Raw genomic sequence first — 56,145 nt, forward strand, 5'->3', positions numbered from 1 at the left:
GGCCGCCAGCGTGACGCTGTTAGGAGACACTGCAGCGATACCGGCCTGACCGCTCAGGGCAATGGCTGGTTTGCCGCCGTTGGTCTTGTCCGACTCATCGTTTGCTCCGTGCCCCAAGTCACGAATCGCTTCACTGAGCGTCTTCTGAGGCTCGGTGTCATGACCAACACCTTCATGGTCTGCAGCGTAGTCGCCCAATTCCTTGGCCAGTTGCAGAGCCGCCTCCAATACCTGAACGGCAGTGACACGGTTCAGGTGACCACCGCTGGCATTCAGCTGTTCTTCGGTGCTGAGCAGCAGGCCCTTGGCCGCTCGCATTGCACCATGCTCGTCGGTACGCAGCTCGAAACCTTCACCACGCGGAGCGCCACCGTCGGGACGCGGGTGAGTCAGATACCCCAGGTGTAAGGCGGTACTGCCGTGATCGCTCATCAGGGCTGCGCTGATTTCCTTGGTGGTGTCATCGATGCGCAATTCGTTGGCGCGGCTGCCTTTGTATTCCTTGCTCTTGATGGTGCTGAGGATCTTGTGATTCGGTAGCTGGTACGGCGGCATGTTGCTCGCACGGTAAGTGCGGCCGGTAATGATCGGCTGGTCACAATCGCCGTCTAGGTAGTCAACGATGACTTCCTGACCAATGCGGGGGATTGCCATATGCCCCCAGTCGGCGCCGGCCCAATTCTGCGAGACCCGGACCCAGCAGGAACTGAAGTCATTGTTCTTGCCTTCCCGGTCCCATGAGAATTGAACCTTTACCCGGCCAAACTCATCCGTGTGTATCTCCTCTCCTTGGGGGCCCACCACACTCGCGACCTGCGGCCCGTCAATACGGGGCTTAGGCAGGGGCAGTGGGCGCCACTCCATTTGTTCAGGAATGATCTCGGCGGTGAAATCGTAGCTCACCCCCATTTCGGCGTCGGCGGACTCTTCCTGCTGACTGGCGTGCTGCACACCTCTGTGGGTGATCCGCACCGACCGCCACCAACGGTTGAAATCTTCCCGGGGGTGGCCCGTCAACTGGAAGGAAAGGCCCGGAATCAAGCGCGGATCGTCACCTTCGACCATGGCGATTTGCGCGTCCCGACGGTGGCCCCGCAAGCGGTTTTCAGTGAAGGGTTTGCCAGCAGCGCTGGCCTTGTACCGCCCCGGATAATCGTAGCGCTCATAGTGCGAAGCCTGATGTTCCAGGTCTTCGCCGGCGAGACGCTGTTGCTGGTTGAAAGCGGGACGTTTGAAGGTGTAGTCACGCTGCGTCTGCTCGGCCGTGCGGACATTTTCCGTGTAACTGAACGCATAGAGCACTGGCCGTTCAGCATCTCCCGCCGGCTGTGCGCTGTACAGCACCGGATCACCCTGGATGCGCTCCTGAACGTAGAGTTTGTCGCTCTGGATCAGCGTGTGAGAAGTCGCGTCGGATTTGAAGTAGTAGAACAAGCCTTCTTCCGTAGAAAGCCGATCGAACCAATAAAGGTCAGTGTCACCGGCTTGGGCACAGTATTCGCGAGGCAGGTGCTCGGTATGGATGTTTGGCTGATAGTCCAGAATGCCCTGCTCGGCCAATACCGATTTGAGTATTTCGGGCACGCTTTTTTGCTGGAAGATCCGCCAGTCGGAACTCAGACCAAGCCGGGCAAGCTGCGGTTCGACCACGAGGCGGTAACGTGTACGGCGAAACCCGGTTTTACCCTGGGTGAAGCTGGAGACCAGGCCATGGACATGGCGGACAGCCGTGGTGCCTTTCCAGATCGTCAGCAACGCCGGCTGATCGAGAACCTGAGCAAAATCGATAGTGGGGTTGTTACTGGCCAGTTCGAGCGTCAGTCGGTAAGGCTCGGAAATCGCTTCTTCCAGGGTGAACTCTACGACCTCGAACTCCATCCGGCCGGACAGCACGGAGAAGGTGAATCTCAAATCCCTTTGACGCATATAACTGCTCCCTAGTCAAAATAATGGACGCTACGCGGGGAAACGAACCTCAACCGCTTAACGGGGCCGATACTTAACGCAAGCACCTAACGAGGTACAGCAACCGACTTGTGAGCGTCACAGGCACCATCGTTGAACATTCGGAGCAATGCTTCGGGTATGGCCTGGCCGCTTGCTGGCCGGGTCAACGTCGAATACGCAGGTTTACCGATGGGCTCATTGCCGATGACGACAAGGACTTGAAGGGCATGCTTGACACCGTTAAGGGTCAAACTGAATAGCGTTTGCGGAAAAGCGTTGAACATCCATTGTTCCTTTTCACCGTGGCGACGCACGGGGGGTTATCACAACCATGGTGGTGCCGAAGGCACACTGAACAAGCCGCACCGAGCCATCACAAGCTCGTTTTTTAAGTACGCTAACAAGGCTGCGAAAAAATTGCTGTAGGAAACGTCCTAAAACTCATCCGTTTTTGCAATGGTTCAGAATTGGGCTAGCGAGCGAGAGGAGAGACAACGGGGATGCTGTTGAGTTCATTTCCCGCACCCATCACAGCATTCAAGCTAATAACCCGAGATCAGCAGAGGTCCCTTCATGATCTGCCCCCACACAATTGCCCGATATTCCCTCTAGCAAAATTGGCGACGTGGTTTATCGTAACGATCGTCTCATCACAAAAAATCCTGGGATAGCCCAGAGCCCCTAGACAAACGCAGGGTAGCATGACCATACGGCACAATTTCTTTGCCAAAAAGCCTTGCGCTTGCTCCGACGCGGAGATTCGGGAGTTCATGAGCCTTGTCGAGAGAGGCGGCGAGGTCGTATCTGCCGGACTGGCAAGGCGTATAAGAGGGGCTGCACAATTAGCGTTCCTTGAGGTTGACGGTCATCTTGCCGGGGTTGCTGGACTCAAACATCCCGATCCGGGGGGTGTACGGGATTTTGTGTAAACGGGATCTCGGTTAAACCGGCAACAGCCGATCTTCGAACTGGATACTGAAGCGATTCAAGGCCGCTTTCCAGTCCCGGATCGGCATCGTCCACTTCTTGCTGATGTTGTTCAGCGCCAGATAAAACAACTTCATGACCGCATCGTCAGTCGGAAATGAAGCGCGGGTCTTGATCACTTTGCGCAGGCTCATGTTGATCGATTCGATGGCGTTGGTGGTGTAGATCACCTTGCGGATCTCGGCCGGATAATCGAAAAACGGTATGACTCGCGCCCAGTTCCGCCGCCAGGACAGGCTGATCGACTGGTATTCAGCATCCCATTTAGCTTCAAAATCGCAGAGCCTTTGTTCGGCCAGTTCGACAGTCGTCGAGGTGTAAATTAGCTTGAGATCGGCGGCCACCTCCTTTTGCCGTTTCCACGACACGAAGTTCAGGCTGTTGCGCACCATGTGCACGATGCAGAGCTGGACGGCAGCCTTCGGGTAGACCGTTTCAATCGCTTCCGGGAAGCCCTTGAGGCCGTCCACGCAGGCGATGAAGATGTCCTGCACGCCACGGTTCTTAAGTTCGGTGACCACCTGTAGCCAGAACTTGGCGCCCTCGGTCTGGGCAATCCATAAGCCCAGCACTTCCTTGTGACCGGCCAGGTTGACGCCGATGGCCAGGTAAACCGCCTTGTTGCGCACCGCGCCGGCATCGCGCACTTTGACGTGAATACAGTCCAGGTAGAGGATCGGGTAGAGCGCATCCAGCGGCCGCGCCTGCCAGAGCTTGACCTCCTCACTCACCGCGTCGGTGATGGCCGAGATCAGGCTGGGAGAGACCTCGGCGCCGTACATTTCCTCCAGGTGCGCCTGGATCTCTCGCACGCTCAGGCCGCGGGCGTACAGGGAGATGACCTTGTCGTCGAATCCGGTCCAGCGGGTTTGGTGCTTGGCGACGAGTTGCGGTTCGAACGAAGCCTGTCGGTCGCGAGGGATCTCGAGCGTCAATTCGCCGAAATCACCTTTGAGGGTCTTGCCGCTGTGGCCGTTGCGGGCGTTTGCGGCGGTGTTGGTGACCGCCCCGCTTTTGGCGTGCCCCAAGTGTTCGGTCATCTCGGACTCAAGCGCTCGCTCGACCAGCATCTTGGTGAGCTGCTTGAGCAGGCCGTTTTCGCCGATGAGGTCTTCAGATTTCTTGTAGTTGACCAGCAAGCTGTCGGCTAATTTGAGCAGCTCTGGATCGGGCTTGGTCCGTTTGGTGCGTTTCGGTACGGTCATTGGAATTCCTTGGGGTAGGCAGTCTCCTGCCAAATGACCGTTTACACAAAACTAAAAACACCCTCCCGATCCGGGTTATCGAACCCGAATTGCGTCAACCTCGAAGACAGCGCTGCACCCATCATCATTCCCGTATGAACTGGGCTGGGTTTTTATCGCACCAGAAGCCAGAGGCAACGGTTTCGCACAAAACCTCTCACAAGCCGCTATGGCTTTTGCTGAAGGACAAGGAATATTTGCCACCTCTCACACAGACAATACCCTCATGCATCGTACGCTAACCAGACTTGGCTTCATCCAGTCCGGCGCGCCATACCCCTCGACAAACGCCACGCGCCATTTGCAACTGTTCACCCGACCACCTACAAAGCAATAGCTGTTTTCTGAACTGCACCTCCTACGCAAGACCTATGTGGGGGGACAAATGGGGGGACATAACTCAACCCCCTTTAAAAACCCAAGCAAACAAGGCCAAAACTCAACAAAAACGCCGGGCATTGCCCGGCTTTTCAGCATTTCAACCTCACCACATCAGATCATCAGGCACCTGATATGCCGCATACGGATCGTCCGCATCCGGCGCTTCGGTCGGGGTGTTGAGCAGTATCACGCGACGCGGATCGCGCTCTTGAATCTTCAAGGCGGCCTCACGCGGGATCACTTCATAACCACCGCCATGCTGAACGATGGCCAAAGAACCACGGCTCAGCTTGTCACGCATCAGGTTGTTGACGGAGAGGCGCTTGACCTTCTTATCGTCGACAAAATTGTAGTAATCCTCGGTGGTCAACTTAGGTAGACGGCTCTGCTCGATCAGTTGTTTGATCTGCGCAGCCTCGGCCTTCTTCTGTGCCTTTTCCTGCTGCTGACGGTTCAGTTCCTGATCGCGCGCAGCCTTCTCGGCCATGGCTTGCAAGGCAGCACGCTTCTGCGAATCGTCGACCTCGATTTGGCCCTTGTGCTCCAAGCGTTTCTGCTTCTGTTTTTCTTTGCCGACCTGTTTGGCCTGCTTTTGGTTGACCAGACCGGCTTTCAGCAATTGGTCGCGGAGAGAAAGACTCATAACCTGCGCCTTACAATGAATTTGAAATGTAGGGTGGGTGAAACCCATCGGCGGCGCAGCTAAACGCCACAACCTGATTATCCAACCCGATGACCAATTGGGGGGTACCCACCCTACGCACTATGAACCGCAACCTAGGCTGTCCTGTTCCTGACGTTTGGCCTCGCCCCAGAGGGCATCCAGTTCTTCGAGGCTGCAATTTTCAATGGGTCGGCGGGTTTCGCGCAATGCCTGTTCGATAAATCGAAAGCGTCGCTCGAACTTGCCATTGGCGCTGCGCAGCGCAGTTTCCGGGTCGACCTTCAGGTGCCGGGCCAGGTTAACGACCACGAACAACAGATCACCAATTTCCTCGGCCATCGCCTGGGGGTCGTTCTCGCTCATGGCCTCCAGCACTTCGTCCAGCTCTTCGCGAACCTTATCCACCACCGGCAACGCCTGCGGCCAATCGAAACCGACCTGGGCCGCGCGCTTCTGCAACTTGACCGCACGGGACAAGGCCGGCAACGCCGTCGGCACGTCATCCAGTAATGACAGTTGCTCAGGAACTGCGGCTTTCTCCGCGCGTTCTTCGGCTTTCAACTCTTCCCAGCGCTGCTTGACCGCCGCCTCTTCCAGCTTGGCCACATCTGGCGCGCCGTACAGGTCGCCATCCGGGAACACATGGGGATGGCGGCGAATCAGCTTGCGGGTGATGCCATCCACTACCGCGGCGAACTCGAAACGCCCTTCTTCTTGGGCCAACTGGCTGTAATACACCACCTGAAACAGCAAGTCGCCGAGTTCGCCGGGCAGATGCTCGAAGTCACCGCGCTCGATGGCGTCGGCGACCTCATAAGCCTCCTCGATAGTGTGGGGGACTATGGTGGCGTAGCTCTGTTTGAGATCCCAAGGGCAGCCGTACTGCGGATCGCGCAGGCGGGCCATCAGGTGCAGCAGATCTTCAAGTTTATACACTGACTACTCCATACACTTGAGCGTCGCGAGCGAAGAGCTGGCTAGGCGAAGACCTTCCGAAAAAGCGGAGTTGGCTCTAGCCAATGAGCATTTTTCGGAAGGCCTTCAACAACGCCAGGTCGAGCGCAGCAGCTCAAGAAGCTCGGTTGCGACGGGCCTCGATGATATTCGGCAACTGGGAAATCCGCCCCAACAGACGACCGAGCGCATCCAATCCCGGAATTTCGACGGTCAACGACATGGCGGCGGTGTTGTCCTCCTTGTTCGAGCGAGTGTTGACCGCCAGCACGTTGATCTTCTCGTTGAGCAGCACTTGGGTAACGTCGCGCAACAAGCCTGAGCGGTCGTAGGCGCGGATGATGATGTCCACCGGATAGGTCTGCACCGGCACCGGGCCCCAACTGACCTGGATAATCCGCTCCGGCTCACGCCCGCTCAGTTGCAGCACCGAGGCGCAGTCCTGGCGATGGATGCTGACGCCACGTCCGAGCGTGATGTAACCGACGATCGCATCGCCCGGCAGCGGCTGGCAGCAACCGGCCATCTGCGTCAGCAGGTTGCCGACGCCCTGGATCTGGATATCACCGCGCTTGCCCGGCTTGTGACCGGTGGGCCGGCGCGGGATCAGCTCCAGTTGCTCGTGGCCACGCTCCGGCTCGACCAGTTGCTGTGCGGCGTTGACCAGAGGCGCCAGACGCAGATCACCGGCACCGAGGGCGGCAAACAGATCCTCGGCGGTTTTCAGGTTGGCCTTCTCCGCCAGGCGCCCGTAGTCCACGTGCGGCAGTGCCATGCGACTCAGTTCCCGCTCGAGCAAAGCCTTGCCGGCAGCGACATTCTGGTCGCGATCCTGCAACTTGAACCAATGCACGATCTTCGCCCGCGCCCGCGAGGTGGTGACATAGCCGAGGTTAGTGTTAAGCCAGTCGCGACTCGGCGTGCCGTGCTTACTGGTGATGATTTCCACCTGCTCGCCGGTCTGCAGGCTGTAGTTGAGCGGCACGATGCGCCCGTTGATCTTGGCACCGCGGCAGTTGTGGCCGATTTCGGTGTGCACACGGTAGGCGAAGTCCAGCGGCGTCGCACCTTTGGGCAGGTCGATGGCGTGACCGTGCGGGGTGAATACGTAGACCCGATCCGGCTCGATATCCACCCGCAACTGCTCGGCCAGGCCGCCGATATCGCCGAGTTCCTCGTGCCATTCGAGGACCTGGCGTAGCCAGGAGATTTTCTCTTCGTAATGGTTGGAGCCGGATTTGACGTCGGTGCCTTTGTAGCGCCAGTGCGCGCAAACGCCCAACTCGGCCTCTTCGTGCATGGCGTGGGTGCGAATCTGCACTTCCAGCACCTTGCCCTCCGGGCCGATCACCGCGGTATGCAGCGAGCGGTAGCCATTCTCTTTCGGGTTGGCGATGTAGTCGTCGAACTCTTTCGGGATGTGCCGCCAGAGGGTATGCACGATGCCCAGCGCGGTGTAGCAGTCGCGCATCTCTGGCACCAGCACGCGCAACGCACGCACGTCATAGATCTGGCTGAACTCCAGACCTTTGCGCTGCATTTTGCGCCAGATCGAATAGATGTGTTTGGCCCGCCCGCTGATATCGGCCTGCACGCCGGTGGCGGCCAGCTCGGTTTTGAGCTGCGTCATCACCTCGGTAATAAACCGCTCACGATCCAGCCGCCGTTCGTGCAGTAGCTTGGCGATCTGTTTGTATTGCTCAGGCTCCAGGTAGCGGAAGGACAGATCTTCCAGCTCCCACTTGATATGGCCGATGCCCAGTCGGTGCGCCAGCGGGGCATAAATATCGAAGACTTCGCGAGCCACCCGATGACGCTTTTCGTCATCGGCGTGCTTGATAGCGCGGATCGCGCAGGTGCGTTCGGCCAGCTTGATCAGCGCGACGCGGACATCGTCGACCATCGCCACCAGCATCTTGCGCAGGTTGTCCACCTGAACCTGGGTGCCGAGCACCAGGGACTCGCGCGGGCTGAGGCTGGCGCTGATCGCCGCCATGCGCAGCACGCCTTCGATCAGCTTGGCGACCACCGCGCCGAAGCGCTGATGGACCGAAGCCAGGGCAATCTTGCCTTCGCGCACTCCGCGATAAATGACTGCCGCGACCAGGGAATCCTGATCGAGCTTGAGGTCGGCGAGGATTACGGCGATCTCCAGGCCAGTGCGGAAACTGGAGGTGCCTTCGGCCCACAGATTCTGTGCGGCATTGGCTTGCTGCTCGGCCTCACGGGCGAACTCACAAGCCGCCTTCAAGGCCTCACGATCCAACGCCGGATCGACGCTGAGCACATGATCGAGCCAGGCCTCTAGGTTGATGCTGCCGTCCGTATGGATCGGGTGGTGCGCCCTAACCTGTACCATCGTTTACCTTCCCTACGGCGTGCGGCAAACACGCCGCCTGAATTCATAGAAAATCGCCAGCCTTCTCTGGGCTAGTCGGATTACGCGAACTTCCTAGTTCGCCTCGAATAACGCCATCGCCTCGACATGTGCCGTCTGTGGAAACATATCGAGTATTCCGGCACGTTTCAGCCGGTAGCCCTGCCGCACCAACTCAGCCGCATCGCGTGCCAGAGTTGCCGGATTGCAGGACACATACAGCACTCGCTTGGCGCGCAAAGCGCCGATTTGCTGGACGACTTCCAGCGCGCCATCGCGTGGCGGGTCTAGCAGTACAGCAGAGAAACCTTGTGCCGCCCAAGAGGCATCGGCCAGCGGGCTCGACAAGTCCGCCTGAAAAAAGTGCGCGTTGTGCAGACCATTGGCCGCAGCGTTACCCGCCGCCCGTTCAACCATGGCCGCGACACCTTCCACCGCCACCACTTCGCGCACCTGGCGCGCCAGCGGCAGGGCGAAATTGCCCAGGCCACAGAACAGATCCAACACCCGCTCATCGCGTTGCGGCGCTAACCAGTCTAGCGCCTGCGCGATCATTGCCTCATTCACCGGCGCATTCACCTGAACGAAATCGCCGGGGCGATATTCCAACTGCAGGTCCCATGCCGCCAACCGATAACCCAGCGCTTGCGAGGGATCGACCGGCTGCGGCTCACCGACGCCATGCAGCCACAGTTGCGCGCTGTGCTCGGCACAAAAGGCCTGCAACAACGCCAGGTCAGCGTCCAGCAACGGCGCGGTATGCCGCACCAAAACTGCACTGGCCGTGCCACTGAACAGCTCGACATGCCCCAGCGCTTGCGGTTTTGCCAAGCCGCGCAGCAGCTGCGGTAGCGCGCGAATAATCGGCTGCAAGGGCGGTACCAGTACCAGACAATCGGTGATGGCCACGATGTCCTGACTGGCCGCCGCGCGAAAGCCCACATCCAACTGCTTGGCCTTGGCATCCCAGCGCACCGCAATGCGCGCGCGGCGGCGATAAGCGAACTCTGGACCGACCAGCGCCGGCGCCCACTCGTCCGGCTGCAGCCCGGCGATTCGACTCAGTTGCTCGGCCAACAGGCGCTGTTTCAAGACCAACTGCTCGCTATGCGGTAGGTGCTGCAAGGTGCAGCCGCCACAGCGTCCCGCATGGGCACAGGGCGCGACACGCCGCTGCGGAGCAGTGGTGAAAATCCGTTCGGCACGTGCATCAACAACCTGGCTGCGGGCACCGAGCACGCGGGCCTCCACCTGCTCATCCGGCAGTGCGCCGGCGACGAACCAGGTACGTCCCTCAAAAAAGGCGATGCCGCGGCCGTCATTGGCCAGGCGCTCGATGGTCAAGCGCTGTTTCTTGCCGACCGGGATTTGCGGCGCGCGAGTACCGCCGCTCGGCTGGAAGCGCAAATCGCCGCTACGTTTAGCCATGATTAACGTGGGTCATCATAGACGCCGGTGGATAGATAACGGTCGCCGCGGTCGCAGATGATCGCCACGATGACGGCATTCTCCACTTCACGCGACAAGCGCAAAGCGGCTGCCACCGCGCCACCGGAAGAAACACCACAGAAGATGCCTTCCTCACGGGCCAGCCGGCGCATCACGTCTTCCGCTTCGCTCTGCAACATATCGACGATGCGATCGACGCGCTCGGCCTGATAAATCTTCGGCAGATACTCCTCTGGCCAGCGGCGGATACCCGGAATCGCCGAGCCTTCCATCGGCTGCAAACCGACGATCTGGATCGCCGGGTTCTGCTCCTTGAGGTAACGCGACACACCCATGATGGTGCCGGTGGTACCCATGGAACTGATGAAGTGAGTAATGCTGCCCTGGGTCTGGCGCCAGATCTCCGCACCAGTACCGTTGTAATGCGCGATCGGGTTATCGCCATTGGCAAACTGATCGAGCACCTTGCCCTTGCCTTCGGCCTGCATGCGCTCAGCCAGGTCGCGAGCACCTTCCATGCCCTCTTCCTTGCTGACGATGATCAACTCGGCGCCATAGGCGGTCATCGCCGCCTTGCGCTCGGCGCTCATGTTGTCCGGCATGATCAGGATCATCCGGTAACCCTTGATCGCGGCGACCATGGCCAGCGCAATACCGGTGTTGCCGGAGGTCGCTTCGATCAAGGTATCGCCAGGCTTGACCGTACCACTGAGTTCGGCGCGAGTGATCATCGACAGCGCCGGGCGGTCTTTCACCGAGCCCGCCGGGTTATTGCCTTCCAATTTCACCAACAAGGTGTTGCTGGTTGCACCTGGCAGGCGTTGCAGGCGCACCAGCGGAGTGTTGCCGACGCAATCGGCGATAGTGGGGTACTGCAGGGTCATGGCGGGGTTCGCAATCCGGACGCAGGGGGCACCCATGATAACGGCAAACTGCCGGGCGCCATAACACACGAACACGGAGGCTTATTACAGGTTGTTATAAGGAAGGCGCTCGCCTCTTGTTCGCACAAGGGCAAGCGCTACACTGCCGGCCTGAGTTCATAGAACCAACGCAACGCGGGAGGATGATTGTGTTCAAGGATCTTGGCATCAAGGGCCGCGTGTTACTGCTCACCCTGCTGCCCACCAGCTTATTGGCGCTGGTGCTGGGTGGTTACTTCACCTGGGTGCAGCTGTCCGACCTGCACGCGCAGTTACTCCAGCGCGGGCAGATGATCGTCGAGCAACTGGCCCCACTGGCCGCCCCCGCGTTGGCACGCCAAGATACCCAGCTGCTCAACCGGATCGCCAGCGAGTCCCTGGATCAGCCGGATGTGCGCGCCGTGCGCTTTCTCTCCGCCGAGCACGCGCACCTGGCGCACGCCGGCCCGAGCATGCTCAACCCGACGCCTGAGGGTGAAGGCAACCGGTTGCTACAGCGCAGTGGGAATGATGCCACGCGCTTTCTGCTGCCAGTGTTCGGCCGCCATCGCAGCCTGGCCGGCGACCCGATAGCGGATGACCCCGAACGCCTGCTGGGCTGGGTCGAACTGGAGTTGTCACACCACGGCACCTTGCTGCGCGGCTACCGCAGCCTGGTCACCAGCCTGTTGTTGATTGTCACTGGCCTAGGCGTCACTGCGCTGCTGGCCCTGCACATGAGCCGCACGATCAACGAGCCGCTGCGACGGATCAAGCAGAGCGTCAGCCAACTCAAAGAAGGCCGTTTGGAAACCCGCCTGCCGCCACTCGGCAGCCACGAAATGGACGAGCTGGCCTCGGGCATCAACCGCATGGCCGAGTCGCTGCAAAACGCCCAGGAAGAACTGCAACACAGCATCGACCAAGCCACCGAAGACGTCCGGCAGAACCTGGAAACCATCGAAATCCAGAACATCGAACTGGACTTCGCGCGCAAGGAAGCCCTGGAAGCGAGCCGGATCAAATCCGAGTTCCTCGCCAACATGAGCCATGAGATCCGCACCCCACTCAACGGCATTCTCGGCTTCACCAATTTGCTGCAAAAAAGCGAGTTGACCCCGCGCCAACAGGACTACCTGGGCACCATCGAAAAATCCGCCGACAGCCTGCAGGGGATCATCAACGAAATCCTCGACTTCTCGAAAATCGAAGCCGGCAAACTGGTGCTGGAAAATATCCCGTTCAACCTGCGCGATGTGCTGCAGGACGCCCTGACCATCCTCGCCCCGGCCGCCCACGCCAAGCACTTGGAACTGGTCAGCCTGGTCTACCGCGACACCCCGCTGTCACTGATCGGCGACCCGCTGCGCCTCAAACAGGTGCTGACCAACCTGGTCAGCAACGCGATCAAGTTCACCCGCGAAGGCACCATCGTCATGCGCGCCATGGTCGAGGATGAAAGCACCGACCGCGCCCAACTGCGCATCAGTGTGCAGGACACCGGCATCGGTCTGTCCAATGAGGATCTGCGTGCGCTGTTCCAAGCCTTCAGTCAGGCCGATAACTCGATGTCGCGGCAAGCCGGCGGCACCGGCCTCGGCCTGGTGATTTCCAAGCGCTTGATCGAACAGATGGGCGGCGAGATAGGTGTCGCCAGCACCCCCGGCGAAGGCTCGGAATTCTGGGTCAGCCTGAGCCTGCCGAAAGCCCGCGATGACGCCGAAGACCTGCCGCGCGCGCCACTGCTCGGTCGTCGCGTGGCCATTCTGGAAAGCCATGAACTGGCGCGCCAGGCCCTGCAACACCAGCTGGAGGATTGTGGCCTACAGGTGTCGCAGTACCAGCACCTGGACAGCCTGCTGGAAGCCGTTGCCGCACAGCAACACGGCGACAGCCCGATTGGCCTGGCCGTACTCGGCGTGACCGCCCAAGAACTGCCGCCGGAACGCCTGAGCCAGCGAATCTGGGATCTCGAGCGCCTCGGTTGCAAAAGCCTGGTGCTCTGCCCGACCACCGAACAGACGCTCTATCATGAGTCCCTGCCTGACGCCCACAGCCAACTGCAAGCCAAACCGGCCTGCACCCGCAAGTTGCAGCGCGCCCTGGCGGAACTGGTCAGCCCGCGCCATCTACGCGCAGAAGCCGCCAGCATGCCGTCCAGTCGGCCGCCACGCCTGCTCTGCGTCGACGACAACGCGGCCAACCTGTTGCTGGTGCAAACCCTGCTCGGTGACATGAGGGCCGACGTTAGCGCCGTCGACAGTGGTTACGCCGCCCTCGCCATCATCCAAAAAAAGTCCTTCGACCTGATTTTCATGGACGTGCAAATGCCGGGCATGGACGGCCGGCAAACCACCGAGGCAATCCGTCAGTGGGAAGCCGAACGCGAAAGCGGGCCAATACCGATCATCGCGCTCACCGCTCACGCCCTCGCCAACGAAAAACGCACGCTGCTGCAAGGCGGCATGGATGACTACCTGACCAAGCCGATCAGCGAGCGGCAGCTGGCTCAAGTAGTACTCAAGTGGACCGGCCTGGCGCTGCGCAACCACGGCCCGGACCGTTCTGCGGAAAGCTCGCCAGCCAGCCTCAACCATCGTGTACTGGACGCCGAAGAGGGCCTGCGCCTGGCCGCCGGCAAGGCCGACTTGGCGGCCGATATGCTGAGCATGCTGCTCGCCTCGCTGGATGCGGACCGCCAAGCCATTCGCCAAGCACGCGATGCCGACGACCGCATCGCCCTGATCGAACGAGTGCACCGCCTGCACGGTGCCACCCGTTATTGTGGCGTCCCGCAACTGCGAGCCGCCTGCCAGCGCAGCGAAACCCTGCTCAAGCAAAACGATCCAGCTGCCAAAGTGGCGCTGGACGAACTGGATGCAGCCATCACCCGACTGGCTAGCGAGGCCAAACTCAACGCCTAGCCCTGAGGCGCACGTACGCCGAAGGGGTGGGGCTGCCTGGTCGATGCCGCTGACACCCCCACGCCAGCTTGCTCGCCGCCTGGGCCGCTGGGCGGCCACGGAGCCTGGTCGGGCCTTGGCCCGTGTTAAGATGCCGGCCTTATATTTCCTCTTAGATAGCGACTGAAACCAGCTCCCATGGCCGAACACGACTTCCGCTACAACCTGCTCAACCCTGAGCACACCCTGATTGAATGCCGCGCCCTGGCGCCGGGTCGTTATCAAGTCACCGGTAACGGCGGCTCGATCCAGAGCGGCGATAGCCTGCTGGTGACCCTCAAAGGCAGCCGCGACCTGAGCATGCGCCTAAGCGTTGATAAGGTTCGCCACCTGATCAACCCTGCCGGGCAGTGGGTAGCCGTGGCGCAAGGTCCGGCGTTCGGCGAGTTGGCTATTCTGAATTGGCAGGTGAACTGCGACGGTTGCGGCGTACAGCTGGATTTCGAGTTCGCTGTCGACTCCGCGCTCGGCAAAAAGGCCCATGCGCCGGCCGCCGAAGCCCGCATTCGCGAACTGCACTGGCAAAACAGCAACGGCCGTCACCTGTGCCCCAAGTGCCAACAAGACCAAAAGTGCTAAAAGGACGCCCAATGAACCGTACCCTCGCCCTCAGCCTGCTCGCCACCAGCCTGCTCGGCTGCGCCAGCGACGCCCTGGTGCTGGAGCAAGACAGCACCTACCAAGTGGAATGGATCGGCGAACGCCCACTGATCGACAACAGCCACCTGACCCTGACCCTGGGCGAAGACGGCCGCGCCTATGGCAGTGCGGGCTGCAACCACTGGTTCGCCTCCTATGAAATGAAAGGCGAGCAGCTCAGCTTCGGCCAAGCCGGCAGCACCCGCAAAATGTGCGCACCGGCGCTGATGGAGCAGGAAGCCCGTTTCCTCGAAGCGCTGGGCAAGGTACAACGCTGGGACGTTTCACCGATCGACCAGCTGCGCCTGTGGCCGGCGGAAGGCAAACCGATCCGCGTGTGGCCGGAAAAGGGCTGATAATAAGGTTCTTCACGGATTACCGGGGGACATGAAAGGTTAGCGCAGGATAGGCAAGAGGGTGTTGGCTGATGGTCCTGAGTCATTACCCGTTTGCCGTGCAGGCTGATAGAACGGTTTCGCCCTGCTGGGCGAGTTTCTTTTGGCATTGCCCCAAAAGAAACCAAAAGGTCTAGCCCCGGCATCCGGCCCGCCTGCGGCGGGTTCCCTCTCTCCATCGTCGCTCCGGGGGTACGCCGCGAAGGGCCGTCCCTGGCCCATCGCGGCTCTCGCGGCATCCCTGCCGCTCAACCCCCTCCGCAACGATTCCGCTCGGCCTCCTGAAGGGGCTCTGTCCCCGCCCCACTTTTTGTCTCAAATCCACCAGGCAGCTGTTGGCACCAGGTAGTTTAAAAAACTTGCAGGCGACACCCTGGGGCCCCGTCAGGAGGCCGAGTGGAGGTACTGCGCAGGGGGACGCGAGGCAGGACGCCGAGCGAGGCACGAAGGGACAGGGACGTCCCTTCGTGGCGCGCCCCCGGAGCAGTGCCGGAACGAGGGAAGTCGGAGCGCAGCGAAGACCCGAATGTCGGGGTGCGCTTTCTTTTGCTTACTTTTCTTTTCGCATAAAAGAAAAGTGAGGCGCCCGAGGGGGCGCAACCAGAAGCATCAGCCAGCGCGATAAATGGCCCGGGCACTACTTCAAGGCCAACAAACAGCGAAGCTCTTGCAACCCTCTTGCCTATCCAGTGTTAACCGTCCCCCTGAACTCCAAGAAGAACCTGATATGAACCATAGAGCCTGCTCATGAGCTGCTGCGCGCTGGCCATGCCAATGCGCACCTGCAACCTTCATCGCACCCTATCAATTACAGCACTCAGCGAGCAAACAGCTCCAACTGCTCGCTCACCCTCCGCAAATCGACCAGCCGCACACCGACACCGATCAGCCGCACCGGCTTGCCGCCACGCTCGAACGCGCTACTCAACAACTTCCGATAACTGTCCAGATCGTGCGCGGCTCCAGCTTGCTCCAGGGTAGTCTGGGTGAAGTCATGGAATTTCAATTTAACGAAAGGTTTGTCCGCCCGGTAACTGCCATCCAGGCGCGCCATGCGCTCGTTCAACAGCTCCAGCAAGCCCGGTAAACGCTCCAGGCAAGCCGGCAGATCGGGCAAATCCTTGTCGTAGGTATTTTCCACGCTCACGGTCTGTCGGCGGCTGTCGACCTGCACCGGACGCTCATCGATGCCACGCGCCAGGTTCCATAAGCGTTCGCCAAAGCTGCCGAACTCGCGCACCAGCGCCAACTTGCTCCACTCGCGCAGATCCAGACAGGTGATTATCCCCAGGCGCCCAAGCTTGTCCGCGGTGACCTTGCCCACCCCATGCAGCTTGCTGACTGGCAGCGCCGAGACGAAGCCCTCCACCTCATCCGGGGTAATCACGAATAGACCGTTGGGCTTGCGCCAGTCACTGGCGATCTTGGCGAGGAATTTATTCGGCGCCACCCCGGCGGACACGGTGATATGCAGCTGCAGCGAGACCCGCCGCCGAATGTCCTGGGCAATACGGGTGGCGCTACCGGAAAAGTGCGGGCAATCCGAGACATCCAGAAAGGCCTCATCGAGCGACAAAGGCTCGATAATCTCGGTGTATTCGCGAAAGATCGCCTGGATTTCCCGCGAGACCTCTTTATAAACGTCCATCCGCGGCTTGACGATCAGCAGATCCGGGCACAGTTTCAGTGCATGCCGCGAGGACATGGCCGAACGCACGCCATAAGCCCGTGCTTCATAGTTACAGGTGGCGATTACCCCACGCCGATCCGCCGATCCACCGACCGCCACGGGTTTATTGGCCAGGCGGGGGTCGTCGCGCATCTCGATGGCGGCGTAAAAGCAGTCGCAGTCGACGTGGATAATCTTGCGCACAGAAAGTCCGGTAAGCCCCGCCCAGCATGGCCTTGAGCCTCGCAGTGTAGCACTAGGGCAGCGCTAAGCATCTGAACAAACAACAGTTTTTCAAAACTAAAGGTTGACAGCCGAGCGCCCAACTGTAGAATAGCCGGCGCGGGATGGAGCAGTCTGGTAGCTCGTCGGGCTCATAACCCGAAGGTCGTCGGTTCAAATCCGGCTCCCGCAACCAAACAAATAAAGGGTCACTTGAAAAAGTGGCCCTTTTTTGTGCCTGTCGTTCCGACAAACACTTAAGTCTTTGATCCAAAAGCAAAATAGCGGTTGACAGGGCAGCGCTCGACTGTAGAATAGCCGGCGCGGGATGGAGCAGTCTGGTAGCTCGTCGGGCTCATAACCCGAAGGTCGTCGGTTCAAATCCGGCTCCCGCAACCAAACATTTAAAGGCCACTTGAAAAAGTGGCCTTTTGTGTTTCTGGCGTTCCTGAATCAGCTTTACAGCTGCTCAGGGTAGCGCGCTAACAATGCCCCCAGATTGCGCTCCAACTCGTCATCGGTTTGTCCGCCCTGGACCAGCATCCACTCGACTCGTTTCACGGTTTCAGCTGAAGCCATCTCGGCGACAAAGCGCTGCGACTCATCGGCCAAAGCGGCCGAGTCCAATTGCGTGCACTGCCCTACCACAGCTTTGGCATGGGCAATACCGGCAGCGGGAAAGCTGGCGATACGCCGCGCCAAGGCTTCGGTAAAGGGTCGTAGCTCTGCATCCGCCAGCGCGCGGTTGATCCAGCCGTAACGCTCAGCGGTCTCGGCGTCGTAGTCAGCCCCGCTCAAACAGACTTCCAGCGCCCGCCCCCGGCCGAGCATCTGCGCCAGCCGCACGCAGCCCCCGGCACCCGGATGTAGACCCACCGCCACTTCCGGCTGACCGAGCAGCGCCCTCTCGCGGGAGGCAAAGCGCATATCCAGCGCCAAGAGAAATTCACTGCCGGCGCCACGGGCGCGCCCCTGCAACTCACCGATGGTGACTTGCGGCAAACGCGCAAAACGACTGAACAACGCACTCAACAGGCTTGGCTCACCGGCAGGCGGCAAGACTGGCGCCTGCTCACCGACCTGCCCGGCCAAATCATAGTGAGCGATGAAGAAGTCCGGATTGGCACTGCGAAACAGCACAACCCGAGTGGCAATATCCTGTTCCAGCTCCTTGACCAGCCGCAACAGATCGACCACCACTTGACGATCGAGCAAGTTGATCGGCGGATGGTCGAAACTGATGATGGCTACGCCTGCTTCATCGTGACGTTGCAGACTGTTATAGGGGGTCATAAGTGCTTCTCCAATTGGTGTGCCGCGAGCATGCGGCGTAGCGAGCAGCGCCCGGAACTACTATCCAGCCGCAGAATAATGCGGCCCTCGGAAAATATTTATCGCGCAGCCATTGGTAACCAGCCCAGGCACCCCCACTCTGTCGCGCACAGCCTTAGAGGTGCTCCATGCGCGCCAATCCACCCGATGTGCAACCGCTTCCTCCTGCTTCCGAGCCAATCACCTCGACGCGCCTGCGCTGGCTGGAGCGCCTCAGCACTTACCGACAGCCCTTAGGCCTGGCGCTGACGTTGCTGCTGTTCGGGGTGGGGTTGATTGCCTGCCGCCACCTGCTCAGCGAGCTGGACCCGAATGCCCTGCGCGACTCGTTGCTCAGCGTACCGACGCCCTCGTTGCTCGGTGCCCTGGCAGCCACCGCGCTCGGTTTTATGATCCTACTCGGCTATGAATGGTCGGCCAGCCACTATGCCGATGTGCAGTTGCCGGTGCCGACCATCGCCTTTGGCGGCTTTAGCGCCTTCGCCATCGGCAATGCGGTGGGCTTGTCGCTGCTCTCCGGGGGCTCGGTGCGCTACCGCCTCTACGCCCGTAACGGCTTAGGGGCTAGCGAAGTGGCGAGGATGACGCTGTTCGCCAGCCTCTCCCTGGGTTGCGCCCTGCCCATCCTGGCCGCGCTGGCCACCCTCAGCGACCTGCCAGATGCCGCGGCCGCGCTGCACCTGCCTGCGCCGTGCTGGCTGGTATTGCCGGCGCCGTCCTGCTGATCGGCGGCTTGTTGGTGGCCGGCATCTATCGCCGCCGCCTGCCCGAGCAGCCGATGCCACAGAACCTGCTGGTGCGTGTCGGCCGTCGCACCCTGCGTCTCCCCGGTTTACGCCTGTCCCTGCTGCAACTACTGATCACCGCACTGGATGTGACGGCCGCAGCCACTGTGCTGTATCTGCTGCTGCCCGAAGCGCCGCCGTTCGGTGCCTTCATGCTGGTCTATCTGCTCGCCCTGGCGGCGGGCGTGCTCAGTCATGTGCCAGGTGGTGTCGGGGTATTCGAAGCGGTGTTGCTGGCGGCCTTTGCTGACCAGCTCGGCGCTGCACCGCTGGCCGCGGCCCTGCTGCTCTATCGCCTGATCTATGTGCTGCTGCCGCTGTTGCTGGCCTGCCTGCTGCTGTTGCTGGTCGAAGCCCAGCGCCTGCTGCCCACGCGCCAAGCCATGCGCGTCGCCTCCGGCATGGCCGCGCCGGTGCTGGCGCTGCTGGTATTCCTCTCCGGTATGGTGCTGCTGTTCTCCGGTGCCACCCCGGCGATCGACACCCGCCTGGAACACCTCGGCTTTCTGATTCCGCATCGGTTGGTCGACGCCTCGCATCTCGGCGCCAGCCTGATCGGTGTGCTCTGCCTGCTACTCGCCCAAGGCCTGCGCCGACGCCTCTCGGCCGCCTGGGCACTGACCCTGGCACTATTACTGGTCGGCGCCCTACTCTCCCTGCTGAAAGGCTTCGACTGGGAAGAGGCCAGCCTGCTGACCCTTACCGCCAGCCTCCTGGCCCTGTTCCGGCGCTCCTTCTACCGCCCCAGCCGGCTGCTGGAGCTGCCGTTCTCACCGCTCTACCTAGTCGCCAGCGTCTGTGTACTGGCCGCCTCGGTCTGGCTGCTGCTGTTCGCCTATCAGGGCGTGCCCTACAGCCACGAGCTCTGGTGGCAATTCACGCTGGATGCCAATGCCCCACGCGCCCTGCGCTCGGCGTTGGGCAGCGCGGTGCTGCTGGTCATCGTCGCGCTGACCTGGCTGCTGCGCACCGCACCGCCGGTGATCAATCTGCCGGATGGCGAGGAACTGGCGACTGCCGCGGCCATCCTCAAGGCCTCCGACCAGCCGGACGGCGGCCTGGCCCTGACTGGCGACAAGGCACTGCTGTTCCATCAGGGCGATGACGCCTTCCTCATGTACGCCCGTCGCGGCCGCAGCCTGGTCGCGCTGTATGACCCGATCGGCCCAGCGCAGCAGCGTGCCGAGCTGATCTGGCAGTTCCGCGACCTCTGCGACCTGCACCATGCCCGCCCGGTGTTCTACCAGGTTCGCGCGGAGAACCTGCCGTTCTACATGGACATCGGCCTGACCGCGCTGAAACTCGGCGAGGAAGCTCGTGTCGATCTACCGCGCTTCGATCTCGAGGCCAAAGGCAAGGAGATGAAAGACCTGCGCTACACCTGGAACCGCGGCCAACGTGATGGTCTGGCGCTGGAAATCTACCCCGCCGGTGAGGTGCCACTGGATGAGCTGAAGGCGATTTCCGAGGCCTGGCTGAGCGGTAAAAACGTTCGCGAGAAAGGCTTCTCGCTGGGCCGTTTCACCCCACAATACCTGCAGCATTTCCGCATCGCGGTGATTCGCTTCCAAGGCCGCGCGGTAGCTTTCGCCAATCTGCTGGAAACCCACAGCCACGAGTTGGCCAGCCTGGACCTGATGCGCGCACACCCACAAGCGCCTAAGCTGACTATGGAGTTCCTCATGCTTGGCCTGATCCTGCACTTCAAAGAACAAGGCTATGCGCGTTTCAGCCTTGGTATGGTGCCGCTGGCAGGCCTGCAACCGCGCCGCGGTGCGCCGCTGACCCAGCGGCTTGGCGCCATGGTGTTCCGGCGTGGCGAGCAGCTCTACAATTTCCAAGGGTTGCGCCGCTTCAAGGACAAATTCCAACCGGATTGAGAACCGCGCTACATGGCCGTGCCCGCCGGCCTCGACCCACTGGTAGCCTTGGCTGACACCGCCGCCCTGATCGCTGGCGGCCTGACTGGACTGGTGAAACGCTGATGATCCGACGCTACTGGCGACATACGCTCGCCGTCCTCATCCTGATGGTTCTGGCTATCGGCCTGCTGCTGTGGAGCCGCGCGACCGCCGCGCCCAGCGTGGAACACCTGCAATTAACCGACGGCAGCCCGCTGACCTTGGTTAAGCCCGGTAAAGCGGCGCCAGCTCAGGTGGCCCTGGCCGTGCCGGCCGAGCAAGCGCTGAGCGATGCGCAACTGCTTGCCCTCAGCCGTGACAGCGGTGCACAGCTGGTGCAATTCGTCCTCGCCGAGGGTGACTGCAACGCCCAGCAGCAACGCCTGCAAGCCAGCCTGGAGCATCTGGCGGGCCCAGCCACGCTGGTCGCCGGCATTGGCCCCGGCGCTACGCTGGCCTGGCGCTGGCTGGCCGGGCAGGACAACGATCAGGCCCAGGCGCTGTCGGTAGCCTTCACGGTAGAAAAGCCAAACTGCCCGACCCCCTTGCCGGCAAAAGCCGCCCACGGCCACTGGCTGGCGGCCTGGAACGACAGCCCGGACGATCCCAGCGCGGCATTCGCCCGCGAGCAAAGCAATGGCGAAACCAGCATCAGCGACTACGACACGCCTTTGGCACAAGTACTCGACAGCCAACTGCGCCGCCTGCTGCAGGGCCAAGGCGATGCGATGCCGGTGGTGGAAGTGCCTGCGGCACAAGCGACCGACACCGTCACCCTGTTCTATTCCGGCGATGGCGGCTGGCGTGACCTGGATCGCGCTGTAGCCGGGGAAATGGCCAAACGCGGCTATCCGGTGGTCGGCATCGACGCCCTGCGCTACTACTGGCAGCACAAAAGCCCGGAACAGAGCGCCAGCGATCTGGCCAAGCTGATGCAGCACTACCGGCAAAAATGGGGCGCCAAGCGCTTCGTCCTTACCGGTTATTCCTTCGGCGCCGATGTGCTGCCAGCCATCTACAACCGCCTGCCCACCAGCGAACAACAACAGGTGGCGGCTATCTTGCTGATCGCCCTGGCTCGTAGCGGCAGCTTTGAAATAGAAGTCCAGGGCTGGCTCGGTAGCGCCGGCAAAGAGGCCGCCATCGGCCCGGAAGTAGCACGCCTGCCAGCGGCCAAAGTGCTGTGCGTATATGGCAAGGAAGAAATCAGCGAAAGCGGCTGCACCGAAGCAACCAGCGTCGGCGAAAAGTTCGAGCTACCCGGCGGCCACCATTTCGACGAGGACTACCCGGCCCTGGCGGCACGTCTGATCAAGGCCATCCAGAGCCGCCAGCTCACGCCCGCCGGTTGATCCAGGACATAATCAGCTCCCCCGGCTGCACATTAGAGTGCCAACTAAACCCGCGCTGGCGGGCTTAGGCCCAGCCGGCCAGACTGCCGGCAGCCCCCCTCCCACCAAGAGTGGCGCTGACTCGAACCAAGGAACCACGATGACCTGGAAAAACACCCCATCCCGTTATGGCAGCCTGTCCATTGCCCTGCACTGGCTAATGCTGGCGTTGATCGTCGGCTTATACGCCTGCATCGAACTCAAGGGCAACTTTCCGAAAGGCAGTGAAACCCGCGAGCTGCTCAAACAATGGCACTTCATGCTGGGGCTTGGCGTGTTTGCGCTGGTCTGGTTGCGCGTGTTCGCACGCCTGCTCGCGCCGACACCAGGCATTGAGCCGGCACCGCAAGGCTGGCAGAAGGCCCTCGGCCAACTGATGCACCTGGCGCTTTATGCCTTGATGATCGGCGCACCACTGGCCGGCTGGTTAGTCCTCAGTGCTGCGGGCAAACCGATTCCATTCTTTGGCCTGGAACTGCCAGCCTTGATCGGCAAGAACCCGGATTTGGCCGGAGAAATCAAGGAATGGCACGAACTGGCCGGCACCTTCGGCTACTGGCTGATTGGCCTGCATGCCGCGGCGGCGCTGTTCCACCACTTCATCAGCCGCGATAACACCTTCATCCGCATGCTGCCCGGTCGCGGCTAACAGACCGTTGAAACTATCGAGCTAACGGCTGAGCGCTTGATTCGTGCGCCTACCGCAATTCCGTAGGCTGGGTTTCGCCTAGCTCTACCCAGCCTACGATCTAAACCGCGCTAGCCAGCCCAGCCCAGGCCGATCAAATCTCCACCTGGGTGCCCAACTCGATCACCCGGTTCAGCGGTAGATTGAAGAAGCGCAGGTTGCCGTTGGCGTTCTTCAGCAGGAAGGCGAACAACCCCTCGCGCCAGCGCGCCATGCCGATGCGCTTGGTCGGGATCACCGTCTCGCGGCTGAGGAAATAGGTGGTGCGCATCGGGCTGAAGTCCAGCTCGCTTAAGTGACTCAGCTTGAGCGCCGCCGGTACGTCCGGCTCCTCCATGAAGCCGAAGTGCAGGATCACCCGGAAGAAGCCCTCGCCATAGGCTCCCACCTCGAAACGCCGCTCCTCCGGTACCCGCGGGCTATCCTCGGCCACCACGGTGAGCAGCACCACCTTCTCGTGCAGCACCTGGTTGTGCAACAGGTTGTGCAACAGCGCATGGGGCACCGCATCCGAGCGCGCAGTGAGGAACACCGCGGTGCCCTGCACGCGGTGCGGTGGCTGGGCACGGATGCTGTTGATGAAGATCGGCAGCGGCAGCGCAGCCTCATCCAGACGTTCGACGACGATCTGCCGACCGCGCTTCCAGGTGGTCATCAGGATGAAAAGGGCAATACCGACTATCACTGGGAAGGCACCACCCTCGGGAATCTTCGGCACGTTGGCGGCGAAGAACAGGATGTCCACCAGGAGGAAACCGAGCAGCACCGGAATCGCCAGCCAGTGCGGGGTCTTCCACAGCAGCAGCATCACCGACGCCACCAGCAGGGTGTCGATCAGCATAGTGCCGGTCACTGCCACCCCGTAGGCGGCGGCCAGCGCGCTGGAGGACTCGAAACCTATGACCAGCAGCACCACGCAGACCATCAGCGCCCAGTTCACCGCGCCGATATAGATCTGCCCCCGCTCCTCGCTGGAGGTGTGCTGGATAAACATCCGCGGCACGTAGCCGAGCTGGATCGCCTGGCGGGTCAGGGAGAAGGCGCCGGTGATCACCGCCTGCGAGGCGATGATGGTGGCCAAGGTGGCGAGCCCGATCATCGGCAGCAGCGCCCAGCTCGGCGCCAGCAGGTAGAAGGGGTTACGCGCCACTTCCGGATCGGCCAGGATCGCCGCTCCCTGACCGAAGTAGTTGAGCACTAGCCCCGGCAGCACCAGGGCGAACCAGGCACGGTCGATCGGCTTGCGGCCGAAGTGGCCCATATCGGCATACAGCGCCTCGGCGCCGGTCAGCGCCAGCACCACCGCACCGAGGATGGTCACGCCGATGCCCGGATGGGTGATAAAGAACCGCACGCACCAATAGGGGTTGAGCGCCTCCAGCACCTCCGGCCGCTGCAGGATGCCATAGACCCCGAGCGCGCCGAGGACGACGAACCAGATCACCATCACCGGGCCGAACAGGATGCCGATACGCGCCGTGCCGTGCTTCTGGATCAGGAACAGGCCGACCAGCACTATCAAGGCCAGCGGCACCACCCAGTGCTCGATCCCGTCAAAAGCCAGCTGCAGCCCCTCCACCGCGGAGAGCACCGAGATCGCCGGGGTGATCATGCTATCGCCGTAGAACAAGGCCGTACCGAACAGGCCGAGCAGCACCAGCAGCGTCTTCAGCCGCCGGTAAGGCAGGGCCGCACGCCGCGCCAGGGCGGTGAGCGCCATGACCCCGCCCTCGCCCTGGTTGTCGGCGCGCAGGATAAACAGCACGTACTTGATCGACACCACCCAGATCAGCGACCAGAAGATCAGCGAGAGGACGCCCAACACCCCATCCTGGTTGGCCTGCACCCCGTAATGGCCGGAGAATACCTCCTTCAGGGTGTACAGCGGGCTGGTGCCGATATCGCCATAGACCACCCCCACCGCGGCGACCATCAGGCCGACTGTCGATGATTTAGCCTGAGTTGCCGGCTCGCCAGCCGCCGCAGAGTGCGTCTTGGACATGCAGTAAGCTCCTGAAATGGATCGCGGACAGTGGCGCCACACGCATCTGCCCAAACTGGCCGGCTTTATACCTGATTATCCCTGCCCTAAGAAGCCGGCGTAGTGCTCGACCGGTCGCACTGAGCATAGCTAACTGGCATCTGCTGGACGGAGGCTGGTCAAGCGCGCGGCCTGCCGCTAGAATTGCGCACTTTTTGATCAGAGGCGCCGCAAGCGTCCATCTACAAAGCCTGAGGTTATCCATGTCCACCGCCGCCACGCCGAAAGTCGGCTTCGTTTCCCTGGGTTGCCCGAAAGCCCTGGTCGACTCCGAACGCATCCTGACTCAGCTGCGCATGGAAGGTTACGAGGTCGTCGCCACCTATCAGGACGCCGACGTGGTGGTGGTCAACACCTGTGGTTTCATCGACACCGCCAAGGCTGAATCGCTGGAAGTGATCGGTGAAGCCATCGCCGAAAACGGCAAAGTCATCGTCACCGGCTGCATGGGCGTGGAAGAAAGCGCGATCCGCAACGTACACCCCAGCGTACTGGCCGTCACCGGCCCGCAGCAGTATGAACAAGTGGTCAACGCCGTTCACGATGCCGTGCCGCCGAAACTCGATCACAACCCGCTGATCGACCTGGTGCCACCGCAAGGTATCAAGCTCACCCCGCGCCACTACGCCTACCTGAAGATTTCCGAAGGCTGCAACCACAGTTGCAGCTTCTGCATCATCCCGTCGATGCGCGGCAAGCTGGTCAGCCGCCCGGTCGGCGACGTCTTGGGCGAGGCCGAGCGCCTGGTCAAAGCCGGCGTCAAGGAGCTGCTGGTGATCTCCCAGGACACCAGCGCCTACGGCGTCGACGTGAAATACAAAACCGACTTCTGGAACGGCCAGCCGGTGAAAACCCGCATGCTGGAGCTGTGCGAGGCTCTCAGCACACTCGGTGTCTGGGTGCGCCTGCACTACGTCTACCCGTACCCCAACGTCGACGATGTGATCCCGCTGATGGCCGCCGGCAAGATCCTGCCGTACCTGGACATCCCCTTCCAGCATGCCAGCCCAAAAATCCTCAAAGCCATGAAACGCCCGGCTTTCGAAGACAAGACCCTGGCGCGCATCAAGAAATGGCGCGAACAGTGCCCGGAGCTGATCATCCGCTCCACCTTCATCGTCGGTTTCCCCGGCGAAACCGAAGAAGACTTCCAATACCTGCTCGACTGGCTGACCGAAGCCCAGCTCGACCGCGTCGGCTGCTTCCAGTACTCCCGAGTGGAAGGCGCGCCCGCCAACCTGCTGGACAGCCACGTACCGGATGAGGTCAAACAGGACCGTTGGGATCGCTTCATGGCCCACCAACAAGCCATCAGCGCCGCCCGTCTGCAATTGAAAGTCGGCAAGGAAATCGAAGTACTGATCGACGAAGTCGACGAACAAGGCGCCGTCGGCCGCTGCTTCTTCGACGCCCCGGAAATCGACGGCAACGTCTACGTCGACAGCGACCAAGACCTCAAGCCCGGCGACAAAGTCTGGTGCCGCGTCACCGACGCCGACGAGTACGACCTCTGGGCCGAAACGCTCTAAATATGCACATAGAAACGCCCCGCACTTCAGGCTGTGCGAAAACGTACTAATGGTTGACCAAGCAAACGCCCCGACTGGTTCGGGGCGTTTTGCTGTGTGCGGACCCAGGGGAGAAAAAGGCTGTATCAGCCCATCAATCCGATGAGGTGGCGTGCGCCGAGCACGTTGATCGCTCTTTTGAGGTTATAGGCCTGTACCGCTAAGGCCATTTCGGTTCGTGCTCCCTTCAATTGGCGAAGCAGGAAGCGACCATTACCAAATAGCCATTGTTTGAGGTTGCCAAATGGATGCTCGACGATGGACCGCCTACTCGCCATCATCTCGGGCTGCGCCTGCAGCCGCTGCTCCATTCGCTCAAAGGCCGCCTCGTGGGCATGGCGTCTCAGGTAGCGACGCTGGGCGTTGGTGCACTGTGCCTTGAGCGGGCAAGCGCTGCAGTCGCTGATCGCCGCGTGGTAGATACGCTCCCCGCGATTCAGTTGCTTGAGCGTCAGCAACTTGCCTGCCGGACAGCGGTACTGGTCGCTCTCTGCGTCGTAAGTGAAATCACTTCGCTCGAACAGCTGCGTATCACCACCCTGGTTGTTAACTGCCCGGTTGGGCGGCACATAGGCGGTAATGCCGGCATCTTCGCATGCCTGGAACTGCTCGCCGTTGGAGTAACCGGCATCGGCAGTGACCGTCAGCACATCCTGCTGCAACTCGGACTGGGCGGCTTTAGCCATCGGCTCGAGCTGCTGGGTATCGTTGCCGTCCTGTGTGACCTCGTGATGCACGATCAGGCAATGCTCGGCGTCCACAGCTGTTTGCACGTTGTAAGCGACGCGCCCACCCCGAGGGGTACGCATCATCCGGGCATCGCTCTCGGTGGTGATGAATTGCTCAAGCTCCAGGGCCTGCATCAGTGCTTGGCAAGTCAGGTTGTCGGCCTGTTTGGCTTGCAGTCGCTCCAGCGCCGTTTTTACCGCACTACGGTCAACGGCCTCATTGGCTTCGGACTTGTCCGCCTCATCCAGCTCCGCCAGGTACTGGGCGATACGCTTATCCAGCTTCTCTTGCTGACGCTTGAGCTTCTTCAGATCCACATGCCGACGCGCTGAGGCCACGGCCTTGAATTTGCTGCCATCGATGGCCACCAACTCTCCGGCGATCAGCCCGGCTTGACGGCAAAACTGCACGAAGGCCCGACAGGTCGCGCTGAACGAGCCACGTAGGCATCGATCACACGGACCAGATGGTCAAGCTGTACCTGTATGGCTATTTCCAACGCATCCGCTCCTCCCGACGCCTCGAAGCTGAATGCCTGCGCAACGTCGAAGTCATGTGGTTGCTCAATCGGCTCAAGCCGGACTTCAAGACCATCGCCGATTACCGCAAGGACGCGGTTCTGCGTCAGGGCCTCACGGAAACGATCAAAGCTTCAGTAGGGCGGGTGCAACCCGCGCGACAAATCCAGCTAGAAGCGCGGGTTGCACCCGCCCTACAAGGCTCTACATCGCTAAACTCTTCCTTATACCCTCACCCTGGGCCACCCCATGGCCAAGCTCAAGGTCTACTACGACGGCACCTGCCCGCGCTGCGTCGCCGATCGTCGCCGCTACCAGACATTCAGCACTGATGGCGACGACTCCGTGGAATGGTTGGATATCAGCGGGCGCGACGAAGAGCTGCGGCGGATCGGCATCGACCCCTACCAGGCCCTGACCGAACTGCATGTGCAGGACGAACAGGGACGCATCCACCGCGAACTCGACGCCTATATCCTGTTGCTGGCACGCACCCGCCACCTCAAGCCCCTCGCCTGGCTGCTCGGCCTGCCCGGGCTGAAGCCGATACTTTCCTGGACCTACCGACACTGGGTGCTACGCCGACTAAGGCACAGCGGCAGGCTCTGACAGAGCCTGCCAGCTATGAATGAGCCCGAGGGTGTAGATCATCTGGCTTCCATATAGGCATGACCCAAGAGCTTGCCCTTCCACTCCACCCCACCTATCCTGCGCCGGCCTCGGTAAATCCCGTGGCCGGGTTTGACAGCCCGAACCAACATTGGCGCGATTGCGCCAGCAGGTGCATGCGAAAACGGTGAACGTTTTTGTAGGCATCGATACGCATGCAGTTTTGACTGCAATGCTTTATGGCAGATCGCGCGGGGAGACCCTCGTGGTCTGCCGGTTTCAATGTTGCCGGTCTGTCAACCTCGCGCGATCTGCCACCCTTCGACTGACAGCGAATGGTGGTGGCTTTCAACTCAACATTGGAGCTTCACCATGCATGACGCATACATCCCCCCTACTTTTCTTCGCTACAACCGCCCTCTTCGCGGACTGATGATCGACAACCAACCCTGGTTCGCTGCTCGCGATTTCGGACTATTGATAGGTCATCGCCACCCGGAACGTATCTGCCGGCTGGCAGACGACGACCAACTCAGAACCGTGCATTTCGCCCAGGCAAGCGGTGATGAGGAAGTGGTAGAAATGATCAGCGAATCCGCCATCTACCGGGCGTTCTACCGGTTCAGCCATCCGGAACTTCGCGGCCTGCGCCGCTGGCTGACCCATTAAGTCATCCCCACTCTGCGCGATGCACGACCCCCCGACATACCCTCGCCACGGCGCACGCTGATGACGTGGGACACGCGGCGGATCAGCCTGCTGGAATGGCAGGGCAAGTTATGGATACCGCTGAATGAGCTGCCCCACTTCAGCCAACCCGACGATAACCACCAACGGCCGGTGCGACCGGGCTTCCTGCCGCGCTGGATGCGTTGACAACATCAAAAAAACTCTGCGCACAGCAAGATCCAAAAGAAACACCCCAACCTCAGCCACCCCCTCTCGACGGGGTGGCGATACTAATGAAAGCGTATGAACTGCTTAACCCACTCGCAATAGACGCGCTCAGTGCGAATCGAGTAGTGTTTCAAGCGAATTTGATCACGCAGCTGATCGAGCAGCTTGGGCGTTCCGTCCATGGTGCATAACTCCATTCAGCGGTCACCCGACCGCCACAATGCCCCGCCTAGACAGGGATAGACGAGAGGACAAGGAATGTTATCCACCACGTCCGTAAAAGCGTTATTACACCATTTGGTGTCTATTTATAGTTAGCTTCACTTAGCAGGGAACGCGCCGTATGCCACAAGAGCAGTGTTATATGTGTCACAAGGTGGCAACCTCTGTTGAGCATGTGCCACCAAAGTGCTTATTTCCTGAGCTTAAGGATTCAGGAAAGGATCTTAGAATCAATTTAATCACCGTCCCCTCATGCGAGGATCACAATGGAAAAAAATCGCATGACGATGAGTTTCTGATGGTTAGCATCGCAGGAATAATTGGAAACAACTCTATCGGCTACCAGCATTACAACGGGAAAATTCAGAGAGCATTAAAAAGAACATCATACAAGCTGCTGGAAAAAGTATTCCTACGAAAAGAAATTCTGAGAATTGGGGATGAGAATAAATTTCTTGAGCTGCTTTGGGGCACTCCCGATCATAAAAGGCTAATAGATTGCTTCACGCATATCGCCTACGGAATACACCGCCATCACTACAAGCAAAATTTTAATGGCATCGTAAAACCATACCTCGGCTTTCTTTATACAAAAGAGCAAAATCCAAAAGCATTCAAAGCTTTCCTCAAAGACAAGGCAAGTATTGAATTGGCCGACCAGCCAAAATATGGCGACAACCCAGAGGTTTTTTATTATCAATTTACCGGCGTTGATAATTTCGGTCTCTTTCTAGGCAGGCTTTGCTTTTATCAAAACGTTGATGTTTATATTTCCTATCAGCCAGCAGAAGCGCAAACACCATACCACCTCGGCTTTGACCTTATGAATCGAGGGATAAAAACCATTATCAAGCTTGGTGACAAAGAGTATGAGTTCAACTAAAGCTAACACGCTGTTCAAGGCCGTTCGCTTCGCTCACTCGGGACGGGCTAAAGCCCGCCCCTTAACCTGACCGTTATGTACTTGTTGGACAAAGGAGTGGCCATTGAAAATCTATTACGTTGACGCTGAGAATATTGGCTTGAGCATGCTGGACGAACTGACAATTTCAGTTCTAGATAGAGTTTTTGTTTTTACAAATTCTGAAAGCCTGAAATCTGCATGCGCCAATGCCCTTCTTACTTGCGTTAGTGGCTATCCGAGCGGGCAGAACCAAGCAGATTTTCACATAATTGCGCACCTATCAAAGATACTCGGGTATCTCTCCAAGGCAGAGAAAAAAGCACTTGAATTTATACTTTGTTCAAAAGATCTAAGTTTATGGAAAGCTTTCGAATTTCAGTGCTCGCTTTCTGGCGTAAAACCAAACAACCCATACATTGGCCTTGAGCCAGAAAAAACTGATGTAGTAGTTGCGCTCGACACATCAATAGAAGCAAAAATCCTTAAATTGATGGCACAACCAATTACTGCGGTTGAAATACAAGAAAAATTAAATATCTCAAAGTCAGAATTTACTACATCGTTCAATAGCCTTATAAGTGCCGGTAAAATTCAGCGTCAACCAAACGCAAAGAAAAAGTGGCTTCGCGTTGCAAGAACATAACAATGCGCTGAAATCGCTCACTTCGTTCGATGGGACGGCGTTCCGCCGCCCATTAGCTTAATCGTTATGCATATCGAGGTATAGATGGGAGTCTCTAATCCATATAAAAGAACTGCACGAATTTTTACTGACGGAAGCTACTCAAACTCTGGAAAGTGGATGTATGTACACCACAAGGATTACGCAGACTCGCCAAGCAATTTTATTAGGGGATTCCTGCTCATTCAAAAGGACATCCTTGAACTTTTCGATTACGTTGAGCCATCAGACGCCAATCTAAAAACACACTCACACCGCATTCATGAGTTACTTCTTAGAACATGCGTTGAAATTGAAGCTAATTGCAAAGCAATTCTCAGAGAGAATGGCTACTCAAAATCAGGGAATTGAAACATTGACGATTACAAGAAAATTGAGCAGAGCCACTACCTCTCTCAGTACAAAATAAAAGTTCCCAATTGGCTTGGAAGTCAATCAATTAGAAGTCCATTCCTTCCTTGGACCACTCTCAGCCCTCTCCCATGGTACCAAGCATACAACCACACAAAGCACGATCGACATATCAACTTTCACGAGGCCAACTTCGAAAATCTTATCGATGCAACTTCTGCACTTTCAGCCATAATTGCATCACAGTTTATAGATAATGATTTTTCGCCTGCAGGTATAAGTCTCGGCCTTAATCCAGGCATACCAAGCGACGGTTTTGAACCCAGTGTTGGTGGGTTTTTCAGAGTACAATATCCAACCAATATACCGCCTTCAGCAATGTACGACTTTGAACATAAAGATATTGATTTTAATGTAGATATATTTCAGACATTCATATATCAATGAAGGCATAACAATTGGTACTCAAAGCGCTCACTTCGTTCGCTGGGACGGCGCATGCGCGCGGCCCCTTAGCTAAACGTTATGTCTTTAGGAGAGCCAACATTGGTCGAAGGATATAGAATTAGCACTAACCATGAAGATATGGACTTAACCGTGATTCATGGTTTCATTTCTCAATCATATTGGGCCAGTAATATTCCAGTGGAGACAATGCGACGCGCTATTGAAAATTCATTGTGCTTCGGGATTTTCTCAAACTCTGGAGGGCAAGTAGGTTTTGCTCGCATGATTACCGATACAGCGACTTTTGCTTATTTAGCCGATGTTTTTGTGCTTGAAGAGCACCAAGGCAAGGGGTTGAGTAAATGGTTAATGAAAGTGATATTAGAGTACCCTGAGTTGCAAGGTCTCCGCCGTATGGTTCTGGCGACAAAAGATGCTCACGGCTTGTACGAACAATTTGGTTTTAAGGCACTGGCCAATCCACAAACCTTTATGGAGATTATAGTGCCTAATATATACACCAAACATAACCATATAATCCACGCGACAAGCGCGTGATTGCGGCGTTAGGCATCATCAAAACCAAGGAGGGAAAAATGAAAAAAGTCACACTACCGCTCGTTACCTTGATCGCGTTTTCCGCATACACAATTTCCGTCATGCTTAACGCAGAGCAGTCCTTGATTCAGTTCGGCATCCAACTCATGTCCAGCCCTGACACGGCGCAAGTAGTGATTGATCTTTACATTCTTGCTGCGCTCTCGTGCGTCTGGATGTACAGCGACGCCAAAGCGCGAGGAAAATCTATCGGATATCTGGCACCGTACTTTGCAATAACAGCAATTTTTGTCTCTATCGGGCCACTTCTCTATATCGTTGTAAAAGCTTTTTCAAAAGAGAGCGTCGTGCAAAATGCATAACAAGTCGCTCAACCTCGCTCACTCCGTTCGCTGGACAGTCAAAAGCTACGCTTTTGCCTGCCGGTTGGCTTAATCGTTAGGCCCCATACATCCACAGCCCACGAGTTCTTTACCATGAATACAGCACTACTTGTCATTGACGTCCAGCAGGGTCTATGCGAAGGCGAACACGACGCTTTTGAGTCACAGCAAGTCATCGCTCGAATCAACAAGGTCTCCGAGAAGGCGCGTGCTGCAGGTGCAGTTGTGATCTTCATACAGCACGAGTCCAAATCTGGATACCTTGAGTTTGGAACAGATGCATGGCAACTTGCCCATGGCCTTCACGTTGAGCCAACCGACTTATGCATTCGAAAGACCACCCCAGATTCTTTCCATCGCACGGAGTTGGAGGGGGTTCTTACACAGCATGCTGTTGCCAATCTTGTAATCTGCGGAATGCATACGGAGTTCTGTGTAGACACAACCACTCGTAGGGCGCTGGCGCTCGGTTACCCGGTTGTCCTGGTAGAGGACGCGCATACGACGGAGGGCAACGAGCATTTGTCTGCAGCCCAAATTATTCGGCACCACAATGACACGCTTACAAACATCCGTAGTTTCGGGCCTAGAGTTCGCGCTATCTCCACTGAGAACTTGCGCATTGGGGCCTAACCCTTCCATCGAGTGGACCTCCTGCGGCCTCCGTCAGCCGCTCACGTCAAACGTTAGGCGGTAAAAGCAAATAACAAGGTGCGCGCATGGAAGTTACGCAACCCAATCATAAAATTCGCTTTCTTTCCGGCGCTCCGTGTCGTCGTGAAGAATCCGGCCCGCAACATCTGCTTAGCTCTCGCCGTCACACCGCATGCACCCGCTTCAACCTTATGGGACTGCGCACACTTATAGATCATTTACACAACAAGCAATTCAACAAAAAGCATCCCGCACTTGATAATCCATGGGCATTGTAATCCCTAACAAGCAGTTCAAGTCGTTCGCTTCGCTCACTGGGACCGCGTTTCGCGACCCCTTAACCTGAACGTCAGGAACCAAATATGACCTTGAGAATACTGGTTACACTAGGCGTGCTCATTTACGGGCTTGTAGTCCCGATTCTCGAAATAAACTCTACCCATGTATTTAATCCTGAATGGCCACCACATGCCCGGCTACATGAGGTATGGCAGCTGGTAACCAACACAGCAATAGGAGTGTTTTGCCTGTGGCACGCTTGGGGGAAAGATAACGTACGTTTACCAAGCGCATTGGCACTTTTCATTACAGGCGGCTTTTTAGTCGCCTATGCTATTCAAAGCAGGTACGGTGGTTCCATGGTTCTGTCGGATGGAACGGAAAAAACCATTATGGGACTCAACCTAGGCGTGGTCGCGTTTGGTGTCGTAGCAATTTTTTCTGTGGCCACGATCATTCTAGACAGTCACCAAAGATCCAAAGCACATCAGCGGGTGTACGGCTCCTAACATACGGTTCAAGTCGTTCGCTTCGCTCGCAGGGACCGCGTACCGCGGCCCCTTAACCTAATCGTTAAGCGCCCCACCACTCTAAGGCCAAGCGCATGCCGTTACTCGACGAACTGCTATTCCTCTTGACCCTCTTCGCAGCACTGGGCTGCGGGGTGATGGCCGGGCTGTTCTTTGCCTTCTCGAACTTCGTGATGAAGGCCCTTGCTCGCCTCCATCCGGAAAGCGGCATTGCGGCCATGCAATCCATCAACGTTGCAGTTCTCAATCCATTGTTCCTGTCCCTCTTCCTCGGTACCGCCGCAGCTTGTCTGCTCCTTGTCATTTACTCGCTCACGCGTTGGCAGAGCTCAGGCACCCTCTGCATTGTGGCTGGAAGCGGACTCTATCTCCTCGGCAACTTCGTCGTGACGATAGCCTGCAACGTGCCACGGAATGATGCTTTAGCACGAGTTGACGCTTCGAACTCCGAAACCGTCGGCACCTGGCGCGACTATGTCCTCAGTTGGACGAGGTGGAACCACGTAAGGACAATCACTGCGCTTGCGGCGGCAGCATTGCTCACGATTGCTCTTTGTCAGTTGCGCACTGTCGGTTGAGGCAAACGAGGGCGCGAACTTGAACGGAACGCCTGCCCCGTCCATCGAGCAGTAGCCACCAGCAAGCCGCTCATATCAGACGTCAGGCCACGAAGGAGCGCGGTTTATGCTTCAAATAGTGCAGTTTTTAGCCACATTCTGTACGTCAATATTTGCCGGCGCCGCCATCTACATCACTGTCGCAGAGCATCCTGCGCGCATGCTCGGAGACACCCGTTCTGCTTTGACGCAATGGGCTCCAAGCTATAAGCGGGCCACGCTTATGCAGGCTCCGCTGGCCTTGGTCGGGCTTGTCACTTCCGTTGCTGCCTGGTGGTTAGGAGCCGGCGCGTGGTGGCTCGTCGCCGGCCTCTTGATAGGCGCTGTCGTGCCATTCACGCTGATTGCTGTCATGCCCACCAACCGCAAGTTGCTGGCGACTGACCGCGATGCAGCGTCCGCCGAAACGCGCATCTTGCTTGATCGTTGGGGCAAGCTCCACGCAATACGGAGCGTTTTGAGCCTTCTCGCGACAGCATTGTTGCTGTGGCAGTTGTGCGCGACTTAACAGTTCATTCCAGCCGAAGCCGCTTCGCGGCGCGGCTTAATTCAGGCGTTAGACGCAACCACAAACCATGAAGATAATTCGCAGCAAAGAGTTCACCGCTGAACGTGCATGGGGAGCAGTCGACATTGCTAATATGCACGGCATTACTACTCGCCTTCACTGGACGGACCAGCCTTATAAGTGGCACATAAATGATGGTGAGGAAGTCTTTACAGTCCTCGATGGCAGGGTGGAGATGCGCTATCGAGAAAATGGTGTCGAGCAGTCAAGTATTCTTGAGGTCGGCGATATTTTCTATGCATCAATAGGCACAGAACATGTCGCGCACCCAATCGGCATTGCGAGAATCCTTGTGATCGAATGTGAGGGTAGTGTCTAACAATGCGTATATCGACTCTCCCCGCAAGTGGCCACCCCTTAGCTTGATCGTTGGGTGTCACCAAGCCATGAACTACCCCACACTTGTTTCTGAAGTCTTTTCCGCGTTTTCTGTCGAGTCTGCCGCTGTACCCTCGGTCACACTTCGCGCGGGAAACGCTCTTGACGATTACAGCGAGCCAACGAACTTCGATCCATGTGCGGACGTGATTTCGGACGCCTATCTGGAGCAGTACCACTGGGGCATCGGGTATCTCGATCCAGCATCTTGGCGTCACTACCTGCCCCACCTTATCGAGTACGCCGTTCGGCATGTGCAAGTAGGCAGCGGTGTCATAGATAGCTTGCTGAATTCTTTACGGCCGCCTGATCGCGACCCTCCGCGGTTAGCGTCGCTTTCGGCACAACAAGAGGCAGCCGTCACCCGTTTTTTGGACTTTTTGGCTTTCTCGCCAGAGTCGGCACAAATAGGGCTTGCTTGCCAAGTGCTTGAGGAGTGGTGGGTGCCCGGCGCACTTTATCGATAGGCCGCTGGATGACGCCCATCAAGCCGTTCAAGTCGTTCGCTTCGCTCACTGGAGCATCGATAGACTGCCCCTCTCAGCTTAATCGTTATACCTCATGGGGGGATCACGCATGAAAGCTCGAGTTACTGTCATTACCATTGGCGTCGACGACTTGGAGAGGTCGCTTCGTTTCTATCGCGATGGCCTTGGCTTGAAGACGGAAGGCATTATTGGCAAGGAGTTTGAGCACGGAGCAGTGGCCTTCTTTGACTTGCAGGGCGGTTTGAAGCTTGCGATCTGGCCGCGCCAGAGTCTTTCCTATGATTCTGGCATTCCGCTAAGCAGCCCAAGCCCTACCGAATTCACCCTCGGTCATAACGTCTCGTCAAAAGCAGAAGTCGACGCGGTTATGGAGCAGGCGAAAAATGCAGGCGCCGTAATCGTCAAGCCTGCTGCTGACACCTTTTGGGGCGGTTACGCCGGCTACTTTCAAGATCCTGATCAGCATCTGTGGGAGGTCGTATGGAATCCCCAATTAGCAGTCCAGGATTGAGGCATAACAATTCATTCCGGCAGGTGCCTTCGGCGTCGCTGAATTCAGGCGTTAAGCCAAGGGAGTCATCGCATTGAGCACACTTCCACCTTTGCTCATTGCTGCCAGCGCAGCGATCATTCTGCTGCTTGGCCTCATCCACCTTTTGTACACCTTCTATGGTTCTAAACTGCTGCCGCGCGACCGTGAACTACTAGCGCGCATGCAGGAGGTGTCGCCTGTAATCACGCGCGAAACAACCATGTGGAAGGCCTGGATCGGCTTCAACGCTAGCCACAGCTACGGCGCAATCCTGTTCGGCGGCGTGTATGGCTATCTATCCCTGGTGCACAGTGCGTTCTTGTTCCAGTCCACCTTCCTTCTATCCCTCGGGTTGCTACTGCTTTTCGGCTACGTCTTCTTGGGCAAACGCTATTGGTTCAGCATTCCGTTTCGCGGCATCCTTTTGGCCACTTCCCTTTATGTCCTCGCGCTCCTCATCAACTGGGCCTAGGTTCTGTAGGGGCCTTCGGCAACGCAAAGCCATCCAGCAGGTTTATTCCGGGTCGCAGGTATTAACCTGGCCTGGGCGGTTACAATGGTCGCCCTCTCCTTCACGGCCCTTGTCATGACAGACCCCATTCGCCTCTCCAAACGCCTTGTCGAGCTGGTCGGCTGCTCTCGCCGGGAGGCGGAGCTGTACATTGAAGGTGGCTGGGTCACGGTTGACGGCGAGGTGGTCGAGGAGCCGCAGTTCAAGGTACAGGAACAGAAAGTCGAACTGCTCCCGGATGCCGTGCTAAGCAAAGCCGAACCCGTCACCTTGCTGCTGCACCAGCCACCAGCGCCTGACTCCAGCACGGCGTTGCAGTTAATCAGCCCCGCTACGCTGTCGGTTGAACACCGCTACGGCACTCGTCCACTAAAAGGCCACTTTGTGCGGCTGAGCCCGACTGCGGCATTGCAAGCGGATGCAGGCGGCTTGCTGGTGTTTACTCAGGATTGGCGCGTGTTGCGCAAGCTGACCGACGATGCGGCCAAACTCGAGCAGGAGTACATCGTTGAGGTGGCTGGCGAGATCGCCGAGCACGGGCTCAACCGGCTCAACCACGGCTTGACCTACAAGGGTTACGTTCTGCCGCCGGTGAAGGCCAGTTGGCAGAACGAAACCCGCCTACGCTTTGCCCTGAAGAACCCGCAGCCTGGCCAGATCGCGCGCATGTGCGCCAGCGTCGGGCTTACGGTCATCAGCATGAAGCGCATCCGCATCGGCGGCGTCTCCATGGGCAAATTGCAGCCAGGACAATGGCGTTATTTGGCGGCGACCGAGAAGTTCTAATCCCGCGCTTGCTGACAGTGCTGCGGCGCTGTCTCTTTATGAATTAATCAGGACACCACAATGATCAATAACGATGTATTGCGCAGCGTGCGCTACATGCTCGACATCAGCGACGCGAAGATCGTCGAGATCATCAAGCTCGCGGATTACGACGTTCAGCTAAGCGATGTCAGCGCTTTCCTGAAGAAAGATGAAGAAGACGGTTATGCCGATTGCAGCGATGAAGTGATGGCGCACTTCCTCGATGGTCTGGTTTTCCATAAGCGTGGCAAGGACGAAAGTCGCCCGGCGCATCCGATGGAGTTGCCGGTCACCAACAACATGGTGCTGAAAAAGCTTCGCGTGGCCTTCGAGCTGAAAGAAGACGACATGCACGCCATCCTGCAAGCCGCTGATTTTCCGGTCTCCAAACCGGAGCTGAGCGCGCTATTTCGCAAGTTTGGCCACAGCAACTACCGCACCTGTGGCGATCAGTTGCTGAGAAACTTCCTCAAGGGCCTGACCCTGCGCATCCGCGGCTAAGCAACTCGCATCTCGATGGGGGGACGGCTTAGCCACCACCCTCCTGCGCATGGCCGTGCATTCCCAAGCGCAATAGTGCCTCCGCGATCCCCTCTCGACGATTAGGGTACCTCCACCCATTGCTCAGAGGACTCGCCATGCACCCTTACTTCTCCCTGCAAGGCCGCACGGCCTTGGTCACCGGCGGTACCCGTGGCATCGGCAAGATGATTGCCAAGGCTTTCGTCGAGGCCGGCGCCACGGTGTATGTCTGCGCCCGCGATGCCGAGGCCTGCACGCTCACCGCAACCGAACTGTCTGCCTTCGGCAAGTGCCACGGCATTTCGGCCAACTTGGCCAGTGAGGAAGCCATAGAGGCGCTGGCGGCGCAACTGAGCAGCGAAATCGGCCAGTTGGATATCCTGGTGAACAACGCCGGCACTACCTGGGGCGCGCCTCTGGAAAGCTATCCGGTGAAGGGCTGGGAAAAGGTCATGCAACTGAACGTCACCTCAGTGTTCAGTTGCATCCAGCACTTGCTGCCGCTGCTACGCAAGGCCGGCTCGGCGGAGAACCCAGCGCGAATCATCAATATCGGCTCGGTGGCGGGGATTTCCTCCTTCGGCGAAGACGCCTACGCCTACGGTCCCAGCAAGGCGGCGCTACACCAGCTGTCGCGGATACTCGCCCGCGAGCTGGTCACTCAGCACATCAACGTCAACGTCATCGCCCCCGGGCGCTTCCCAAGCAAGATGACCAGCCATATCGCCAAGGATGCCGAGGCGCTGGCCGAAGACACCGCAATGATCCCGATGAAGCGCTGGGGCCGTGAAGAAGAGATGGCTGCACTGGCCATCAGCCTGGCGAGCACCGCCGGGGCGTACATGACCGGCAACATCATCCCCATCGACGGTGGTTTCAGCCTCTGAGAACCTGTTCAATATCTGCTGCGCTTGGCCATGCTGCGTTGAAAACAGGCTCGGAATGCTCATTTACCACTCGTAAACTCCGCTTCCTCGCCTGTTCTTGTTATGCCTTGTGACCCACATGGATGTGGGGAATGCCGCTACCCGTAGGGAACGGGTGCGGCCCTGACCTGCGCTCGCGACGATCTTGAACAGGTTTTGAGGTGCGCCTGCCGCCTACGCCGTGCGGCGGCGGGCAAAAGCCGTTCAGGCCTTGAGCCCTTGGTCGGCTGCTGCTGCCCCATACCCCGGCTCTGCTAGCGTTACTTGATGGGGGTAGCGCGACCTCTCGCACTAGAAAAGCGAGAAGGAGGTTAGTCATGAGCATGGCAGACTGGCATTTACAGGGGATCGAATTCGCCTCCTGCAACTGCAACTGGGGCTGCCCGTGCCAATTCAGCGCCCTTCCCACCCACGGCAATTGCGAAGCCGTGGTTTCGATGCGGGTACAGCACGGACACTTCAACGATATATCACTGGATGATCTGTGTTGGGTTGGCACTTTCGCCTGGCCCGGCGCCATCCATGAAGGCAATGGCCGTTGCCAGGTGTTTATCGAGGACAAAGCCTCACCTGCGCAACGCGAGGCACTCCTGACCATCCTTTCCGGCGAGGAGACGGAACCCGGCGCCACTGTGTTCCAGGTGTTCAGTAGCACCATCACCGAAATGTACGAACCGCAGTTCGTGCCAATCGAGTTCTCGGTCGACATGGCCAGCCGCCAAGCGCACACGCGGATCCCTGGCGTGCTGGAGGTGACCGGTGAACCGATCCGCAATCCCGTCACCGGCGAGCCGCAGGAAGCCCGCTTGATCCTGCCCAACGGCTTCGAATTCACCGAGGCGGAAATGGCCAGCGGCAGTTATCGGACCCACGGCGCCATCAAGATCAGTTCGAAGCAGAGCCATGGGCACTTCGCCAAGCTGCATTTCACCGGTCAGGGAGTGGTGCGCTGAAGGTGCTCCGGTTATCCGAGGGGGTGGCTGAAAGAGCCCAGCGCTTATGGCCATTGCGTAAGGAGCAGTGGCTGTTGTTGTTTTGCCTGTTGGCACTGACCGGCCTGGCTTGGCTGGCGTTGCGGCGGCTGGCAAGCGGTATGGCCGCTCCAGGTGGCATGGCGGATATGGCCATGGCCGGCATGCCGATGCCCTGGAGCTTGGGCGATGCTTTGCTGATGTTCGCCATGTGGGTGGTGATGATGATCGGCATGATGCTGCCCAGCGCCCTGCCGATGATGCTGATGTACCAGCTGATGCTGCGCAAACGCCTGCCAAACGCACAGCGACGCTGGGCCCTGACGCTGTTTTGCCTGGCCTATGTACTGGTCTGGAGTGGCTTCAGCCTGCTCGCCACCTTGCTGCAATGGAGCCTGGAGCAGCTCACCCTGCTCAGCCCAGACATGCGCGGCAGCCCCATGCTCGCCGCTGGCCTGTTGCTGGCTGCCGGCACTTATCAACTGTTACCCACTAAAGCAGCTTGCCTGGAACGCTGCCGTGGACCGCTGCATTTCTTGCTGGCGTACTGGCGCCCTGGCGTGCGTGGTGGCTGGCGCATGGGCCTGGCCCACGGCCTGTACTGCCTGGGCTGCTGCTGGGCACTGATGGGCTTGCTGTTCGTTGGCGGGGTAATGAACCTGCTGTGGGTCGCAATGATCGGCGGCTATGTCCTGCTCGAAAAGACCTTGCCTGGCGGGCGCGGGTTCAGCCGTCTGAGTGGTTTGCTGCTGCTCGGTTGGGGAGCGCTCCTGCTGCTTGGCCGAGTGCACGCATGAGCGCTGGCCAAGCGCCCGTGCACAGGTATGATGGCGCGGTTCCTGGCCAGTCTGATTCCCATGTCCTACTCGGTTTCCCCCATCGGTTTCGTCCGCTCCTGTTTCAAGGAGAAATTTGCCATTCCGCGCCAGCCACAATTGGCGCCGGCCGCGCGTGGCGTGCTGGAGCTGGTGCCACCATTCGATCAAGCCGAAGCCATCGAAGGCCTGGAGCAGGTCAGCCATGTCTGGCTGCTGTTCCTCTTTCATCAGGCGCTGGAAGACAAACCACGATTGAAAGTACGCCCGCCGCGCCTCGGTGGGAATCAATCGCTCGGGGTGTTCGCCACCCGTTCGACGCACCGACCCAATGGCATCGGTCAGTCGGTGGTCAAGCTCGAGCGGGTCGAACCCGGCAAACTCTGGCTGTCCGGTATCGACCTGCTGGACGGCACGCCAGTGCTGGATATCAAACCCTATGTACCCTATGCCGACCGGCTCGATACGGCCTTCAACCGGATTGCCGACGCGGCGCCGCAGCTGATTGCCGTGGAGTGGGCTGACGCTGCGCTAGCTCAGGCCCGCGCACAGGCGCTGCGCCTCGGCGAGCCGCTGGTCGAGTTGATCGAGCAGTGTCTGGCGCAAGACCCGCGCCCGGCTTATCAGTTGCCAGATCCCTCACGTCGCTACGGCACCCGCCTGTGGGATGTGGAGGTACGCTGGCATTATCCCGAGCCAACGCGCATCTGCGTGGTGGAAGTGCTGGACGCCTGAGCAGCGGCAGGCACATTCTGCGCCCATTCATAGAGCAAAGCAGACGCGGAGCGTCTCAGGCTGCGTTCCCACGCTGAGCGTGGGAACGATCAAAAAATGCATGCCCCTCTACAGCGTTACCCCATCAACTGCGCGCTGGATTAAGCGCCAGTACATCGGCCTCTATCACCTCCTGGCTGACGATCAGTGGATTCACCACCGGCCGGCTGGCGAGAAAGTGCGCTGTCAGCATATGCGCCTCAAACGCCGCCTCGTCGGTGTAAACCTCATAGAGATAAAGCAGATCCGGATCGCTGCGATCACGCAGCACGTCGAACGCCAGGCAGCCTGGCTCATCGCGCACAGAGGCGGCGGCGTTGATGCGCATGGCGGCCATAAAGGCCTCGAAGCTGTTGGGCTTTAGCTGGGTCTTGAGAATCAGGCAGTACACAGAGCTATCCTTTTTGTCTTATATTCTCGCCAAATTGTATACAAATTGGAGTACAAGAAAATGCTCAGCCGCCCCAGCCAGCTTAACGGCCTACGTCACCTGGCCCTCTTGGTACCGAATCTAGAAGCCTGCGAGCGCTTTTATGTCGAGATACTCGGCATGCAAGTGCTGCACCGTGCCAATGAAGACTTGGTGTACCTGACCTGCGGCAACGACAACCTCTCCCTCGGCCGCGCCTATGCCGAGAGCAGCGGCGTGCAAGCGGTTGATCACTACGGTTTTATCGTCGACAGCGTTGAAGAGTTAGAAGCCTGGTATCAGTATCTGAAGGCACAGGGCGTCACCCTGCTTGACCGCCCCTTCGATCACGGCGATGGCGCACGCAGCTTTCATCTGCTCGACCCCGCCGGCAACAAGGTACAGCCGATCTATCACCCGGCGCTGTCCGGCCAGCGTTTAAGCCACATCTAAGAGCTGGCTGCAAATTGGCTCCGCCCGCCGAATTGAAAACAGCGTCTACCCAGACACAAAAAAGCCCGCCAAAAGGCGGGCTTTTCAGGTAGCGCAAGCGGCTTACTTCTCGACGAAAGCACGTTCGATCAAGTAATCACCCGGCTCGCCCATGCGGGCAGAGATTTTCAGACCGAAGCTGTCCAGCACTTCGCTGGTCTCATCGAGCATGCTCGGGCTACCGCAGATCATCGCGCGGTCGTCCTGCGGGTTGATCGGTGGCAGGCCGATGTCGCTGAACAGCTTGCCGCTGCGCATCAGGTCGGTCAGCCGCCCCATGTTCTCGAATTCCTCACGGGTCACCGTGGGGTAATAGATCAGCTTTTCTTTCAGCGCGTCACCAAAGAATTCGTTCTGCGGCAGGTGCTCGGTGATGAATTCCCGGTACGCCACTTCGTTCACGTAGCGCACGCCGTGAATCAGGATGACCTTCTCGAAACGCTCGTAGGTTTCCGGGTCCTGGATCACACTCATGAACGGCGCCAGACCAGTGCCGGTGCTGAGCAGGTAGAGGTGTTTGCCCGGCAGCAGGTCATCCAACACCAGGGTGCCGGTCGGCTTGCGGCTGACCATCAGCTCATCGCCTGGCTTCAGGTGTTGCAGTCGCGAGGTCAACGGGCCGTCCTGAACCTTGATGCTGAAGAACTCCAGATGCTCTTCGTAGTTCGGGCTGGCGATCGAGTAAGCACGCATCAGCGGGCGCCCGTTCTCTTGCTGCAGACCGATCATCACAAACTGGCCGTTCTCGAAACGCAGGCCAGGATTGCGAGTGGTCTTGAAGCTGAACAGGGTATCGTTCCAATGGTGGACGCTGAGCACACGCTCTACGTTCAGATTGCTCATGCAGGCTTCCTCGGAAAGTCGCTCACACCCGACGGGTGCAGTTGCGCGGCATTTTAAGGGCGGCCACAATATCTGTTAAGTGAATTATTAAGATATAGGTTATCGGTTATATAGATATGCGATTCACTCTCCGTCAACTTCAGGTCTTTGTCGCCGTCGCGCAGCAGGAAAGCGTGTCGCGCGCGGCAGCATCGCTGGCCCTCTCGCAGTCGGCCGCCAGCACCTCGGTGACTGAGCTGGAGCGGCAGTCCGATTGCCAGCTGTTCGACCGCGCGGGTAAACGCCTGTCGCTCAACGCCCTCGGCCACCAGCTGTTGCCACAAGCGGTAGCGCTGCTGGATCAGGCGAAAGAAATCGAGCGCATGCTCAACGGCAAAAGTGGTTTCAGCTCGCTTTCCGTCGGCGCCACCCTGACAGTGGGTAACTACCTGGCGACCCTGCTGATCGGCAGCTTTATGCAGCACCACCCGGAGTGCCGGGTCAAACTGCACGTACAGAACACCGCTCACGTGGTGCAACAGGTGGCGCACCACGAGATTGATCTGGGGCTGATCGAGGGCGACTGCCAGCATCCGGATATCGAAGTGCAGCCCTGGGTGGAGGATGAACTGGTGGTGTTCTGCGCGCCGCAGCATCCGCTCGCCAGCAGAGGCCAAGCCAATTTAGAGGAGCTGACCCGTGAGGCGTGGATTCTGCGCGAGCAAGGCTCCGGTACGCGCCTCACCTTCGATCAGGCGATGCGTCACCACCCGGCGGCGCTGAATATCCGCCTGGAGCTGGAGCATACCGAGGCGATCAAACGGGCGGTGGAGTCTGGTTTGGGGATTGGCTGTATCTCGCGCCTCGCACTGCGCGATGCGTTTCGCCGAGGCAGCTTGGTGCCAGTGGAAACCCCGGAGCTGGATCTCACCCGGCAGTTCTACTTCATCTGGCATAAACAGAAGTACCGGACTACGGCCATGCGCGAATTCTTAGAGCAATGCAGAAAACTGACGGCAGGCATCAGCCGCAGCGATGAGATCGTGTTGCCGTCGATGCATGGCGTGGATGTACCGTGATGCGGCACATCCATACGAGAACGCCTTAGAGGAGAATGACCGCCCAGACGCTGGCGATCAGGCTCAGCGCGACAAATTGCGCGGCGCTGCCCATGTCCTTGGCATTCTTCGACAACGGGTGCAGATCCAGCGATATGCGGTCGATCGCCGCTTCGACTGCCGAGTTGAGCAGTTCAACGATCAAGGCCACCAAGCACACAGCAATCATTAACGCACGCTCGCCGCGACTGACGTCGAAGTAGAACGCCAGCGGGATCAGCAGCACATTCAGCAGCACCAACTGGCGAAAAGCGGCTTCACCAGTGAAGGCTGCGCGCAGGCCATCAAACGAATAGCCGGCGGCGTTAAGGATGCGTTTCAGGCCGGTCTGGCCCTTGAATGGCGACATGAAGAAAACAACCAATATTGGTGAGGGCCGCAGGCTATGCCAAAAGCGGTCAAAAAAGCGTGAAAACCTGACGCGGCGGACCGGATCAGCTGGCCGGAATGGATTCCAGATGTTGCAATAACAGCGCCGCCTGAGTCCGCGTGCGCACGCCCAGCTTGCGGAAGATGGCGGTGACATGAGCCTTGATCGTCGCTTCGGAAACGTTCAGCTCGTAAGCGATCTGCTTATTCAGCAGGCCATCGCAAACCATGGTCAACACCCGGAACTGCTGTGGCGTCAGGCTAGCCAGCCCGGCACTGGCGGCCTTGGCTTCGGCGGACACACTGCCACCCTCAAGCGCCTGCGGCGGCCACCAGACCTCCCCCTCGAGCACCACTCGTACGGCCTGCTGAATGGTTTCCAGCGAACTGGATTTCGGAATAAAACCACTCGCACCAAACTCGCGGGAACGGGCAACCACGGCGGCTTCTTCCTGGGCCGACACCATCACCACGGGAACCTGTGGGTATTGCCCGCGCAGCAGCACCAGGCCGGAGAACCCATAGGCGCCCGGCATATTCAGGTCGAGCAGCACCAGATCCCAGTCGGCTTTTTCACCAAGTCGGGCTTCCAGCTCAGCGATGCTGGCGGCTTCCACCAGCCGCACATCCGGGCCAAGGCCCAGCGTTAGAGCCTGATGGAGGGCGCTGCGAAACAACGGATGATCATCGGCAATCAGGATTTCGTAGGCGGCCATGGGGCATATCCTGTTCTTGTTGGGGGCCGGAGGCGGCGCCCAGCATGCCGAGCCAGGATGGGGTGGTCAAGTTCAACGCTTTCCGGCACAGTCTGCGGCTTTCCTGCCGAGAACGCCCATGCGAAACCAAGCCCTGCGTGCCGACCTATTAATGCTGATCACCGCGGTGATCTGGGGTAGCGCCTTTGTCGCTCAACGCATGGGCATGGACTCGATCGGCCCGTACCTGTACTCCGGCCTGCGCTTTGCCCTCGGCACCTTGGTATTGCTGCCGCTGGTGTTACGCCGACCAGCCGCTGGGGCAAAACAACCGCTCAACCGTGGCCTACTGCTCGGCGGCGTACTGATGGGGATCGCGCTATCGCTGGGGATCAACCTGCAGCAGGTTGGCTTGCTGTTCACCAGCGTGACCAACTCCGGCTTTATCACCGGGCTGTACGTGATCATCGTACCGCTACTGGGCTTGGCACTGGGTCACAAGACCGGCCTCGGCACCTGGCTGGGTGCGAGCCTGGCGGTGCTCGGCATGTTCCTGCTAAGCGTCGGTGAGAATTTCCACGTGGCCTCCGGCGACTGGTTGCAACTGGCCGGCGCCTTTGTATGGGGCATCCATGTTTTGCTGGTGGGCTTTTTCGCCAGCCGCTATGACCCGATCCGTCTGGCGGCCATCCAGTTCGCCGTGTGCGCGCTGGTCAGCCTGCTGCTGGCGCTGGTGTTCGAAGAGATCCAATTGGACAACATCGTTGCCGCCGGCCCGGCGATTATTTATGGCGGGTTGATCTCAGTCGGGATCGGCTACACCTTGCAAGTAATCGCGCAGAAACATGCCATCGCCTCCCACGCGGCCATCATCTTCTCGCTCGAGGCGGTATTCGCCGCCATTGCCGGCGCCCTGCTGCTCGACGAGTCGCTGCACCTGCGCGGCTATATCGGCTGCGGTTTGATGTTCGCCGGGATGCTGGTGGCGCAGTTGTGGCCGAAGAAGCTCGACACCAGCGCGCTTGAAACGAAAACCGCATGACAACCTTGCTGGCCTGAGTCCGCTCAAAAGATTGCGTCATGCCCGCCTACGCGACGGGGATGACGAGATAGAGCGGGCAACTCTCTCGCACGCCCCAATAGCGCTATCCGGCAAGCCTACAGATACGCCGCCAGCCGCCGGTGCGCCTCGTCTTCGGGATCAACCGCGCGCTGATACTTGGCGCCCAGGTAATGTGCAGTAAACACCTCAAGGTAAGCATCCAGCGCCGCGCCGGCCCGCTGCTCACCCGCCAGCTCCAGGCACAACGCCGCCACCTCCGAAGTACACAGATGGTCGTCTCGCTTGGAGCGCCGCAGGCGATAACGCGACAGTTGCTCGGGTTGCAGGCTAAGCACCGGCAGGCTGTCGAGATAGGGACTTTTACGGAACATCTTGCGCGCCTCGGTCCAAGTCGCATCGAGCAGGATAAATAGCGGGCGCGTGCCCTCTTCCAGCGTGACCTCGGTCACCACCCGCTCAGGCGCGACAAACTCACCGGGGAACACCACATAAGGTTGCCACTGCGGATCGTTCAGCAGCACCGGTACCTCGGGTTCGACCGAGGTGCGAAACCAACTGTAGGCGAAGGTGTCCGGCACCACGTCGGCAATCAACCAACCGGTGTTGGTCGGTTTCAACGGTTCCACGTCGTGCATCAACAGACAGACGCCCGCCTGCGTCTGCATCCGTGGACGCCAGGCGCACAGGCAATAGCTGTCGATCACCCGGCAATGTTCGCAACGTACCGCTCGCGAACCACGGGCGATGAAAGGTTTGGTACTGCGCTCCAGACGTTCGGCGCGCAGCCGAGAAACCGCATGGCTCATCGCAGCTTTCGAGCAAAAAGACAAACACTGAACATACGAACATTCCGATGAGCAAAAGAGGCGGCCAAGTTTATCAGAGGCTTTGCTGAAAACCGCCTGGAGCCAGGCTCAAGGTCATTCAAGCGTTAACGTGAACAGCTCTTAACCTTCAGCAGCAGTGGGACTCAACCCCCTGTGATCAGTCGCTTTGAAATTGGCCAACCACCGGTCCGTTGCTTCATTAACGCCACCACACATGCTGTCGACTGAGTACCAACAGCACCAAGCCCGCCTGCAACCCACGCAAAGAGCGGTTTCGGCTGCCCCTACGGCCACCACGGACACGAATCGCTAGCATCATTGCTGAGCGTGTGGCTGACACGACTCTTGAGCGGCAACTGGCAGGAGGCGAACAAGGTTAGAGGCATTTCGCGCAGTGGCTGAATAACGCTGACAAACGCTCCGCTCGCGACTGATAGCGAGTGCCGCAGGACACACCGGCCATGCTCGGGCTTGATCTCCCCTTGTGGCTTGTTCAGGATGCGCGCTGCTACAGTTCTGAACTCTTGGCTAGGCGGGTGAACACCCACCGCCATCCGGGGTCAAACTCGTTTTATCTTTATGGAGATTTACATGCTGCGCGTTATGGCTCTCGCCCTCTGCTTTGTCCTGCCCACTGCACAGGCCGCCTCGCTCAAGGACTACGAACTGGTCAAAATGCTGGATAAAGTGGCCAAAGAAAGCAGCGTTGGCACGCCACGAGCTATCAACGAAGACATCCTTGATCAGGGCTACACAGTAGACGGCAACGAGCTGGTCAATCACCTGAGTGTGCGTGAAGGCCACGCTGTACAGATGCGCGGCAATCCCGACGCGGTGCGCACGCAGCTGGCCAACAGCGTTTGCCACAACACCGGCTATCGCCAGCTACTGGCCCGCGGCGCAGTGCTGCGCTATCAATTCAGCGAGTACAAGACCAACCGCCCGGTCACCACTGAGCGCTTCAGCAAAGCTGACTGCGGCCTGCAGTAATCCGCCCTGCTGCGCCGAGGGCGCACCGCATGTCGGCCACAAGACACTGCAAACAACCGTCTCCCTGGCGATATCGGTAGCTTGTGCCGCTTGCTGCAGCAAGTGGTACAGAGCCGATTGACCCACAGAATAAGTTGGCGCGTCGTTGCGGCGGCGGACTGTTGCGAGTCCTTACGCCAACGAGAGAACAGCTACTCCCTAAACGCCTCGCACTCGGATCGCCCTGACCCGAGCGTGAAAGCAAACGCTGCGGTATTGCAGGCCAATCCACCAACACGCGCATCCCTGCGTCAACAGATCTGCGCTGACATCCCGCTTCGTGGTACAAACCTAAGCTCTCGGCCTTACGAGCAAACCGTCTACATGGCCTGTTTGATTGCAGTAGTAAGCTCATCACCTTGAGCTTTACTGAACACTACGGAGATCGAAAAAAACCAACTCACCGCGCGAGCGCATAACGCAGAAGCCCTGATCGAGCAGGCCCGCTTTTGAACCCGAAGGAGCGCTCGCACTCGAAGCCAGTCCTGATCGATACACATCACTCTCGATCAGCGCCTGCCAGACCTCATTGGGTCTGACTCCGCAATTCAAGCCACCCTGCCTGAATTGCTCGCGACACAACCCGTGTCGCAGCCGTGCCAACTCTCGTGGCATAGCCAAAGGTTCTGCAGCACAAGGAGAAGTTGAATGCCTTACGAACCGGACGACTATCTATCTCGTCACTTCCAGACCAGTGGGATCGACCTCGCCAGCAAGGTCGATGAACTGGTCGCGCTGTCTACCCCTGGCAGCAGCGTCAATCTAGCGCTTTACCGCGAAATGCTGATCACCGTCATCCGCATGGCCCAAGCCGACCGCAATCGCTGGGACGCCAAAATCATGCTGCAAACCCTGCGTGAGATGGAGCACGCCTTCAGCACCCTCGAGCAGTTCAAACGCCGACGCAAGGTCACCGTTTTCGGCTCAGCACGAACTCCAGTCGATCATTCGATCTACGCCTTGGCACGCGAACTCGGCGCCACTCTGGCGCGTTATGACTTGATGGTGGTTACCGGTGCCGGTGGCGGCATCATGGCGGCGGCCCATGAAGGCGCCGGGCTGGAGAACAGCCTGGGCTTCAACATCACCCTGCCCTTCGAGCAAGGCGCCAACGCCACCGTCGAAGGCAGTGGCAACCTGTTGTCGTTCCATTTCTTCTTCCTGCGCAAGCTGTTCTTCGTCAAAGAGGCCGACGCACTGGTGCTCTGCCCTGGTGGCTTTGGCACGCTGGATGAAGCGCTGGAAGTGCTGACACTGATCCAGACCGGGAAAAGCCCGCTGGTACCTGTGGTACTACTGGATGAGCCCGGCGGTAGCTTCTGGCAGGATGCCTTGGCCTTCATCCACAAGCAGCTGGAGGGCAATGGCTACATCCTCCCCAGCGATATGAAACTGATCCGCCTGGTACACAGCGCCGAAGAAGCAGCGGAAGAAATTGCCCAGTTCTATAGCAACTTCCACTCCAGCCGCTGGCTCAAGGACCGCTTTGTGATTCGCATGAACCATACGTTGAGCGAGGCCGCGCTGGCACAACTGCACGAAGACTTTACCGACCTCTGCAAGAGCGACGGCTTTCAGCAGCAAGCGCTATTCGACGCAGAACGCGACGAACCCGAGCTGAGCCACCTGACCCGGCTGGCCTTCATGTTCAATGGTCGTGATCACGGCCGTTTGCGTGAGCTGCTCGACACCATCAACCGGCCGCAAAATTGGGCGTAACCCGCCTAACTCTCGCAGTTATAGCTGAACCTGTTTCCTCGACATCCAGCCATGCGCACAGCGCATGGCTTAAGGCTGCCGGCGACACACTCATTCGTCGAAGGCGCCGCGCAGCAAGCGGCCAATCAAGTCCAGTGGATAACCGCGATAACTAAGGAAACGGCCCTGCTGGGCACGTTCACGAGCATCACCGGGTTGCTGCCCGGCAAACTTGCGCCGCCAGGTTTCCTCCAACTGCTCACGCCAATCAATCCCGCTGTCGCGCAAGGCCTGTTCGATATCCGCCCGCGACAAACCGCGTTGCGTCAACTCTTCACGGATGCGCAACGGCCCATAGCCGGAGCGCGCGCGATAGGAGACAAAACTTTCCAGGTAACGGGACTCAGAGAGCAACCCCTCTTCCGTAAGACGGTCGAGGGCGGGCTCAATTAACTCAGGAGGGGCACCGCGCTTGCGCAACTTACGCGTCAGCTCGACGCGCCCATGCTCGCGGCGCGCCAGGAGATCCATGGCGGTCCGCCGTACTGCGGCAGGGTTGTCGAGCACAACGGACATAGTGCGAATTAAACGTCGGCGTCGGCCAGATCATCGACCGTGCTGGTCGCAGCGGCGGCGCTAGCGTTGGAAGCCACCAGCAGTTTTTCGCGGATCAACTTCTCGATGGTCTTGCCAACTTCCGGATTGTCTTCCAGGTACTTGGCGGAGTTCGCCTTACCCTGGCCAATCTTATTGCCGAGATAGCTGTACCAAGCGCCGGACTTCTCCAGCAGGCCAAGCTGCACGCCCAGATCGATGATTTCACCGTTCCGATAGATGCCTTTACCGTAAAGGATCTGGAACTCGGCTTGACGGAATGGCGGCGCCACCTTGTTTTTCACCACTTTGACACGGGTTTCGCTACCTACCACCTCGTCACCCTCTTTCACCGCACCAGTGCGACGGATGTCCAAACGGACAGAGGCATAGAACTTCAGGGCGTTACCGCCAGTGGTGGTTTCCGGGCTACCGAACATCACGCCGATCTTCATGCGGATCTGGTTGATGAAGATCACCAGGCAATTGGCGTTTTTGATGTTGCCAGTGATTTTACGCAGCGCTTGAGACATCAAGCGGGCCTGCAGGCCGACGTGCATATCGCCCATCTCGCCTTCGATTTCGGCCTTAGGCACCAGAGCCGCCACGGAGTCGATGATAATCACGTCCACCGCATTGGAGCGCACCAACATGTCGGTGATCTCCAGCGCCTGCTCACCGGTGTCCGGCTGCGAAACCAGCAGGTCATCGACGTTCACGCCCAGCTTAGCGGCGTAATCCGGATCAAGTGCGTGCTCGGCATCGACGAAGGCGCACGTCGCGCCCATTTTCTGCGCTTCGGCAATCACCGATAGCGTCAGAGTGGTTTTACCGGAGGACTCGGGGCCGTAGATTTCGACGATCCGGCCTTTCGGCAGACCGCCAATGCCAAGCGCGATATCCAACCCGAGAGAGCCGGTAGAAATGGCCGGAATCGCCTGGCGATCATGATCGCCCATGCGCATTACCGCGCCTTTGCCGAATTGCTTTTCAATCTGGCCAAGGGCCGCAGCCAAGGCGCGCTTCTTATTCTCGTCCATTGAATCCTCACGTGATCAAGAGGGCCTAGCGGCCGCTAACAACTGTATAAGTAGCCAGTATTATTCCATAGGGCAAGTCGCTCGCCTACCCCTGAACTGGATTTTCTCCCGCGGCTAGTCGGATCAGCCCCGCTAGCGCGGCCTCGACCGTTTGTCGGCGCACTTCAGCGCGGCCGCCCGAGAACTGCCGACACTGCGTAAATAGCTGTTCGGCATTGCACCAAGCCAACCAGACCGTGCCCACTGGCTTTGCCGGTGAACCACCATCCGGGCCAGCCACTCCGCTCACCGCCACAGCGAAGCGCGCACCGCTTTTAGACTGTGCGCCGCGCGCCATGGCCTCGACCACCTCACGACTGACCGCACCAACCAACGAAAACAACTCGGCCGGTACATCCAGCTGAAGGGACTTTTGTCTGTTCGAATAGGTGACATAACCCGCTTCAAACCAAACCGAGCTACCAGAGATACGGGTGATCGCTTCGGCAATGCCGCCGCCCGTGCAGGACTCGGCGGTAGTCACCTGCGCATTCAAAGACTGCAAGCATCCGCCAAGCTGAGCGGCGAGACGAGTAATCTCTTCCAAGACCTTCTCCGGGGTTAAAGCGGGTTAGTTGGATACCGTACACTAGCGCCTTTTGCACGCAAGGCCAGGTAATGAGTCAGAGCGACCTCTCCGCACACACCCCGATGATGCAGCAATATTGGAGGCTGAAAAATCAGCACCCGGATCAGCTGATGTTCTACCGCATGGGTGACTTCTACGAGATCTTCTACGAAGACGCGAAGAAGGCCGCCAAGCTGCTCGACATCACCCTGACCGCCCGTGGCCAGTCGGCCGGCACCGCCATTCCGATGTGCGGGATTCCTTATCATGCCGCCGAAGGTTATCTGGCCAAGCTGGTCAAGCTTGGCGAGTCGGTAGTGATCTGCGAACAGATTGGCGACCCGGCGACCAGCAAAGGCCCGGTCGATCGCCAAGTGGTCCGCATCATCACCCCTGGCACGGTGAGCGACGAAGCGCTGCTCGACGAGCGCCGGGATAACTTGCTGGCCGCCGTATTGGGTGACGAGCGCCTGTTCGGCTTGGCCGTGCTGGACATCACCAGCGGTCGCTTCAGCGTGCTGGAAATCAACGGCTGGGAGAATCTGCTCGCCGAACTGGAGCGTCTCAACCCGGTTGAGCTGCTGATTCCGGATGATTGGCCGCAAGGCTTGCCCGCAGAGAAACGCCGCGGCGTACGTCGTCGCGCGCCCTGGGACTTCGAGCGTGATTCGGCGCTCAAAAGCCTCTGCCAACAGTTCGCCACCCAGGATCTGAAAGGCTTTGGCTGCGAGAGCCTGACCCTTGCCATCGGCGCCGCCGGCTGCCTGCTGGCCTACGCCAAAGAGACTCAGCGCACTGCCCTGCCGCACCTGCGCAGCCTGCGCCATGAGCGCCTTGACGACACGGTGATCCTTGACGGCGCCAGCCGCCGCAACCTTGAACTGGACACCAACCTCGCCGGTGGCCGCGACAACACCCTGCAATCGGTGGTCGACCGCTGCCAGACCGCCATGGGCAGCCGCTTGCTGACTCGCTGGCTGAATCGCCCGTTACGCCAGCGCGCGGTGCTGGATGCGCGTCAGGAATCCATCGCCTGCCTGCTGGAACGCTATCGCTTCGAGAACCTGCAACCGCAATTGAAAGAGATCGGCGACGTCGAGCGCATACTCGCCCGCATCGGCTTGCGCAATGCACGCCCGCGCGATCTGGCGCGCCTGCGTGATGCTCTCGCGGCACTACCTGAATTGCAGAAAGCAATGACTGAACTGGAAGCGCCACACCTGATTGAGCTGGCGGCAACTGTCCGCACTTATCCAGAACTGGCGAACCTGCTGCAACGCGCGATTATCGATAATCCACCCGCCGTGATCCGTGATGGCGGCGTGCTCAAGACCGGCTACGACGCAGAGCTGGACGAGCTGCAATCGCTGAGTGAGAACGCCGGACAATTCCTGATCGATCTCGAAACGCGCGAGAAGGCCCGTACCGGACTGGCAAACCTGAAAGTTGGCTACAACCGCATACACGGCTATTTCATCGAACTACCGAGCAAGCAGGCCGAGCAGGCGCCTGCCGACTATATCCGTCGGCAAACGCTGAAAGGCGCCGAACGCTTTATCACACCCGAGCTGAAAGAGTTCGAAGACAAGGCGCTCTCCGCCAAGAGCCGTGCCCTGGCCCGCGAAAAAATGCTTTATGACGAGCTGCTGGAGCGGCTGATCGGCCACCTTGGCCCACTGCAAGACAGCGCCAGCGCATTAGCCGAACTGGATGTACTGAGCAACCTGGCCGAGCGCGCCCTGAACCTCGATCTGAATCGCCCGCGCTTCGTCGATGAGCCGCGCATGCTCATCGTGCAGGGGCGCCATCCAGTAGTTGAGCAAGTATTGACCACCCCCTTCGTCGCTAACGATCTGACGCTGGATGACGCAACCCGAATGCTGGTCATTACCGGCCCGAACATGGGTGGTAAATCCACTTATATGCGGCAAACCGCGCTGATCGTGCTGCTTGCGCATATCGGCAGCTTCGTCCCGGCAGCCAGCTGCGAGCTATCGCTGGTCGACCGCATTTTTACCCGTATCGGCTCCAGCGACGACCTCGCCGGCGGCCGTTCGACTTTTATGGTCGAGATGAGCGAAACCGCCAATATCCTGCACAATGCCAGCGATCGCAGCCTGGTGCTGATGGACGAAGTTGGGCGCGGCACTAGCACCTTCGACGGCCTGTCACTCGCCTGGGCGGCAGCCGAACATCTGGCCAAACTGCGTGCCTATACGCTGTTTGCCACCCACTATTTCGAGCTGACGGTACTGCCGGAAAACGAGCCAGTCGTGGCCAACGTGCACCTGAATGCTACCGAGCACAACGAGCGCATCGTCTTTCTGCACCACGTTCTGCCTGGCCCTGCGAGCCAAAGCTATGGCTTGGCAGTCGCACAGCTAGCCGGCGTTCCCGGCGGTGTCATTCTGCGCGCCCGCCAACATCTCGCCCGCCTAGAAACCACCAGCCTACCCCATGAGCTTCCGCGCGCAGAGCCCGGACAGCCTGCGCTACCGATGCAAAGCGACCTGTTTGCCAGCATGCTGCATCCAGTGCTCGAGGAATTGTCGAAGATCAATCCGGATGATCTAACTCCGCGTCGTGCGCTGGAACTGTTATATACACTGAAAACGCGAATCTAACGCCCGCCCGCGCAAGCTGTTAGAATCGCGCGCGCTTTGGGATGCTGCGGCCTATAGCCTGGCGCCGCAGCTATAATTTCCCGAGCAGAGGAGTCCAACTCATACAAGGACTCCCCAGCCGCCTGAGGAGAGAATTAGAAATGACCTTCGTCGTCACCGACAACTGCATCAAGTGCAAATACACCGACTGCGTGGAAGTCTGTCCGGTGGACTGCTTCTACGAAGGCCCGAATTTCCTGGTGATTCACCCGGACGAGTGCATCGACTGCGCACTCTGCGAGCCCGAGTGCCCAGCCCAGGCGATCTTCTCGGAAGATGAAGTGCCTGATGACATGCAGGAATTTATCGCGCTGAACTGTGATCTGGCCGAAATCTGGCCCAATATCACCGAGAAGAAAGAAGCACTGGCCGACGCCGAAGAGTGGGATGGCGTCAAAAACAAGCTGGAACAGCTGGAACGCTGATTGCTGCAGACTTGAACGCAAAAGGCCCGCATCAGCGGGCCTTTTGCATTTTTGCCTGTCACTTTTCTACAGGCAAAAAAAGGGGCGGTTTGACCCGCCCACTCTTTTGTCCCTACTCCCTTT

Annotated in this window: 55 protein-coding genes, 2 tRNA genes and 3 pseudogenes (1 of these 60 only partly in view); 40 read left to right on the forward strand and 20 right to left on the reverse strand. The window is 59.0% G+C overall.

The window, feature by feature from the left end; all coding sequences use genetic code 11:
* Both D3879_RS18795 and D3879_RS18805 read right to left on the reverse strand, forming a co-directional pair.
* A protein-coding gene (locus tag D3879_RS18795; RefSeq protein ID WP_119955774.1) for a type VI secretion system Vgr family protein crosses the window boundary here: on the reverse strand, positions 1-1,926 show its 5' portion. It extends 582 nt beyond the left edge of the window; 1,926 of the gene's 2,508 nt are visible here — the first part of the coding sequence; it begins with the start codon at positions 1,924-1,926; the stop codon falls past the left edge of the window.
* 962 nt (positions 1,927-2,888) lie between these two features.
* Positions 2,889-4,139 (reverse strand): IS256 family transposase, encoded by a 1,251-nt coding sequence (locus D3879_RS18805; RefSeq protein WP_119955776.1) that lies wholly within the window; start codon positions 4,137-4,139, stop codon positions 2,889-2,891.
* 112 nt (positions 4,140-4,251) lie between these two features.
* Between D3879_RS18805 and D3879_RS27925 the strand changes: the two genes are divergently transcribed.
* Positions 4,252-4,515 (forward strand): GNAT family N-acetyltransferase, encoded by a 264-nt coding sequence (locus tag D3879_RS27925; RefSeq protein ID WP_420800944.1) that lies wholly within the window; start codon positions 4,252-4,254, stop codon positions 4,513-4,515.
* A gap of 147 nt (positions 4,516-4,662) precedes the next feature.
* Here the strand turns inward: D3879_RS27925 and D3879_RS18815 are convergent, their stop codons facing one another.
* From D3879_RS18815 to cysM, 5 genes are all read right to left on the reverse strand, one after another.
* The gene (locus D3879_RS18815) at positions 4,663-5,202 is read right to left on the reverse strand and encodes a DUF2058 domain-containing protein (RefSeq protein WP_119955778.1); all 540 of its coding nucleotides are present in this window, start codon (positions 5,200-5,202) and stop codon (positions 4,663-4,665) included.
* Between the two features lie 120 nt (positions 5,203-5,322).
* Positions 5,323-6,159, reverse strand: coding sequence for a nucleoside triphosphate pyrophosphohydrolase (gene mazG, locus D3879_RS18820; RefSeq protein ID WP_119955779.1), 837 nt, complete (start codon positions 6,157-6,159; stop codon positions 5,323-5,325).
* Positions 6,160-6,292: 133 nt separating this feature from the next.
* Positions 6,293-8,536: a GTP diphosphokinase gene (gene relA / locus D3879_RS18825; RefSeq protein WP_119955780.1), complete on the reverse strand. Its 2,244-nt coding sequence runs from the start codon at positions 8,534-8,536 to the stop codon at positions 6,293-6,295.
* Positions 8,537-8,629: 93 nt separating this feature from the next.
* Entirely contained in the window at positions 8,630-9,982 is a 1,353-nt protein-coding gene (gene rlmD / locus D3879_RS18830) for a 23S rRNA (uracil(1939)-C(5))-methyltransferase RlmD (RefSeq protein ID WP_119955781.1), read from the reverse strand.
* 2 nt (positions 9,983-9,984) lie between these two features.
* Complete coding sequence (cysM, locus tag D3879_RS18835) at positions 9,985-10,887, reverse strand: cysteine synthase CysM (protein WP_119955782.1); 903 nt, start codon at positions 10,885-10,887, stop codon at positions 9,985-9,987.
* 188 nt (positions 10,888-11,075) lie between these two features.
* On the opposite strand from cysM, the gene D3879_RS18840 reads away from it, so the two are divergent.
* The 3 genes from D3879_RS18840 to D3879_RS18850 all read left to right on the forward strand — a co-directional run bounded on the left by D3879_RS18840 (position 11,076) and on the right by D3879_RS18850 (position 14,863).
* Positions 11,076-13,829, forward strand: coding sequence for an ATP-binding protein (locus D3879_RS18840; protein ID WP_119956353.1), 2,754 nt, complete (start codon positions 11,076-11,078; stop codon positions 13,827-13,829).
* 177 nt (positions 13,830-14,006) lie between these two features.
* The gene (locus D3879_RS18845; protein WP_119955783.1) at positions 14,007-14,447 is read left to right on the forward strand and encodes a hypothetical protein; all 441 of its coding nucleotides are present in this window, start codon (positions 14,007-14,009) and stop codon (positions 14,445-14,447) included.
* An 11-nt stretch (positions 14,448-14,458) separates the two neighbouring features.
* Positions 14,459-14,863 carry an META domain-containing protein gene (locus D3879_RS18850; protein ID WP_119955784.1) on the forward strand — a complete coding sequence of 135 codons (405 nt, stop codon included), beginning with the start codon at positions 14,459-14,461 and terminating at the stop codon, positions 14,861-14,863.
* 856 nt (positions 14,864-15,719) lie between these two features.
* On the opposite strand, the gene dinB is transcribed toward D3879_RS18850, so the two are convergent.
* On the reverse strand, positions 15,720-16,775 hold the full coding sequence (gene dinB, locus D3879_RS18855; protein ID WP_119955785.1) for a DNA polymerase IV: 1,056 nt from the start codon (positions 16,773-16,775) through the stop codon (positions 15,720-15,722).
* A gap of 137 nt (positions 16,776-16,912) precedes the next feature.
* On the opposite strand from dinB, the gene D3879_RS18860 reads away from it, so the two are divergent.
* Positions 16,913-16,989, forward strand: a tRNA-Met gene (locus D3879_RS18860).
* A gap of 126 nt (positions 16,990-17,115) precedes the next feature.
* Positions 17,116-17,192, forward strand: a tRNA-Met gene (locus tag D3879_RS18865).
* Between the two features lie 60 nt (positions 17,193-17,252).
* Here the strand turns inward: D3879_RS18865 and D3879_RS18870 are convergent.
* A complete protein-coding gene (locus tag D3879_RS18870) occupies positions 17,253-18,086 on the reverse strand; it encodes an enoyl-CoA hydratase/isomerase family protein (RefSeq protein WP_119955786.1) in 834 nt (277 codons plus the stop codon).
* 167 nt (positions 18,087-18,253) lie between these two features.
* Between D3879_RS18870 and mprF the strand changes: the two are divergent.
* From mprF to D3879_RS18885, 3 genes and pseudogenes are all read left to right on the forward strand, one after another.
* Positions 18,254-20,895 (forward strand): annotated as a pseudogene (gene mprF / locus D3879_RS18875) (bifunctional lysylphosphatidylglycerol flippase/synthetase MprF).
* Positions 20,895-22,163 carry a virulence factor family protein gene (locus D3879_RS18880; protein WP_119955787.1) on the forward strand — a complete coding sequence of 423 codons (1,269 nt, stop codon included), beginning with the start codon at positions 20,895-20,897 and terminating at the stop codon, positions 22,161-22,163. Before mprF ends, D3879_RS18880 begins: the two are co-directional and overlap by 1 nt.
* Positions 22,164-22,302: 139 nt before the next feature.
* On the forward strand, positions 22,303-22,851 hold the full coding sequence (locus tag D3879_RS18885; RefSeq protein ID WP_119955788.1) for a cytochrome b: 549 nt from the start codon (positions 22,303-22,305) through the stop codon (positions 22,849-22,851).
* 133 nt (positions 22,852-22,984) lie between these two features.
* On the opposite strand, the gene D3879_RS18890 is transcribed toward D3879_RS18885, so the two are convergent.
* Positions 22,985-24,892 (reverse strand): potassium transporter Kup, encoded by a 1,908-nt coding sequence (locus D3879_RS18890; RefSeq protein WP_119955789.1) that lies wholly within the window; start codon positions 24,890-24,892, stop codon positions 22,985-22,987.
* Positions 24,893-25,134: 242 nt separating this feature from the next.
* Here D3879_RS18890 and rimO point away from each other — a divergent pair, with 242 nt between their 5' ends.
* Positions 25,135-26,460, forward strand: coding sequence for a 30S ribosomal protein S12 methylthiotransferase RimO (gene rimO, locus D3879_RS18895; protein WP_119955790.1), 1,326 nt, complete (start codon positions 25,135-25,137; stop codon positions 26,458-26,460).
* Between the two features lie 125 nt (positions 26,461-26,585).
* On the opposite strand, the pseudogene D3879_RS18900 reads toward rimO, so the two are convergent.
* Positions 26,586-27,665 (reverse strand): annotated as a pseudogene (locus D3879_RS18900) (IS1182 family transposase); the annotation flags it as partial.
* A 32-nt stretch (positions 27,666-27,697) separates the two neighbouring features.
* Here D3879_RS18900 and D3879_RS18905 point away from each other — a divergent pair.
* From D3879_RS18905 to D3879_RS27215, 4 genes and pseudogenes are all read left to right on the forward strand, one after another.
* A pseudogene (locus tag D3879_RS18905) lies at positions 27,698-27,841 on the forward strand (transposase); the annotation flags it as partial.
* Between the two features lie 154 nt (positions 27,842-27,995).
* On the forward strand, positions 27,996-28,355 hold the full coding sequence (locus tag D3879_RS18910) for a thiol-disulfide oxidoreductase DCC family protein (protein WP_119955791.1): 360 nt from the start codon (positions 27,996-27,998) through the stop codon (positions 28,353-28,355).
* Between the two features lie 372 nt (positions 28,356-28,727).
* Positions 28,728-29,024 (forward strand): BRO-N domain-containing protein, encoded by a 297-nt coding sequence (locus D3879_RS27210; protein WP_238474282.1) that lies wholly within the window; start codon positions 28,728-28,730, stop codon positions 29,022-29,024.
* Between the two features lie 60 nt (positions 29,025-29,084).
* Positions 29,085-29,231, forward strand: coding sequence for a hypothetical protein (locus tag D3879_RS27215; protein WP_238474283.1), 147 nt, complete (start codon positions 29,085-29,087; stop codon positions 29,229-29,231).
* Positions 29,232-29,314: 83 nt separating this feature from the next.
* Here D3879_RS27215 and D3879_RS27930 read toward each other — a convergent pair whose 3' ends face one another.
* Complete coding sequence (locus D3879_RS27930; protein ID WP_420800935.1) at positions 29,315-29,449, reverse strand: phage integrase N-terminal SAM-like domain-containing protein; 135 nt, start codon at positions 29,447-29,449, stop codon at positions 29,315-29,317.
* Between the two features lie 146 nt (positions 29,450-29,595).
* Here D3879_RS27930 and D3879_RS18925 point away from each other — a divergent pair, with 146 nt between their 5' ends.
* The 19 genes from D3879_RS18925 (at position 29,596) to tsaA (ending at position 42,132) form a co-directional block, all read left to right on the forward strand.
* The gene (locus D3879_RS18925) at positions 29,596-30,357 is read left to right on the forward strand and encodes a hypothetical protein (RefSeq protein ID WP_119955792.1); all 762 of its coding nucleotides are present in this window, start codon (positions 29,596-29,598) and stop codon (positions 30,355-30,357) included.
* Between the two features lie 103 nt (positions 30,358-30,460).
* Positions 30,461-31,021 carry a winged helix-turn-helix domain-containing protein gene (locus D3879_RS26360; protein WP_147411186.1) on the forward strand — a complete coding sequence of 187 codons (561 nt, stop codon included), beginning with the start codon at positions 30,461-30,463 and terminating at the stop codon, positions 31,019-31,021.
* A 936-nt stretch (positions 31,022-31,957) separates the two neighbouring features.
* Positions 31,958-32,416, forward strand: coding sequence for a GNAT family N-acetyltransferase (locus tag D3879_RS18935; RefSeq protein WP_218567846.1), 459 nt, complete (start codon positions 31,958-31,960; stop codon positions 32,414-32,416).
* 38 nt (positions 32,417-32,454) lie between these two features.
* Complete coding sequence (locus D3879_RS18940) at positions 32,455-32,778, forward strand: DUF2834 domain-containing protein (protein ID WP_119955793.1); 324 nt, start codon at positions 32,455-32,457, stop codon at positions 32,776-32,778.
* 114 nt (positions 32,779-32,892) lie between these two features.
* Positions 32,893-33,432, forward strand: coding sequence for a cysteine hydrolase family protein (locus tag D3879_RS18945; RefSeq protein WP_119955794.1), 540 nt, complete (start codon positions 32,893-32,895; stop codon positions 33,430-33,432).
* An 86-nt stretch (positions 33,433-33,518) separates the two neighbouring features.
* The gene (locus D3879_RS26365; RefSeq protein WP_147411188.1) at positions 33,519-33,731 is read left to right on the forward strand and encodes a hypothetical protein; all 213 of its coding nucleotides are present in this window, start codon (positions 33,519-33,521) and stop codon (positions 33,729-33,731) included.
* An 84-nt stretch (positions 33,732-33,815) separates the two neighbouring features.
* Positions 33,816-34,241, forward strand: a complete 426-nt coding sequence (locus tag D3879_RS18955) for a hypothetical protein (RefSeq protein WP_119955796.1) — start codon at positions 33,816-33,818, stop codon at positions 34,239-34,241.
* 95 nt (positions 34,242-34,336) lie between these two features.
* A complete protein-coding gene (locus tag D3879_RS18960) occupies positions 34,337-34,840 on the forward strand; it encodes an anthrone oxygenase family protein (protein ID WP_119955797.1) in 504 nt (167 codons plus the stop codon).
* A 106-nt stretch (positions 34,841-34,946) separates the two neighbouring features.
* Positions 34,947-35,387: an anthrone oxygenase family protein gene (locus D3879_RS18965; RefSeq protein ID WP_119955798.1), complete on the forward strand. Its 441-nt coding sequence runs from the start codon at positions 34,947-34,949 to the stop codon at positions 35,385-35,387.
* Between the two features lie 67 nt (positions 35,388-35,454).
* Positions 35,455-35,766 carry a cupin domain-containing protein gene (locus D3879_RS18970; protein ID WP_119955799.1) on the forward strand — a complete coding sequence of 104 codons (312 nt, stop codon included), beginning with the start codon at positions 35,455-35,457 and terminating at the stop codon, positions 35,764-35,766.
* Between the two features lie 67 nt (positions 35,767-35,833).
* Entirely contained in the window at positions 35,834-36,292 is a 459-nt protein-coding gene (locus D3879_RS26370) for a DUF6714 family protein (protein ID WP_147411190.1), read from the forward strand.
* A 109-nt stretch (positions 36,293-36,401) separates the two neighbouring features.
* The gene (locus D3879_RS18975) at positions 36,402-36,824 is read left to right on the forward strand and encodes a VOC family protein (RefSeq protein ID WP_119955800.1); all 423 of its coding nucleotides are present in this window, start codon (positions 36,402-36,404) and stop codon (positions 36,822-36,824) included.
* Between the two features lie 73 nt (positions 36,825-36,897).
* Positions 36,898-37,317, forward strand: coding sequence for an LIC_13387 family protein (locus D3879_RS18980; protein WP_119955801.1), 420 nt, complete (start codon positions 36,898-36,900; stop codon positions 37,315-37,317).
* A gap of 114 nt (positions 37,318-37,431) precedes the next feature.
* On the forward strand, positions 37,432-38,142 hold the full coding sequence (locus tag D3879_RS18985) for an rRNA pseudouridine synthase (RefSeq protein ID WP_119956355.1): 711 nt from the start codon (positions 37,432-37,434) through the stop codon (positions 38,140-38,142).
* A gap of 60 nt (positions 38,143-38,202) precedes the next feature.
* Entirely contained in the window at positions 38,203-38,664 is a 462-nt protein-coding gene (locus D3879_RS18990) for a YehS family protein (protein ID WP_119955802.1), read from the forward strand.
* Between the two features lie 137 nt (positions 38,665-38,801).
* Positions 38,802-39,572, forward strand: a complete 771-nt coding sequence (locus tag D3879_RS18995) for an SDR family oxidoreductase (RefSeq protein WP_119955803.1) — start codon at positions 38,802-38,804, stop codon at positions 39,570-39,572.
* A gap of 356 nt (positions 39,573-39,928) precedes the next feature.
* Positions 39,929-40,564 (forward strand): DUF1326 domain-containing protein, encoded by a 636-nt coding sequence (locus D3879_RS19000; protein WP_119955804.1) that lies wholly within the window; start codon positions 39,929-39,931, stop codon positions 40,562-40,564.
* Positions 40,565-40,566: 2 nt separating this feature from the next.
* Positions 40,567-41,379 (forward strand): DUF2182 domain-containing protein, encoded by an 813-nt coding sequence (locus D3879_RS19005; protein WP_238474284.1) that lies wholly within the window; start codon positions 40,567-40,569, stop codon positions 41,377-41,379.
* Between the two features lie 60 nt (positions 41,380-41,439).
* On the forward strand, positions 41,440-42,132 hold the full coding sequence (tsaA, locus tag D3879_RS19010) for a tRNA (N6-threonylcarbamoyladenosine(37)-N6)-methyltransferase TrmO (protein ID WP_119956356.1): 693 nt from the start codon (positions 41,440-41,442) through the stop codon (positions 42,130-42,132).
* Positions 42,133-42,256: 124 nt separating this feature from the next.
* Here the strand turns inward: tsaA and D3879_RS19015 are convergent, their stop codons facing one another.
* On the reverse strand, positions 42,257-42,562 hold the full coding sequence (locus D3879_RS19015; RefSeq protein ID WP_119955806.1) for a putative quinol monooxygenase: 306 nt from the start codon (positions 42,560-42,562) through the stop codon (positions 42,257-42,259).
* Between the two features lie 60 nt (positions 42,563-42,622).
* On the opposite strand from D3879_RS19015, the gene D3879_RS19020 reads away from it, so the two are divergent.
* On the forward strand, positions 42,623-43,033 hold the full coding sequence (locus D3879_RS19020) for a VOC family protein (protein WP_119955807.1): 411 nt from the start codon (positions 42,623-42,625) through the stop codon (positions 43,031-43,033).
* A 102-nt stretch (positions 43,034-43,135) separates the two neighbouring features.
* Here D3879_RS19020 and fpr read toward each other — a convergent pair whose 3' ends face one another.
* Positions 43,136-43,915 (reverse strand): ferredoxin-NADP reductase, encoded by a 780-nt coding sequence (fpr, locus tag D3879_RS19025; RefSeq protein ID WP_119955808.1) that lies wholly within the window; start codon positions 43,913-43,915, stop codon positions 43,136-43,138.
* 116 nt (positions 43,916-44,031) lie between these two features.
* On the opposite strand from fpr, the gene D3879_RS19030 reads away from it, so the two are divergent.
* Positions 44,032-44,973: a LysR family transcriptional regulator gene (locus tag D3879_RS19030; RefSeq protein WP_119955809.1), complete on the forward strand. Its 942-nt coding sequence runs from the start codon at positions 44,032-44,034 to the stop codon at positions 44,971-44,973.
* Between the two features lie 25 nt (positions 44,974-44,998).
* On the opposite strand, the gene D3879_RS19035 is transcribed toward D3879_RS19030, so the two are convergent.
* Complete coding sequence (locus D3879_RS19035; protein ID WP_119955810.1) at positions 44,999-45,361, reverse strand: diacylglycerol kinase; 363 nt, start codon at positions 45,359-45,361, stop codon at positions 44,999-45,001.
* Positions 45,362-45,446: 85 nt separating this feature from the next.
* Positions 45,447-46,097 carry a response regulator transcription factor ErdR gene (gene erdR / locus D3879_RS19040; RefSeq protein ID WP_119955811.1) on the reverse strand — a complete coding sequence of 217 codons (651 nt, stop codon included), beginning with the start codon at positions 46,095-46,097 and terminating at the stop codon, positions 45,447-45,449.
* Between the two features lie 118 nt (positions 46,098-46,215).
* Here erdR and D3879_RS19045 point away from each other — a divergent pair, with 118 nt between their 5' ends.
* Positions 46,216-47,118 (forward strand): DMT family transporter, encoded by a 903-nt coding sequence (locus D3879_RS19045; RefSeq protein ID WP_119955812.1) that lies wholly within the window; start codon positions 46,216-46,218, stop codon positions 47,116-47,118.
* Between the two features lie 116 nt (positions 47,119-47,234).
* Here the strand turns inward: D3879_RS19045 and D3879_RS19050 are convergent, their stop codons facing one another.
* Positions 47,235-47,945 (reverse strand): tRNA-uridine aminocarboxypropyltransferase, encoded by a 711-nt coding sequence (locus D3879_RS19050; protein WP_119955813.1) that lies wholly within the window; start codon positions 47,943-47,945, stop codon positions 47,235-47,237.
* Between the two features lie 612 nt (positions 47,946-48,557).
* Between D3879_RS19050 and D3879_RS19055 the strand changes: the two genes are divergently transcribed.
* Both D3879_RS19055 and D3879_RS19060 read left to right on the forward strand, forming a co-directional pair.
* A complete protein-coding gene (locus D3879_RS19055; RefSeq protein ID WP_119955814.1) occupies positions 48,558-48,956 on the forward strand; it encodes a quorum-sensing-regulated virulence factor family protein in 399 nt (132 codons plus the stop codon).
* A 687-nt stretch (positions 48,957-49,643) separates the two neighbouring features.
* Complete coding sequence (locus tag D3879_RS19060; RefSeq protein WP_119955815.1) at positions 49,644-50,714, forward strand: LOG family protein; 1,071 nt, start codon at positions 49,644-49,646, stop codon at positions 50,712-50,714.
* A 90-nt stretch (positions 50,715-50,804) separates the two neighbouring features.
* Here the strand turns inward: D3879_RS19060 and recX are convergent, their stop codons facing one another.
* The 3 genes from recX to D3879_RS19075 form a co-directional block, all read right to left on the reverse strand.
* A complete protein-coding gene (gene recX, locus D3879_RS19065; RefSeq protein WP_119955816.1) occupies positions 50,805-51,269 on the reverse strand; it encodes a recombination regulator RecX in 465 nt (154 codons plus the stop codon).
* 8 nt (positions 51,270-51,277) lie between these two features.
* Positions 51,278-52,327, reverse strand: coding sequence for a recombinase RecA (gene recA / locus D3879_RS19070; protein WP_119955817.1), 1,050 nt, complete (start codon positions 52,325-52,327; stop codon positions 51,278-51,280).
* An 85-nt stretch (positions 52,328-52,412) separates the two neighbouring features.
* Positions 52,413-52,913, reverse strand: coding sequence for a CinA family protein (locus tag D3879_RS19075; RefSeq protein ID WP_119955818.1), 501 nt, complete (start codon positions 52,911-52,913; stop codon positions 52,413-52,415).
* Positions 52,914-52,984: 71 nt separating this feature from the next.
* On the opposite strand from D3879_RS19075, the gene mutS reads away from it, so the two are divergent.
* Both mutS and fdxA read left to right on the forward strand, forming a co-directional pair.
* Positions 52,985-55,558 carry a DNA mismatch repair protein MutS gene (gene mutS / locus D3879_RS19080; RefSeq protein ID WP_119955819.1) on the forward strand — a complete coding sequence of 858 codons (2,574 nt, stop codon included), beginning with the start codon at positions 52,985-52,987 and terminating at the stop codon, positions 55,556-55,558.
* Between the two features lie 140 nt (positions 55,559-55,698).
* Positions 55,699-56,022, forward strand: a complete 324-nt coding sequence (fdxA, locus tag D3879_RS19085) for a ferredoxin FdxA (RefSeq protein ID WP_119955820.1) — start codon at positions 55,699-55,701, stop codon at positions 56,020-56,022.
* Positions 56,023-56,145: the final 123 nt, after the last annotated feature.

The organism is Pseudomonas cavernicola, from assembly GCF_003596405.1.
Taxonomy (GTDB): Bacteria; Pseudomonadota; Gammaproteobacteria; order Pseudomonadales; family Pseudomonadaceae; genus Aquipseudomonas; species Aquipseudomonas cavernicola.

What these genes read in the sequence shown, in the direction of transcription:
- erdR (WP_119955811.1), bottom strand. Translation starts at nt 46,097, where the DNA reads ATGGCCGCCTACGAAATCCTGATTGCCGATGATCATCCGTTGTTTCGC.
- D3879_RS18990 (WP_119955802.1), top strand. Translation starts at nt 38,203, where the DNA reads ATGATCAATAACGATGTATTGCGCAGCGTGCGCTACATGCTCGACATC.
- D3879_RS19000 (WP_119955804.1), top strand. Translation starts at nt 39,929, where the DNA reads ATGAGCATGGCAGACTGGCATTTACAGGGGATCGAATTCGCCTCCTGC.
- D3879_RS18910 (WP_119955791.1), top strand. Translation starts at nt 27,996, where the DNA reads ATGGCCAAGCTCAAGGTCTACTACGACGGCACCTGCCCGCGCTGCGTC.
- D3879_RS19050 (WP_119955813.1), bottom strand. Translation starts at nt 47,945, where the DNA reads ATGAGCCATGCGGTTTCTCGGCTGCGCGCCGAACGTCTGGAGCGCAGT.
- tsaA (WP_119956356.1), top strand. Translation starts at nt 41,440, where the DNA reads ATGTCCTACTCGGTTTCCCCCATCGGTTTCGTCCGCTCCTGTTTCAAG.
- D3879_RS19035 (WP_119955810.1), bottom strand. Translation starts at nt 45,361, where the DNA reads ATGTCGCCATTCAAGGGCCAGACCGGCCTGAAACGCATCCTTAACGCC.
- D3879_RS18885 (WP_119955788.1), top strand. Translation starts at nt 22,303, where the DNA reads ATGACCTGGAAAAACACCCCATCCCGTTATGGCAGCCTGTCCATTGCC.
- D3879_RS18925 (WP_119955792.1), top strand. Translation starts at nt 29,596, where the DNA reads ATGCCACAAGAGCAGTGTTATATGTGTCACAAGGTGGCAACCTCTGTT.
- D3879_RS18870 (WP_119955786.1), bottom strand. Translation starts at nt 18,086, where the DNA reads ATGACCCCCTATAACAGTCTGCAACGTCACGATGAAGCAGGCGTAGCC.
- D3879_RS18850 (WP_119955784.1), top strand. Translation starts at nt 14,459, where the DNA reads ATGAACCGTACCCTCGCCCTCAGCCTGCTCGCCACCAGCCTGCTCGGC.
- D3879_RS18995 (WP_119955803.1), top strand. Translation starts at nt 38,802, where the DNA reads ATGCACCCTTACTTCTCCCTGCAAGGCCGCACGGCCTTGGTCACCGGC.
- D3879_RS18965 (WP_119955798.1), top strand. Translation starts at nt 34,947, where the DNA reads ATGCTTCAAATAGTGCAGTTTTTAGCCACATTCTGTACGTCAATATTT.
- D3879_RS19045 (WP_119955812.1), top strand. Translation starts at nt 46,216, where the DNA reads ATGCGAAACCAAGCCCTGCGTGCCGACCTATTAATGCTGATCACCGCG.
- relA (WP_119955780.1), bottom strand. Translation starts at nt 8,536, where the DNA reads ATGGTACAGGTTAGGGCGCACCACCCGATCCATACGGACGGCAGCATC.
- D3879_RS27930 (WP_420800935.1), bottom strand. Translation starts at nt 29,449, where the DNA reads ATGGAGTTATGCACCATGGACGGAACGCCCAAGCTGCTCGATCAGCTG.
- D3879_RS18975 (WP_119955800.1), top strand. Translation starts at nt 36,402, where the DNA reads ATGAAAGCTCGAGTTACTGTCATTACCATTGGCGTCGACGACTTGGAG.
- D3879_RS18960 (WP_119955797.1), top strand. Translation starts at nt 34,337, where the DNA reads ATGCCGTTACTCGACGAACTGCTATTCCTCTTGACCCTCTTCGCAGCA.
- D3879_RS19030 (WP_119955809.1), top strand. Translation starts at nt 44,032, where the DNA reads ATGCGATTCACTCTCCGTCAACTTCAGGTCTTTGTCGCCGTCGCGCAG.
- D3879_RS19060 (WP_119955815.1), top strand. Translation starts at nt 49,644, where the DNA reads ATGCCTTACGAACCGGACGACTATCTATCTCGTCACTTCCAGACCAGT.
- D3879_RS18845 (WP_119955783.1), top strand. Translation starts at nt 14,007, where the DNA reads ATGGCCGAACACGACTTCCGCTACAACCTGCTCAACCCTGAGCACACC.
- recX (WP_119955816.1), bottom strand. Translation starts at nt 51,269, where the DNA reads ATGTCCGTTGTGCTCGACAACCCTGCCGCAGTACGGCGGACCGCCATG.
- D3879_RS26370 (WP_147411190.1), top strand. Translation starts at nt 35,834, where the DNA reads ATGAACTACCCCACACTTGTTTCTGAAGTCTTTTCCGCGTTTTCTGTC.
- D3879_RS19055 (WP_119955814.1), top strand. Translation starts at nt 48,558, where the DNA reads ATGCTGCGCGTTATGGCTCTCGCCCTCTGCTTTGTCCTGCCCACTGCA.
- D3879_RS18940 (WP_119955793.1), top strand. Translation starts at nt 32,455, where the DNA reads ATGAAAAAAGTCACACTACCGCTCGTTACCTTGATCGCGTTTTCCGCA.
- mutS (WP_119955819.1), top strand. Translation starts at nt 52,985, where the DNA reads ATGAGTCAGAGCGACCTCTCCGCACACACCCCGATGATGCAGCAATAT.
- D3879_RS19020 (WP_119955807.1), top strand. Translation starts at nt 42,623, where the DNA reads ATGCTCAGCCGCCCCAGCCAGCTTAACGGCCTACGTCACCTGGCCCTC.
- D3879_RS26365 (WP_147411188.1), top strand. Translation starts at nt 33,519, where the DNA reads ATGGAAGTTACGCAACCCAATCATAAAATTCGCTTTCTTTCCGGCGCT.
- fpr (WP_119955808.1), bottom strand. Translation starts at nt 43,915, where the DNA reads ATGAGCAATCTGAACGTAGAGCGTGTGCTCAGCGTCCACCATTGGAAC.
- rlmD (WP_119955781.1), bottom strand. Translation starts at nt 9,982, where the DNA reads ATGGCTAAACGTAGCGGCGATTTGCGCTTCCAGCCGAGCGGCGGTACT.
- cysM (WP_119955782.1), bottom strand. Translation starts at nt 10,887, where the DNA reads ATGACCCTGCAGTACCCCACTATCGCCGATTGCGTCGGCAACACTCCG.
- D3879_RS18945 (WP_119955794.1), top strand. Translation starts at nt 32,893, where the DNA reads ATGAATACAGCACTACTTGTCATTGACGTCCAGCAGGGTCTATGCGAA.
- D3879_RS18985 (WP_119956355.1), top strand. Translation starts at nt 37,432, where the DNA reads ATGACAGACCCCATTCGCCTCTCCAAACGCCTTGTCGAGCTGGTCGGC.
- D3879_RS18880 (WP_119955787.1), top strand. Translation starts at nt 20,895, where the DNA reads ATGATCCGACGCTACTGGCGACATACGCTCGCCGTCCTCATCCTGATG.
- D3879_RS18970 (WP_119955799.1), top strand. Translation starts at nt 35,455, where the DNA reads ATGAAGATAATTCGCAGCAAAGAGTTCACCGCTGAACGTGCATGGGGA.
- D3879_RS18890 (WP_119955789.1), bottom strand. Translation starts at nt 24,892, where the DNA reads ATGTCCAAGACGCACTCTGCGGCGGCTGGCGAGCCGGCAACTCAGGCT.
- D3879_RS27210 (WP_238474282.1), top strand. Translation starts at nt 28,728, where the DNA reads ATGCATGACGCATACATCCCCCCTACTTTTCTTCGCTACAACCGCCCT.
- rimO (WP_119955790.1), top strand. Translation starts at nt 25,135, where the DNA reads ATGTCCACCGCCGCCACGCCGAAAGTCGGCTTCGTTTCCCTGGGTTGC.
- fdxA (WP_119955820.1), top strand. Translation starts at nt 55,699, where the DNA reads ATGACCTTCGTCGTCACCGACAACTGCATCAAGTGCAAATACACCGAC.
- recA (WP_119955817.1), bottom strand. Translation starts at nt 52,327, where the DNA reads ATGGACGAGAATAAGAAGCGCGCCTTGGCTGCGGCCCTTGGCCAGATT.
- D3879_RS18815 (WP_119955778.1), bottom strand. Translation starts at nt 5,202, where the DNA reads ATGAGTCTTTCTCTCCGCGACCAATTGCTGAAAGCCGGTCTGGTCAAC.
- D3879_RS18805 (WP_119955776.1), bottom strand. Translation starts at nt 4,139, where the DNA reads ATGACCGTACCGAAACGCACCAAACGGACCAAGCCCGATCCAGAGCTG.
- D3879_RS18955 (WP_119955796.1), top strand. Translation starts at nt 33,816, where the DNA reads ATGACCTTGAGAATACTGGTTACACTAGGCGTGCTCATTTACGGGCTT.
- D3879_RS27215 (WP_238474283.1), top strand. Translation starts at nt 29,085, where the DNA reads ATGACGTGGGACACGCGGCGGATCAGCCTGCTGGAATGGCAGGGCAAG.